Consider the following 55,657-nt stretch of genomic DNA (forward strand, 5'->3'; position numbering starts at 1 on the left):
GTTAGACGCCGTTGCTTGCTCCTTCGTCGCGTACGCAACGGCGTCTAACCGGCGACCCGGCCGCGGACCGGCCACTTCGTGGCCGCCGCTCCCTAGGGGTCGCGGTGCTGGTCGGCGTGTTAGATCACGCCGGGGATCAGCGCTTTGCGAGTGGTCGGGTAGTCGGCGAACTTCTCGCGGTACCAGCGGTGGGTGGCGAAGGCGCGCGGCACCAGGTTTCCCGCGGTGATCAAAAAGATCGCGACACCGGCCAGCGACCAGGTGAGCAGGGCGAACCCGGCCCAGGCGATCAGCTCGCCCAGGTAGGCCGGGCTGCTGACGAAGCGGAAGCCGGCGCCGTGGGGGACCCGGTACTCGGCGGCGCCGGGGTTGTTCTTGTCCCGCAGATTGCGCACGATCGCCTCGGATCGCACCAGCAGCCCGAATCCGCACAGGTACACGACCAGCCCGATCAGGAAGCGCGGATCGGTGAGCCAGGCGGTGCCGTACTGGTTCTTGTAGTCGTTGCTGAAGAACGCGCCGTTGAGGTAGCCGTGCAGGGCCGTCACGAACACGCCCGCCGCGACCACCGAAACGTTGAAGCTGCTCGTCTTACCCGGCACCTGCCGGATGGAGAGCGGGAAGAACCAGCCGCGATTGCCGTAGTGCAGCAACCAGATGGCGGCCAGCACCAGCGGCACCGGCTCGAAACGATCGGGGCCGCTGAGATAGAACACCGCGAACACGGCGGTCGCGGGCAGCTCCATCAGCCACCAGCCCAGCTTGGGGTTGAGATTGAAGCCGACCTTGTTCGACGCGAAGCGGCCGTAGGGGCTCTGCGCGAACAGCCCGCCGACGATCACGAACGCGGCGAAGGCGAAGGCGATGGCCAGCACGGTGTCGTAGGTGGTGTTCCCGGTGTACCAATCCATCGAGATCCTCTTGTCCAACAGGCGCCGAGCACGATCGCCGACGCAAAACTAGAACACGTTCTATCATGGATCGCGGAGGGGGAGCGTGACTATGGAGGACCTACATGTCGTTGGATCGGACCGCCGAGGACCTGCTGGCGGCGGTGCGGGCGTCACCGCGTGCGGTGGCCGCGCACGACAAGACCGCGTGGGTCGGGCTGTTCGCCGAGCAGGCGGCGGTACACGACCCGTACGGCTCGCGCGAGCACATCGGCCCGGACGCGATCTCGCGTTTCTACAACGTCTTCATCGCGCCGAACGCCATCGCCTTCCGCGTGGACCGCGACGTCGTCGCCGGCTACACGGTGGTGCGTGACCTGCACATCGAGACCACGATGTCGACGGGCGCCACCGTCACCGTGCCGATGCATCTGCGCTACGACCTGGTCGATACCGATGGCGGCTGGCGGATCGCCCGGCTCGCCGCGCACTGGGAGCTGGGGGTGATGGTCGCGCGTCTGCTGCGCACCGGCCCGTCCGGATTGCTCGCGGGAGCGAAGCTCGGGCCGCAACTCGTGGGCGAGCTCGGCATGGGCGGAGCGATGGGCATGATGCGGGCACTGCGCGGCATCGGCGGCTCCGGCAAGCGCATCGTCGGCAGACTCTTCGCTGCTGTCGCGTCCGGCGACACGGGTGGCGTGCGAGCGCTGCTCGATGAGCGGACGGTGTGCGAGCTGCCCGCCGGGCGACCGATCTCGGTGACGGAGTTCGCCGACCGCGCGCGAGACATCGAGTGGGACAAGATGATCGCCGCGGGTCGCACGGTCAGCGTGAGCGTGCGGGTCGGTGCGTCGCGCGGTGTGGCCTTCGTCGACTTCGCCCCGGACCGGCCGCGGATCACCGCTGTGCGGGTCTTTCTCGACGGCGATCCTTCAGGCGACTGACCGCTCGCCCGAAGGGTGCCGACCCGGCGCCCGGTGCTGTCGCGGTGGCCGGGCCTCGGAGCGTGTGCGTGCGCCGATCCTGCGAGGTAGGTTCGGTTTCAGGCCGACGACTGGAGGTTCGTGTGCATCTGCGTGGTGTAGTTCTCCCCGGCGACCGGGAGCGCGACCTCTGGGTTGTCGACGGCGCCGTGACGTTCGAGCCCGTGCGCGGTGCCGAAACCCTGTGCAGCACAGGCTGGATCGTGCCAGGCCTGGTCGACGCGCACTGCCATGTCGGCATCCGCTACGGCGGCGGGGACGAGACCCGCGACGGCGCGATCGAGCAGGCCGAGACCGAACGCGACGCGGGGGCGCTGCTCCTGCGCGACGCGGGCTCGCCGATCGACACCCGCTTCATCGACGAGCACGCCGAGCTGCCGCGGATCATCCGCGCGGGTCGACACATCGCCCGCCCCAAGCGCTACATTCGCGAACTCGGGATCGAACTCGACGACGAGCGCGACCTGCCCGAGATCGTCGCCGAGCAGGCCCGCTTCGGTGACGGCTGGGTGAAGATCGTGGGGGATTGGATCGACCGCTCCGTCGGCGACCTGCGCCCGCTGTGGAGTGACGACATCCTGAAGCAGGCCATCGACGCCGCCCACGCGAACGGGGCAAGGGTCACCGCCCACGTGTTCGGTGAGGACGCCCTGCCGGGCCTGATCAACGCGGGTATCGACTGCCTCGAACACGGCACCGGCATCGCCGACGACACCATCGAACTGATGGTGGCCAACGGCACCGCCCTGGTCCCCACCCTGATCAATATCGACACCTTCCCCGGCATCGCCGACAGCGCCACGAAGTTCCCGGTCTACGCCGCCCACATGCGCGACCTGCACCGCCGCGTTCGCGACACCGTCGGCAAAGCCCACGAGGCGGGCGTCCCGATCTACGCGGGCACCGACGCGGGCGGCTCCATCCGTCACGGCCGCATCGCCGACGAGATCACCGCCCTGTCCGGTGCGGGCCTGTCACCCCACGAGGCTCTCGGCGCCGCGTCGTGGAACGCCCGCACCTGGCTCGGCCGCCCCGGTATCGACGAGGGCGCCCCGGCCGACTTCGTCGTCTACGCCCACGACCCCCGCGTGAACCCGCACTCGCTCACCGACCCAGAATGGGTCGTGCTGCGTGGCCTGGTCGTGAAGACCCCCGATCCGGTCACTGGGCACCGCTGAATCGGCGTCGCACGGCAATAGCGGAGGCGATTTCCGGGCGCGGCGGGTCGTCTGGCAGAATGAACCCTCGTCCTTCCTGGACAGTGTCAGCCCGTCTCCGGTTACGTACCGCGCGGCGGTCACGCACGCATGCGCGAAACCGGACCCGCAGACCATGCGGGTCGCCGAATCGCGTGGTGACCAAAACTACTGAAAGAAGACTGAACAGCATGGCTGTCAAGATCAAGCTCACTCGTCTCGGCAAGATCCGCAACCCGCAGTACCGCGTCGTCGTCGCCGACGCCCGTACCCGTCGTGACGGCCGCGCCATCGAGTCCATCGGCCTGTACCACCCGAAGGAAGAGCCTTCGCTGATCCAGATCGACGCCGAGCGCGTCGCGTACTGGCTGTCGGTCGGCGCGCAGCCCACCGAGTCGGTGCAGCGTCTGCTGGAGATCACCGGCGACTGGCAGAAGTTCAAGGGCCTGCCGGGCACCGAGGGCACCCTGAAGGTGAAGGCCGCGAAGACCTCCAAGCTGGACCTGTTCAACGCCGCGCTGGCCGCTGCCGACAACGCGCCCACCACCGAGGCCGTCACCCCGAAGAAGAAGGCCGCCAAGAAGGACGAGGCTGCCGCTGAGGAAGCCGCCACCGAGGCTGCCGAGTAATGACTGCTGTTGTTGCCGATGCCGTCGAACATCTGGTTCGCGGCATCGTCGCCAACCCTGACGACGTCCGTGTCGAGCTGCTCACCGGACGTCGTGGACGCACCGTCGAGGTACACGTCCATCCTGAAGACCTGGGCAAGGTGATCGGGCGCGGTGGTCGTACCGCGACCGCGCTGCGCACCCTGGTCGCCGGCATCGGCGGCCGTGGGATCCGGGTCGACGTGGTCGATACCGACGCCTAGATGGAACTCGTCGTAGGTCGGGTCGCCAAGTCGCACGGTGTGCGCGGCGAACTCGTCGTCGATGTTCGTACCGACGAACCGGACGTCCGGTTCGCGCCGGGCGTCACGCTGCGCGGCAGGATGCCGAAGTCCTCGGCGACCCGTGACTACACCGTGAAGTCGGCCCGAGAGCACTCGGGCCGGCTTCTGGTGTTCGTCGACGGGATCGACGATCGCACCGCCGCCGACGCCCTGCGTGGCACGTTGTTCGTCGTCGACAGCGATTCGCTGCCGCCGTCGGAGGACGACGACGCCTTCTACGACCACGAACTCGAAGGCCTCCGGGTCGAGTTCACCGACGGCACCCTCGTCGGCACGGTCACCGAGGTGCTGCATTCGGCCGCGGGCGAACTGCTGTCGGTGCGTGCCGCCGACGACGGTCGCGAGATTCTCATTCCCTTTGTCACCGCCATCGTGCCGACGGTTTCGCTCGCCGATGGACTGGTTGTCATCACGCCGCCCGAGGGCCTGCTCGATCCGGAGTAATTCGTGCAACTCGACGTCGTCACGATCTTCCCGGAGTACCTCGAGCCGCTGCGGACCGCGCTGCTCGGCAAGGCTGTCGACAAGGGCCTGATCTCGATCGGCGTGCACGATCTGCGCCACTGGACGCACGACGTGCACAAATCGGTCGACGATTCGCCCTACGGTGGCGGTCCCGGCATGGTCATGAAGCCCACCGTCTGGGGCGAGGCCCTGGATGAGGTGTGCCCGGACAACGCACTGCTCGTCGTCCCCACGCCGGCCGGTGTGCCGTTCACCCAGGCCACCGCGCAGCGCTGGGCCACCGAGAAGCACCTCGTGTTCGCCTGCGGGCGCTACGAGGGCATCGATCAGCGCGTGTTCGACGATGCCGCCCGCCGCGTCCGCGTCGAAGAGGTGAGCATCGGCGACTACGTTCTCATCGGCGGCGAGGCCGCGGTGCTCGTGATGACCGAGGCCGTGGTGCGTCTGATCCCCGGCGTGCTCGGCAATCAGCAGTCCCACCAGGAGGATTCGTTCTCCGACGGACTCCTCGAAGGGCCCAGCTACACCCGACCGGTGTCGTGGCGTGGCCTCGAGGTGCCCCCGATCCTGCTGTCGGGCGACCATGCCAAGGTCGCCGCGTGGCGGCACGAACAGTCACTGGAACGCACGGCGCAGCGCCGTCCCGACCTGCTGCCCTGACCTAACCCGGGATCACCCGGGTGGTGATACAGAACGGGTGCCCGGCGGGGTCGAGCAATACCCGCCAGCGCGGATCCGGTTGTACCGGTGCGGGTTTGGCGCCGATCGCGAGGGCGTGCTGTTCGCAGAGATCGAGGTCGGCGTCGGCGGCGAGATCGAGGTGCACCGCGGCCGTGCCGGGCCACTGCGGCGGGTAGTAGTCCTCGACGCGTTGCGCGGCGACCGTCAGTCCCGACGGGATTCGGATCCCGACGCTGTGCGCGTCGTTCCACAGGACACGGCCACCGAGCAGCCCGAGATAGAAGCGGGCGAGGGACTCGGGGTCGTCACAGTCCAGTGAGAGGCCGGCCAGTTGAAAAGGCTCCGTCATCGAAGCGACGCTACCGGGCGCGACGGGGACCGAGATTGTTTTCCCCTAAAGACATTTGGGTATCCATCCAGGTCGTTCTTTGTGCGATCGTCCATAGTGAGGGTTGCTGGTTCCATCCGGAACGGGTTCGGTCCCAGCGTCCGTCGGCGCGGTCGGGCCGGACGCGACGAGGCCGAACGGACGCTGCGCCGATGTTCCCAGTACAGGCACTGCGTCCCTTGATGATTGGACGCTGACCCGAGTGAGCGCTCGGTGACATTCGGTGTGGGGTGTCGCGCCCACGAGGTGAGACCTTGCCGGTCCGATCGGTCGCGCCGGAGGCATTGCGGCGGATTCAGCGGCCGAATGGCGGTGATATATCCCACATCTGGCGCAGGGGTCGAAGCGGTCGTGGGTCGCGGCGGTCAGGGCAGCAGGCCGTGCCGCCGTGCCCGAGCCACCGCCTCGTGCCTGGTGCCGGCATCCAACTTGCTCATCGCCTGCCGCAGGTAACTCTTGACGGTCTCGGCGCCGAGCGAGAGTCGAAGCGCCACTTCCTGATTCGTGCAGCCGAGGGCGATCTGGGCGAGCACGTCGAGTTCGCGCCGCGACAACCGCGGCGCATCGCCGGCGGACTCGCCGGTCAACACCCCGGTCAGTCGTTCGCACACCCCGGAAAGCCGGTCGCGCAGGGCGAGATCGCCCGTGGCGGCCGCGAGGGCGCGAAGCTCGGCGTGGATCTCGCGCAACTCCTCGGTCGCCGCGGGGGTGGTCGTCGTCGGCGGTGTCGCGAGCTCGAGCAGCCGGACCCGCCGGTCCACCTCGTCACGGACGGCGATCTCCGCGGCCAGTCGCTTACCCGCCTGCAGGATCACCTCGGCGGTGCGGTCGCCGAGGGGGCCCGTGCCACGCGTGGCGGCGTACAGCACGGCGCGAGGTCGGTCGGCGACCAGCACCGGCACGGCCAGCACCGACCGCAACCCTTCGCCGACGACCGCGGCGTCGTAGTGGTGGGTGATCGAGGACGAGCCTCGATAGTCGGCCACCGACGCGGGCCTGCGGTACTCCATGGCCTGCCCGCCGAGCCCGGAGGTGCGCAGCACCGACAGCCCGCGCAGACCGGTGGTGACGGTGCCGGCGAACTCGGTGAGCAGCAGGGTGTCCTCGTCCACCGCGCCGCCGAACACCACCGGGACGCTCGCCCGTCCCGCCACCCAGCGGATCTCGGCGCGCAGCGCGTCACCGTCGCGCGGGCGCAACAGGGAAGTCATGGATCACCCCTTTTCGGGGGTAGTGGGACACGTGAGCTATGCCACATTCTAGGGCAGACCCGGTGGCCGATACCCGGGTGATGAGGAGAAGCTGCGATGACTACCGATCTGGACGTGCGGGTGCGCGACCTGCTCGACCACTACGACCGACCAGAGGCCTGTGCGGCCGATCTGCTCTGCGATCGGCACCCGGCCGGGCAGATCGCGTTCACGGTGATCGAGTCCGATCTGCGCGCCTACGACCTGACCTACGGTGAGCTGCGGGAGCGCTCGGCCCGGTTCGCCGCCGCGCTGGCCGAACTCGGCGTCGAACCCGGCGATCGGGTGGCGACATTGATGGCGAAATCCGTCGAGCTCGTGGTGGCGCTGCTGGGTATCTGGCGCCGCGGCGCGGTGCACGTGCCGTTGTTCACCGCGTTCGCGCCACCGGCCGTCGAGTTCCGGCTGACCGCGAGCCGCGCGAAGGTCGTGGTCGCCGATGCCGACCAGGCGCCGAAACTCGCGGCGGCCGACTACCGGACGATCGTTGCCGGTGACGCCGACAGCCCCGGCGCGCTGCGCTTCGACGATCTGCTCGACGGGTACCGGTCCGACGACCCGCGTGCGAAGCCGGTAGCGGTAGGTGGCGACGGCCTGCTGGTCCAGCTGTTCACCAGCGGCACCACCGGAGCCCCCAAGGGCGTGCCGATCCCGGTGCGCGCGCTGGCGTCGTTCCACGCCTACCAGGAGTTCGCCCTGGATGTGCGCCCCGAGGACGTCTTCTGGAACGCGGCCGATCCAGGCTGGGCGTACGGCCTCTACTACGCGATCCTGGGGCCGCTGGCCACCGGCGTGCGCAGCCTGCTGCTGCACGCGGGGTTCTCGGCGTCACTCACCTGGGACGTGTTGCAGCGCTTCGGCGTCACCAACTTCGCCGCCGCGCCGACCGTCTATCGGGCGTTGCGCGCCGACAGCGCTCCGGCTCCGGAGGGCTTCGCCCTGCGCCGGGCGTCGTCGGCGGGCGAGCCGTTGACCCCGGACGTGGTGGCCTGGTCGCAGCGGACACTCGGGGTTGCGGTGCGTGACCACTACGGTCAGACCGAGCACGGCATGGTGATCTGCCATGCGTGGCACCCCGCCCTCGATGTGGCCGTCCCGCCCGGTTCGATGGGCAGGCAGCTCCCCGGGTGGTCCTGTGCGGTCCTCGCCGAGGACGTCGACACCGAGGCGGCACCCGGTGAGATCGGCCGGGTCGCCATCGACACCCACCACAGCCCGCTGCTCTGGTTCCTCGGCTACCTCGACGATCCGGAGCGCACCGCGAGCCGATTCACCGCCGACGGACGCTGGTATCTGACCGGTGACGTCGCCTCCCGCGATTCCGACGGCTGCTTCCGCTTCAGCTCCCGCGACGACGACGTGATCATCATGGCGGGCTACCGGATCGGCCCGTTCGAGGTCGAGAGTGTGCTGGTTCTGCACGAGCAGGTCGCCGAGGCCGCCGTGGTCGGGATGCCCGACGAACTGCGCGGTGAGGTGCTGGAGGCCTTCGTGGTGACCCGCCCCGGCATCGAGGGCAGCGCCGGGTTGGCAGCCGAGCTGCAGCAGCTGGTCAAGGACGAGTTCGCCGCCCACGCTTATCCGAGAAGGGTCCATTTCGTGGACAGCCTGCCCAAGACGCCCAGTGGCAAAGTGCAGCGATTCCTGCTGCGCGGCAAGGAGATCCGGTGATGTCCGAACTCAGCTACAGCTGCGGTCCCGACGAGGTCGCGCTGCTCGGCGACACCATCGGCGCGAATCTGGACCGCGCCGTCGCGGCCCACCCCGCGCGTGACGCGCTCGTCGACTGCCCGGCAGGGCGTCGCTGGACCTACCGCGAGGTGGGTGCGGCGGTCGACGCCGTCGCGACCGGTCTCGCCGCACACGGCATCGAACCCGGTGACCGGGTCGGCATCTGGGCACCCAACTGCGCCGAATGGTTCCTCGTGCAATACGCCACCGCGAAGATCGGTGCCATCCTGGTCAACATCAACCCCGCCTACCGCACCAGCGAACTCGAATACGTTCTCGTCCAGGCCGGGGTACGCACGCTGATCGCCGCACCGGAGTTCAAGAGCTCGGACTACGTCGCGATGATCGAGCAGGTCCGGCCGAACTGTCCCGCCCTGGAACAGGTGCTGATTCTCGGCACCGAGCCGTGGCGGCAGGTGGCCGAGACCGAGCCGGACAGGCAGCGGCTGGGTGCGATCGCCGAGACGCTGTCGGCCGACGACCCGATCAACATCCAATACACCTCGGGAACAACGGGTTTCCCGAAGGGCGCGACGCTGAGCCACCACAACATCCTCAACAACGGGTTCTTCGTCGGCGAACTGTGCGGATACACCGAGGCCGATCGGGTCTGCATCCCGGTTCCGTACTACCACTGCTTCGGCATGGTGATGGGCAATCTCGCGGTCACCTCCCACGGTGCGACCGCGGTGATTCCGTCGCCGTCGTTCGACCCGGCCGCGGCGCTGGCCGCTGTCGCCGCGGAACGCTGCACCTCGCTCTACGGTGTGCCGACGATGTTCATCGCGATGCTGGCCGAACTCGATTCCGGCGCCGACTACGACCTGTCGAGCCTGCGCACCGGCATCATGGCGGGCTCACCGTGCCCGGTCGAGGTGATGAAACGGGTGATCGATCGGCTGGGGATGAGCGAGGTGTCCATCTGCTACGGCATGACCGAGACCTCACCGGTGTCCACGCAGACCCGTCGCGACGACAGCATCGACCGGCGCACCGCCACCGTCGGCCGGGTCGGCCCGCACCTCGAGGTGAAGGTGGTCGACCCGGAGACCGGGCGCACCGTGGCGCGTGGCGAACCGGGCGAACTGTGCACCCGCGGCTACTCGGTGATGCTCGGGTACTGGGAACAGCCCGACAAGACCGCCGAGGCGATCGACGCCGCCCGCTGGATGCACACCGGCGACATCGGCGTCATGGACGCGGACGGCTACCTCGCGGTCACCGGCCGGATCAAGGACATGGTGATCCGCGGCGGCGAGAACATCTACCCCCGCGAGATCGAGGAGTTCCTCTACACCCACCCCGATATCGTCGACGCCCAGGTCATCGGTGTCCCTGACGCCAAATACGGTGAGGAGCTCATGGTCTGGCTCCGTCTCCGTAAGGGCGCGAAACCCCTCGACGCCGACACCGTCCGCACCTTCTGCGCCGGACGCCTGGCTCACTACAAGATCCCGCGCTATGTGCACGTGGTCGACGAGTTCCCGATGACGGTCACCGGCAAGGTGCGCAAGGCCGAGATGCGCGAACTTGCCAGGGACATCCTCGGCTGAGCGGCTGGAACGCACCGTGGCTCGATCCGTCGCGGGCACCAGTGCTTGTTGCTAGCGTGTTCGCGACGGTCGGGCGTTCGGGATGGTACTGAACAATGATGGGGGAGACGGTGTTCCGTCGTGCAGTGGTGGTGTCGATGTCGGTCTGCGCGGTGGTCGCGTCGAGTGCGGGTGGTGCCGGCGCCGGGCCGGGCGGGGTCGGCGTTCTCCCGAGTCCCAGTGCAACTCTGCCGGTCGGCGCCACGACGCTGCACCTGGTCGACGACGCACGGCCGGATCCGTTCCAGCCCGACCGGTCGAGGGAACTGATGGTCTCGGTGTTCTACCCGGCGACCGAGGTGAATCGCTACCCGCGTGCGCATTACGCGTCGACCGAACTGATCCCCGGACTGGAGGACGAACTCGGCATCGAGCTGCCCGGCGCCCTGACTCACGCCCACCGGGAGGCGCCCGCGCAGGCGGCGGGCGCCTACCCGGTCGTGCTGTACACCCCCGGCGCCGGTGTCTCGCGGATTCTGGGCACCGGGCTCGCCGAGGACCTGGCCTCGCGCGGCTACGTGGTGGTGACCATCGATCACACCTATGAAACCGGTCCGGCCGTCGAGTTCCCCGGCGGCCGGCTCGTGCGGCCCGCCCCGGCGCCCAACGGCTTCGACACCGCGATCCGCGAGAAGTACATCGCCGCACGGCTGCTCGATCTCCGGTTCGTGCTCGACTCCTTCGCCGGGCTGGCCGCGGGGACCAACCCCGATGCCGAATCCGACCCCCTACCCGCCGATCTGGGCCGGGTGCTCGACCTGAACCGGGTCGGCGCCGTCGGACATTCGTCGGGCGGGTACACCGCCGTCGAGGCCATGCACGAGGACCGCCGCATCGACGCGGCCGTCGACATGGACGGACAGATCGGGGTGGACGAGGCGTTCGGCCGCGCGGTGACCGAGGGCGTCGATCGGCCCACCCTGGTCCTGACCAGCGAGCAGATCGAGGACGTCGGTGATGCGAATCCGTCCCTCGACGCGTTCTGGCAGGGGGCCACCGGCTGGAAACGTCATCTGGCCATAGCGGATTCGGCGCACTACGACTTCACCGACATGCCGTCGCTGGTGCCCGCCGTCGCCCGGCCCGCCGCGTCGACCTACCTCGGCGCCATCGATCCGGATCGCATGGCGTCGCTCGTGCGGGGCTACGTCGCGGCGATGTTCGACAAATTCCTGCGCGAACGCACCGACACCGTGCTGGATCGCCCGATCACCGAACCCGAGGTGCGGACAATCCGCTGACCTGGGTGCCAGCGCGGTGTCGGTCATGAGCTGTAGTCTCTGCGGCTGTGACGACAGCGCCCGAGATCGCCGACAGCACGACCACCATCGCCAGCGTAGGCAGGCGGATCGCCGATGAACTGGGGGTGCGCGAGACCCAGGTCCGCGCCGCCGTCGAACTGCTCGACGGTGGTTCGACGGTTCCGTTCATCGCGCGCTACCGCAAAGAGGTCACCGACGGCCTCGACGATGCCCAGTTGCGTCAGCTCGAGGAACGGCTCGGGTATCTGCGTGAGCTCGACGAGCGCCGCGGCGCGATCATCGAATCCATTCGCGGCCAGGGCAAACTCGATCCCACTCTGCACTCGCAGCTCATGCTCGCCGAGACCAAGGCGCGCCTGGAAGACATCTACCTGCCGTACAAGCCCAAGCGCCGCACCAAGGCGCAGATCGCGCGCGAAGCCGGACACGAGCCGGTGGCCGACGCGCTGATCGGCGACCCGGGCACCGATCCGGCCGCCTACACCGCCGAACAGCTCGACGGCGCCCGCTCGATCCTGGTCGAACGCTTCGCCGAAGACGCCGACCTGGTCGGTGAGCTGCGTGAGCTGATGTGGAAACGCGGCCAGATCACCTCCACGGTGCGCGCGGGCAAGGAGGAGGCGGGAGCCAAGTTCTCCGACTACTTCGAGTTCAGCGAGCCCTTCCACAAGCTGCCCTCGCACCGGATCCTGGCGCTGCTGCGCGGGGAGAAGGAGGAGATGCTCACACTGCATCTCGAAGCCGACACCGACGAACCGGCACCCGGCGAGCGCACCCTCTACGAGGGCCGCATCGCGGTCGCCTTCGGCATCGCCGACAAGGGCCGTCCGGCCGATTCCTGGCTGCTCGACACCGTCCGCTGGGCCTGGCGCACCAAGCTCGCCGTGAGCCTGGGTATCGACACCAGGATGCGGTTGCGCCAGGCGGCCGAGAAGGACGCGGTCGACGTGTTCGCCGCGAACCTGCGCGACCTGTTGCTCGCCGCACCCGCGGGCACCCGCACCACCATGGGCCTCGACCCCGGTTACCGCACCGGCGTGAAGGTCGCCGTCGTCGACGCCACCGGTAAGGCCGTCGCGACCGAGGTGATCTACCCGCACAAACCGCAGGGGCAGACCGAGAAGTCCCTCGCGGTGCTGGCCGCGCTCGTCGCCCGCTTCGGTGTGGAGCTCATCGCCATCGGCAACGGCACCGCCTCGCGCGAGACCGATGCCCTCGCGGTGGAACTGATCTCGCGGATTCCGGAGAACAAGCCGACCAAGATCGTGGTGTCGGAGGCGGGCGCCTCGGTGTATTCCGCATCGGCCTACGCCTCGGCCGAATTGCCCGACATGGACGTGTCGCTGCGCGGCGCGGTCTCCATCGCCCGGCGTCTGCAGGACCCGCTCGCCGAACTGGTGAAGATCGATCCGAAGTCGATCGGCGTCGGCCAGTACCAGCACGACGTATCCGAGACGCTGCTCGCGCGCTCGCTGGGCGCGGTCGTCGAAGACGCGGTGAACGCCGTCGGTGTCGACGTGAACACGGCTTCGGTGCCGCTGCTCTCGCGCGTGTCGGGTGTTTCCTCGTCGGTGGCGGAAAGCATTGTGGCCCACCGTGATCAGAACGGGCCTTTCAACAGCCGCAAGGCCCTGCTCGAGGTTCCGCGCCTGGGGCCGAAGGCTTTCGAGCAGTGCGCGGGCTTCCTGCGTATCCGCGGCGGTGCCGACCCGCTGGACACCTCCGCCGTGCACCCCGAGGCCTATCCGGTGGTGCGCCGCATTCTCGAGCACACCGGCCGGGAGATGGCCGAGGTCATCGGCAACACCAGCACTCTGCGCGCGTTGAAGCCCGGCGACTTCACCGACGAGAAGTTCGGTGTGCCCACCGTCAGCGACATCATCGCCGAGCTGGAGAAGCCGGGCCTGGACCCGCGTCCGGAATTCAAGACCGCCGAGTTCGCCGCGGGCATCGAGAAGGTCGCCGACCTGAAGCCCGGGATGGTGCTCGAGGGCGTCGTGACGAATGTGGCCGCGTTCGGCGCGTTCGTCGATGTCGGCGTTCATCAGGACGGTCTCGTGCACGTGTCGGCGCTGTCGCACACCTTCGTCAAGGATCCGCGCGAAGTGGTGAAGTCCGGTGACGTGGTGAAGGTGAAGGTTCTCGAGGTCGACGTCGCCCGTCAGCGGATCGGGCTCACCCTGCGGCTCGATGACGAGCCGGGCAAGCCCGCGCAGGGGGACAATCGTGGAGGTGGCGCGCCGCGCGGTCAGGGTCGTGGACAGCAAGGCGGTCGTGGTCCGGCGCCTGCCCGCAACCAGGGACAGGGGCGTCAGGGCAACGGCGGCGGTAACCAGCGCAAGCAGGCTGCGGCACCGAGCGGTTCGATGGCAGACGCCCTGCGCGCGGCTGGTTTCGGCAACAAGTAGGTAGCAACTCGACGACAGGGCGGGCGGCATGCGACGGTGGCTCGAGGAAGCGGTGATCGCGCACGGCCGCCTGCCCCTGCTCTGTTTCCTGCTGGGGTTCATCCTCGGCTTCGTGGTGATCCGGGTGAGTGTGCGGATGATCCGGGCCAATGTGCGCTGGTGGCCGGGCAATGTGAAAGCCGGCGACACCCACATCCACCACATGGTGTTCGGCGTGATCACCGTGCTGCTGTCGGGCATCGGGCTGATCGCCACCGCCGAGGACTCCACCCAGGTCACCTCGAGCGTGCTGGCCGCGATCTTCGGGATCGGCGCCGCGCTGGTACTCGACGAGTTCGCGCTGATCTTCTATCTGCGTGATGTCTACTGGTCCGAGCAGGGCCGAACCTCGGTGGACGCCGTCTTCGTCGCCTTCGCCGTGACCGGTCTGCTCCTGCTCGGCGTCCAACCGGCGACGTTTCTGGACTACGACGACTTCCGGGCATCGCGTGGTGTCGGGGTGCGGGTCGGGGTGGTGATCACGATCACAGTGAATCTGGTGCTCGCCGCGATCGTGATCGCCAAGGGTAAGATCTGGACCGGGCTGTTCGGCATGTTCTTCACGCCGCTGCTGCTGGTCGGCGCGGTGCGCTTGAGCAGGCCGGGCGCCCCGTGGGCGCGTTGGCGCTACGGTCACCGGCCCAAGACCATGAACCGCGCGGTCGCGCGGGAGCGGCGCTACCGTCGCCCGGTCATCCGCGCGAAGATCTTCATCCAGGACCTGATCGCGGGCAAGCCCGACGTCGAGCACGCGCGTACGGCAGCCGAGGCGGAATTGGCGCGTACCGTCGTCCCGGCGCCCTCGGCACCGCCGCCGCATCCGCACCTGCTGCCCCGCCGCCGAACCGACCAGACCGACGAGCAGTGAGGCCCGATTTCGATCAGGGCTACCAGGTCTGGCACAATGAACCGGTTGCCTTGGACGAGTCATGTCCGAGAGCACTCCTGTTCTGAGCATGAACCGGTCGAGCGCGCGAGTGCCGCCAGGTTCCTCTGTTCACGCAAAGAATCCGAAAAGGTGGAAAATGAACACCCTTGATTTCGTCGACGAGAAGTCGCTGCGTAGCGACGTCCCCGACTTCCGTCCGGGCGACACCCTGAACGTGCACGTGAAGGTCATCGAAGGCTCGAAGGAGCGCATCCAGGTCTTCAAGGGCGTCGTGATCCGGCGTCACGGCGGCGGCATCGGCGAGACCTTCACGGTCCGCAAGGTGTCCTTCGGCGTCGGTGTCGAGCGCACCTTCCCCGTGCACAGCCCCAACATCGACCACATCGATGTCGTGACCCGCGGTGACGTGCGTCGCGCCAAGCTGTACTACCTGCGCGACCTGCGCGGCAAGGCTGCCAAGATCAAGGAAAAGCGCTGATCTCGCAGTAGCACTTCGCAGTACCAGAATTCTTCAGGTAGCCCGGTACCCGACTCACGTCAGGGTGCCGGGCTACTCTGTTCGGCGTGGCAGACGAAAGTGAGTCGGTGTCGGTGTCCGATTCGGGTGACGAAGGCGGGCGGCGCAGAAAAAAGCGCGGCGACAAGAAGCAGCGCCCGTTCTGGCAGGAGCTGCCGATACTCGTCGTGATCGCAGCGGTGATCGCCGCGTTGATGGTGACTTTCGTCGGTCGGCCGTATGTGATCCCCTCGCAGTCGATGGAGAACACGCTGCTGATCGGTGATCGCATCTACGTCCAGAAGATCAGCTATTACGGCTCCGAACCCGGACCGGGCGACGTGGTGGTGTTCGTCGGACCGCCATCGTGGAACGGGCACTACAAGTCGGTGCGTTCGGACAACACTGTCGTGCGCGGTCTGCAGAACTTCCTGTCCTACTTCGGGCTGGTCCCGCCGGACGAGAACGATCTGGTCAAGCGCGTGATCGCGGTCGGCGGGCAAACCGTGCAGTGTTGTGATCCGCAGGGGCGCGTGATGGTCGACGGCAAACCGCTCGACGAGCCGTACATCAAGAAGGACTACCCCTGGTACACCGACCGTCCCAACGCCGTGTACCCGGCGGGCCGGGTGTTCGGCCCGGTGAAGGTGCCGGAGGGCAATCTGTGGGTGATGGGCGACAACCGCAACGAGTCGGCTGATTCGCGCGCCCACGTCAGCGACGATCTACAGGGCACCGTGCCGGTGGACAACGTCCGCGGCAAAACGGTGTTCAAGATCTGGCCGCCGAACCGGATGGGCCCAGTGAAGACCCAGAACCCGCAAGAGAACTAACGCGACGAGGATGAGTGTTCTGGGCCGGGTGAAGACCCGGAACGCGCAAGAGAACTGACACGTTGAGCAGGGGTGTTCCGGGGCGAACGCGCACCCGGAACACCCAGTCGAACTGACGCGACGGGACAATCGAACTGTGGGGCAGGATCGGACCAGCTGGCCGCCGCGGATGGTGATGCGCCGGGCGGCGGGACTACGCACGCTCGAGGCCGCGCTCGTGCGCGGTGGCCTCGCGCCGGTGGCCGGTGTCGACGAGGCGGGGCGCGGACCCTGCGCGGGTCCGCTGGTGGTCGCCGCGTGCCTGCTCGCGCCCAAGGCCTACGACAAGCTCGCCGGGCTCGACGACTCCAAGAAACTCACGGAGGCGGCTCGTGAGGAGCTGTTCCCGGTGGTTCAGCGGTTGTCGCTGGCCTGGAGCGTCGTGGTGGTACCTGCGTGGGAGATCGACTCGATCGGGATCCACGTCGCCAATATCGAGGGCATGCGCCGAGCCGTCGTCGGCCTCGAACACACCCCCGGCTACATCCTGACCGACGGATTCAAGGTGCCCGGCCTGCCCGCACCGTCGCTGCCGGTGATCGGCGGCGACGGCACCGCGGCCTGCATCGCGGCCGCGAGCATCCTGGCGAAGGTGACCAGGGACCGGATGATGGTCGAGCTCGACGCCCAGCTACCCGGCTACGGTTTCGCCGCGCACAAGGGCTACAACACGCCCGAGCACACCGCCGCCCTGCGGCAGCTCGGGCCGAGCACAGAACACCGCCGTTCCTGGCGGAATGTGCGCGAGCTCGAGGCGCCCGGAGGTAGCCGAGTGGCTACTCGCGCGGCACATGCGCGATGATGTCACCAATGAACGCGGCGCTGCTAGCAGGAGGACGTCCCACCCGATGAGTGCTGAGGACCTCGAGAAGTACGAAACCGAGATGGAACTGTCGTTGTACCGCGAGTACAAGGACATCGTCGGCCAGTTCTCGTACGTGGTGGAGACCGAACGGCGCTTCTACCTGGCCAATTCGGTCGAACTGCGTCCGCAGAACGCCGACGGCGAGGTGTATTTCGAAGTGCGGATGAGCGATGCGTGGGTGTGGGATATGTACCGCCCGGCACGCTTCGTCAAGCACGTTCGGGTGATCACGTTCAAGGACGTGAACATCGAGGAGCTGGAGAAGCCGGACCTGCGCCTGCCGGAGTAGTTGTCCACAGGGGCGCGGTTATCCACAGGATTTCTGTTTGCCCAGGTCGCGGGGGATAGTCACGTGAGCGTCTGTGGCCATGCTTTCGCTCATGGCACACAAACAGGCGCTCGGGGCGTACGGGGAGAAGCTGGCCGCGCAGTATCTGTGCGAGTCGGGGATGGAGATCGTCGGCCGCAATTGGCGGTGTCGATACGGTGAGCTGGACCTGATCGTCCAGGACCCGTCGATCACCGCGTTCGTCGAGGTGAAGACGCGGTCCGGGCTGGGGTTCGGAACTCCGGCCGAGTCGGTCACCTTCAGCAAGCAGCAGCGCATCCGCCGGCTGGCGCTGCTGTGGCTGGCCGAACAGGACGGGCCGTGGCGGCGCATCCGCTTCGACGTCGTGTCGGTGCTGATGCCGCGGGGGCGCGGGCCGGTCATCGAACATCTGACCGGCGCGTTCTGATGGCGCTCGGACGGGCGCTGTCGGTCGCGGTGACGGGGGTCGACGGGCAGCTGGTGGAGATCGAGGCCGACATCGGTCAGGGTCTGCCCTCGGTTAATCTGGTCGGTCTGCCCGATACCGCCCTGCAGGAATCGCGCAATCGGGTGCGTTCGGCAGTGGCCAACACGGGGGAGAAGTGGCCGGACGGCCGGGTGATCCTGGCCCTCTCGCCTGCGACGCTGCCGAAAGTGGGCAGTGTCTACGACCTCGCGCTGGCGGTTTCCGTGCTCGACGCCTCCGGGGTGGTGCCCGGCGAGCGGCTGGTGAAAACGGTGCTGCTGGGGGAATTGGCGCTCGACGGGCGGGTTCGGCGGGTGCGCGGGGTGCTGCCCGCGGTGATCGCGGCCCGGCGGGCGGGGCTGCCCACGGTGGTCGTGCCCGCCGAGGCGGTGGCCGAAGCGGGCCTGGTTGAGGGGATCGAGGTGCTCGGGGCGACGAGTCTGCGGGCAGTGGTGGCCTGGCTGCGCGGGGAGGGCCAGCTGCTCGAACCCGACGGCGTCGTGCCGGGGACACAGGTCCCGTGCGGTGACCTCAGCGATGTCGTCGGACAGGACGAGGCGCGCTGGGCGCTGGAGGTCGCTGCGGCAGGCGGACACCATCTGCTGCTCACCGGGCCGCCCGGGATCGGCAAAACGATGTTGGCACAACGTCTTCCGGGACTGCTGCCACCGCTGTCGGAAGCGGAATCGCTGGAGGTGACCGCGATCCATTCGATGGCGGGATCGCTGTCGGCCGAGCAGCCGTTGCTCACGTTGGCTCCCTTTGTCGCGCCGCATCATTCGACGTCGGTCACCGCCATGATCGGCGGTGGTTCCGGCATGGCCCGTCCCGGCGCGGTCAGCCGGGCCCATCGCGGGGTCCTGTTCCTCGACGAATGCGCCGAGATCGGCACCAAAGTCCTGGAGGCACTGCGGACTCCGCTCGAAGAGGGGGAAGTGCGTATCGCCCGGCGCGACGGCGTTGCCCGGTACCCGGCCCGCTTCCAGCTGGTCTTGGCGGCCAATCCCTGTCCGTGCGCTCCGGCACGCGATGTGGACTGCATCTGCGCGCCACTGGCACGACGCCGCTACCTGGGCAAACTATCGGGACCGTTGCTCGACCGCATCGATATCTGGGTCCAGATGCACGGGCAGGCCGGTGCGACGTTCGGCGACGAACAGGCCGAGAGCAGCAGCACGGTGGCCGAACGCGTGGCCCGGGCGCGAGCCCGCGCGGCGCAGCGGTGGAGCGAGGACGGGTGGGCGACCAATGCCGAAGTGCCGGGCCACATTCTGCGGAAGCGATTCACGTTGCCGCGGGAATCGATCGCGCCGATCGAGACGGCCTTACGGCTGGGGCGCATGTCGGCCCGTGGCGCCGACCGGGCCATCCGGGTCGCCTGGACGGTCTGCGACCTGCGCGAAGGGGAGCTGCCCACGGTGCAGGATGTGATGTCGTCGTTGAACTTCCGGCAGCGAGGTGCGCAATGAGCGAATCGCGTGCGGTCGGCGACGTGGTGGATCTCTACGGTGATCCGGACGAGCGCCGACTCGCCTGGGTGTACCTGTCGCGGGTGGTACAGGGGCCGTGTGCGCCACTGTCGGCCTTGATCGCCTCGGTCGGGGTGTGCGAGGCCGCGCGTGCTGTCCGTGAGCACGAGTTGCCCGCGGCACTGCGTGGTCCCACCGCGATGCGGCGTGAGATCGACTCGGCAGCAGCGGATCTGGAGGCAATTGCTCGTCTGGGCGGGCGGGTGATCACTCCCGACGACGAGGAATGGCCGGGCTGGCGGATGCTCGGACTCGACCAACTCGACAGCGAGCGCGATCGCGAGGCGGCGGTGCCGCTGGTGCTGTGGGCGCGGGGTCCCCTCTCGCTCCACACCGCGTCCGAACGTGCTGTCGCGGTGGTCGGTTCGCGGTGTAGCAGTGGATACGGGTTGCAGGTGGCGAGCGAGATCGCGTGCGACCTGGCAGGCCGGGGCTGGACGATCGTCTCCGGAGCGGCCTTCGGCATCGACGCGGCGGCGCACCGGGCGGCCCTCGCCGTCGGTGGAACCACCGTCGCGGTCCTCGCGTGCGGTGTCGACCGTCCCTATCCGGCGCAGCACGACCGCCTGCTCGCCGCCATCGCCGACAGTGGTCTGGTCGTCAGCGAATACCCGCCGGGCATCTCGGCGCAGAAACATCAGTTCCTGGCGAGGAACCGGCTGATCGCGACGCTCGGGGACGGGGTTCTGGTGGTCGAGGCAGGGCTGCGCAGCGGCGCTCGCAACACCGTGAAATGGGCCCGCAGACTGGGCAGGCCGGCCATGGCTGTGCCGGGGCCGGTCGGGTCGGCCTCCTCGGCAGGCTGTCATCGCATGATCAGAGACGGCGAGGCGCTGCTGGTAACCCGAGCCGAAGACATCATCGACGAAGCGGGTCCCCTCCGCCTCCCTTTCAGCGAAGGCGGCTCGACGGACCGCGCCGGCCACCTGCGCGGTGCTGAAGCTGAGATCTACGCGGCTCTACCCACCCTCGGCTCGCGTCTACCTCGCGAACTGTCTCAGCAGTCCGGCTTGGACCTGGCCACGGTTCGAGCGGTCCTGCCGAGCCTGGAGCTCGCCGAACTGGTCGGCTGCGATTCCGGTGGCTGGTTTCGGACATCCAGTCGACGGGCCAGCTGACACGGTGGGCGCCCAGCGGGGGTGAGGTGTGGACATCGACGTTTCAGGCGAGCGCAGGTCGCGTGACGTGTGGACATCGACGTTTCGGCGAGTGCAGGTCTGTCCCGGCTGCGCGGCAATGGTCGAGTGGGATCGCGACTGAGTGCTTCGCAGGCCGGGCGGCGACGGTGCAAAGACGAGCAGTACGGGGAAGCGGACCGTTCGGTCGGCTCGGCGGCGTGGTGGGTTGCGTGGGGGACCGGGAAGGGTCACGGTTGGGTCATGGATGTGTTGCCTGATGACCTGACCGCGTTGCTCACCGAGTTCGGGCGGCATCTGCGGTTGGGCCGGAATCGGTCGGCGCATACGGTGCGGGCGTATCTGGGGGATGTGCGGTCGTTGCTCGAGCATCTGTACGCGCGGTCGGCGGATTCGGCGGTGCGGGAGCTGGATCTGCCGTTGCTGCGGTCGTGGTTGGCCGAGCTGGCGGCGGCGGGGGTGGCCCGGACGACCCTGGCTCGGCGGGCATCGGCGGCAAGGACTTTCACCGCGTGGCTGACCGAGACCGGGCGGCTCGGTGTCGACCCGGGGCTGCGCCTGCAGGCTCCGAAAGCCCATCGCGTGTTGCCCGCGGTGCTCGGGCGTGGTCAGGCCGAACAGGCCATGGTCGCGGCGGAATCCGGGGCGGCGCAGCAGGATCCGATGGCGCTGCGGGATCGGCTGGTGGTGGAGTTGTTGTACGCCACCGGGATTCGTGTCAGCGAGCTGTGCGGTCTCGATCTCGACGACATCGACCGGGAGCGTCGTCTGGTGCGTGTGCTCGGCAAGGGCAACAAGGAGCGCTCGGTACCGTTCGGTGGTCCGGCCGACACCGCGCTCGAGGCCTGGCTCCGGGCGGGCCGGCCGTCGCTGGTCAACAGCAACTCGGGCCGCGCCTTGTTCCTCGGCCAGCGCGGTCGCCGCCTCGACCAGCGCCAAGCGCGTGCCGTCGTCCACGACGTCATCGCCGCGATCCCCGGCGCTCCCGACATGGGCCCGCACGGCCTCCGCCACAGCGCCGCCACCCACCTCCTCGAAGGCGGCGCCGACCTGCGCGTCGTCCAGGAACTCCTCGGTCACGCCAGCATGGCAACCACCCAGCTCTACACCCACGTCTCCGTAGAGCGCCTCAAACGAGTCCACGACCAGGCCCACCCCCGCGCCTGACCGTGTCGAGTCGGTCTTCGGTCCGGTCGACTTCGATGGCTGATCGTGTCGAGTGGGTTCTCGGCCAGGTCCCGTGCGCGGCCGACCTACTCGAGCGGTCAGCGGCCGGCCCACCCGGCGACCGGTCGCCTTGGAGCGGTTTACGCCCGATCCCACCCGTCGGCAGGTGACCTCGGTCTGGCCCGCAACGTGCCGATTCTCGTGTCCGGTCTGGGAAGTCGGCTCCCGGAACAGTGCCGCTCCGGGAGTGTCTCGGGGGCCGGGAACCCGCGCGCGTCCTTGTCACGGAGTGCGCACGATCGGCGCGGCGCCGGCACCGCACAGATCAGCGGCGACAACCTGATCGGCGCCGCGCTCGTGCGGATCATCCGTGGGTGGATGGGGGTAGCGCATGATGGGGGCAGGAGGTGGTGGTCGTGACGTTGCCCGAGGTCGGGGCCGAATCGGACGACGGCGAGGAGGAGGTCGACTATCGGTTCACCCTCGCCAACGAGCGGACGTTTCTGGCGTGGATCAGGACCGCGATCGGTCTGCTCGCCGGCGGCGTCGCGGTGCACACCCTCGTGCAGCCGACTCGGCTGGCCGGATTCGCCGGTGCCATCTCGATGATCTGCCTGATCATGGCGCTGGCCGTCGCGCTCGCTGCCTTCCGGCACTGGCGCCGGGTCGATCTCGCGATGCGGACCGGGCGACCGTTGCCAGGAACGGTCCTGGTTCCCGTGTTGTCGGCTGGTATCGCGATCGTCGCCGTGCTCGCCTGTGTGGCGGTCGTGCTGTCGTGACCGCACCGACCCTGGCGATGGAGCGCACCGCTTTGGCTTGGCGGCGCACCTCTCTCGGAGCAACCGGCTGCGCGCTGCTCTTCGTGCACGAGGCGACTGTCGACGGTTGGCCGGCATGGCCGGTCCCGCTCGCCGCCGCCACGGTCGCCCTGCTCGTGGCCGGAGTCGGCTGGTCGCGCGGCCGCGCACTCGATCGCGGACACTGCGGCACCGCGCACCGATTCGTCGCGACCACCACCCTCGCCGTTGCGACCGTCGCCCTCATCGCGGCAGTCACCGTAGTGCTCAACGGGTAGCGCGCGCTCGCCCTGCGATGTACTCGGCACCGGTGGCGTTGTCAGAAATACTGTGGTGGACGTGACTTCCCTGCGCGAGCGGCTGCGCGCCGCGTTGAAAACTGCGATGAAGGCCCGTGACCTCGGTGCGGTCACGGCGCTGCGTTCGGCGTTGGCGGCGATCGACAACGCGGAGGCGATCGATGCCGGTGACGTACGAGCCGGCGCCGTGGAGGAAAGCGCAGTCGGCCTCGGTGCGGCCGAGGCCGTTCGCCGCGACCTCACCGAGGTCGAGATCGAAGCGATCGTCCGTCGGGAGATCGACGAAAGACGTTGCGCGGCATCTGACTACGGCCGACTCGGCGCGATCGATCGCCGCGATCGGTTGAGCGCCGAAGCCGACGCGCCGGCCGCGCTGCGCTGACGGCCGTACCCGGGCGGGCCGGGCCGCGACGTCAGTCGTTGGTGGGCAAGGTGTTCAGGTAGCGGTGGGTGAACCAGCGCTGGATCAGCCGGGTGACGGGTCCGCCGAGACGGACGTACCAGGCACCCGGTTGGGAGAAGGCGGTGATCAGGCCGTAGACGGTGTCGTCGGTCGGGTCGTATTCGACGGCGAACAGTTCCTCGCCGACCTCGGGGTGTCCCGGCAGGGTGCCGTAGGCGAAACCTCGGCGGTCGGGTTCGTCGAGGACGTAGACGACACGGCAGGGCGCGCTGATGTTCAGTGGCCAGATGCGGAGGACGACGGTCAACTCGGTTCCGGGCTGTGCGGTTTCGGTATCGGCGCCGCGAAAGGTGCCGACGCCCTTCTGAATTCCGAAGTCGAGAATGTGGGCGGCCGCGCGCTCGAACAGATCGCGGCCGTGGCCGATCGGCCGCCGATTCCGGAACCGGTGGTACCCGTCGGGCATCGTGGCGCGGGTGGCGCCCACGTCGGGATAGGTGAAAGGCGCTGATTTCTCGGACACACCTCGATTCTCGTCCGCTCCGGGCTGTCATAGGTGCGGGGTGGCGGAGCGTTTCGTCACATCACGGATCCAGCGGTTTCAGCCGGACCGGCACCTCGTGCAGGAGTCCGAGCGGGTCGACGTACTCGCGCCGGTTGTGGGCACCGGACTCACGTCGGGCTCCCCAGTGCAGGCACGCGGTGACCGGACACCCCTCGTGTCCGGTCACCAGCGTGCCGATCGCCGTACCCCTGACCACCCGGCTTCCCACCGCGACCTTCGCCGTCACCGGTTCATACGTGGTGCGCAAGCCGCCCGGATGATCGATGGACACCACGGGTTTGCCCGCCACTTCCCCCGCGAACACCACGATGCCGTCCCCCGCCGCCAGCACCGCCTGCCCTGCGGTACCCGCCAGATCCACTCCCCGATGCCCCGGCAGCCAATTCCGCTCCGGCTTGTCGAACCGGCGCTCCACCGCCGGCCGCGGCCGCAACGGCCAACCGAACGGCCCCGCTTCCGCCGCACCGGCCGGTACCGCGCCACTGAGCACAATGGCCACCGGACAGACGACCCCGAGTACTCCCCGGAAAATCGACCGCACCCGAAGCGCCGCGCGTCGCAGCTGGTCGGGAATGCGAGGACGCCGGCCATGATCGGGTGCCGCCGACCACGCATAACAGCCGGGCCAGGGCTGGTCGACCCGGTACAGGCGGGTCGCTGATGTGATGGCGTCAGGTCGAGGTCGATGACGGGGTGCTCGGTTCGTCGACCACACCACGGCGTCAGACCGACCGGGCCGGTTGGCGCGAGTCGGCCACGCTGTGGAGCGGGGTCGGGACCAACCGGGCCGAAGAACGCGACCCGCCATCTTCAGCCCACCGTCGTGGGTCGCGAGCATCGAGGCCTCAGCGGTGCGGTCGTGGTGTCGGCACCCGCTGCTGCGCCGCCAGCGCCCGCAGCATCTCCCGCAGAACCGCGGGCAGCTGCGCCGCCGACCCGTTCCCGCCTCCGGCCAGCACCCTGATCCCTATCTCCGACCGGGCCCCGGCACTCGGATCCATACCCTGCGGTCGTGCCGGCGCGGATCCGAAATCGTGAATCGTCACCTGCACCGGGACAGGCGCGGGAACGAGTTCCGGTCGGGGCACGGTCACCGGAACCACATTCGATTCCCGGCCGCACGAGACGGCGCCGGACGGGTGCTCCGGCGGCTGGACAGGCGAACCACTCCTGCGCGCACCTTCCGTGACCGCCTTCGGCGGGAGTTCCACAGCTACCGCCGCTGCGAGGATGATCGAAACGGGAACAGCGGCCGCCGCTGGTCGGCCTGTCGAGGTGGGCGCGTTCTGTGGGTTGGGCGCGGGCGGCGCTGTCGGCACCGTGCCGGGCGCGGCCGCACGCTGCGATGGGCGAGTCGCCTGGCCGACCCGCTCGGGTGGGTGGGCCAGGACCACGGCCCCGCGTGCCCCGCCACCGGCGCATATCGGCGATGGGTCGCTGGGGTGTGGGACCGTTGGTGCGACGTCGGTAGCGGAAGGTCGAGCTGCGGGTGGAGCACCGCTCTCAGGGTGTGCCGCGGCCGGTGCGGCAGCGACCCCCGCCGCGAAGAGCAGCGGAAATGTAGTGATCAGGGTGCGTGTCACAGTGTTCATGCCCCAACTCTGGGCGCCGGACAACCCCACCGGGACAACGATTTCGGGAATGTGGACAACGTTCCCGCATGTGGATATCGCGTACTTCATCCGCGAAATGGGCGGTCGTTGCGCAGGGGCGATTTCGGACCTGGCCCTGCTCCGCGTAGACTGAACAAGCGGTTTGTGCTCAGCAGCCAATGCGTGTGCACAGCACGGACCGACTTCGCGCGCCACCCGTGCTCGTCCATCCGGTCGTCGCTCGCAATGCAGACGGTCCGCGAGGGCATGTCAGCGCGAGTTCTCCAGCGGATGAACAGGGAAATCGTCGGCTGGTCCCGGATTCTTCGAATCGGGTCCGGCGGTTTCGGTGGCGCCAGGGCAGTCGATCGCCGATCGACCGCGACAACCGGCAACGAAAGAGAGATACGAAGGCTATGCCTGTCGTAACTATGAAGCAGCTGCTCGACAGCGGCGCGCACTTCGGCCACCAGACTCGTCGGTGGAACCCGAAGATGAAGCGGTTCATCTTCACCGACCGCAACGGCATCTACATCATCGACCTGCAGCAGACGCTGACCTTCATCGACAAGGCCTACGAGTTCGTCAAGGAGACTGTCGCCCACGGTGGCACCGTCCTCTTCGTCGGTACCAAGAAGCAGGCCCAGGAGTCGATCGCTTCCGAGGCGCTGCGCGTCGGAATGCCCTACGTCAACCAGCGTTGGCTGGGTGGCATGCTCACCAACTTCTCCACCGTGCACAAGCGCCTGCAGCGCCTCAAAGAACTCGAGGCGATGGAGCAGACCGGTGGCTTCGAGGGTCGCACCAAGAAGGAAATCCTCATGCTCACGCGTGAGATGACCAAGCTGGACCGCACCCTCGGCGGTATCCGTGACATGGCCAAGGTTCCCTCGGCCATCTGGATCGTCGATACCAACAAGGAGCACATCGCCGTCGGCGAGGCGCGCAAGCTGAACATCCCGGTCATCGCGATCCTGGATACCAACTGCGACCCCGACCTGGTCGACTACCCGATCCCGGGTAACGACGACGCGATCCGTTCCGCCGCACTGCTCACCAAGGTCGTCGCCTCCGCGGTGGCCGAGGGCGTGCAGGCCCGCGCGGGCCAGGCTTCCGGCGACGCGAAGCCCGAAGCCGGCGCAGGCGAGCCGCTGGCCGAGTGGGAGCAGGAGCTCCTGTCCTCGGCGACCCCGGCTGCCGAAGCCGATGTCGCTGCCGCGACCGAGGCCCCGGCCGTCGAGACCCCGGCCGAGGCCGAGGCCGAGGTCAAGGCCGACCCGGCACAGCACACCCCGGCCGACTTCTGAGCTGACCGGTAGCACTACGTTCACCTTGCCGGCCCTTCTGAATTCAGAAGCGGTCGGCAAGGTGGTGTTAACACCCAAGCACCCCACACACGAGGAGGCTCGCCCCCGATGGCGAACTACACCGCTGCTGATGTGAAGCGGCTCCGGGAGCTCACCGGCTCCGGCATGATGGACTGCAAGAACGCGCTGGCCGACTCCGACGGCGATTTCGACAAGGCCGTCGAGGTGCTGCGCATCAAGGGCGCCAAGGACGTCGGCAAGCGCGCCGAGCGCGCGACCGCCGAAGGCCTGGTCATCGCCAAGGACGGCGTCATGGTCGAGATCAACTGCGAGACCGACTTCGTCGCCAAGAACGCCGAGTTCCAGCAGCTGGCCGACGCGATCGTGACCGCGGCCGCCGCGGCCAAGCCGGCCGATCTGGACGCACTCAAGGCGCTCAAGCTGACCGACGGCACCGTTGACGACGCCGTGCAGGCGCTGTCGGCCAAGATCGGCGAGAAGCTGGAACTGCGTCGCGTCGTGTCCTTCGACGGCCCGGTCGCCACCTACCTGCACAAGCGCGCTTCGGACCTGCCGCCCGCCGTCGGCGTGCTGGTGGAGTACGAAGGCACCGGCGACGCCGCTGCCGACGCCGCGCGTGCCGCAGGCATGCAGGTCGCCGCGCTCAAGGCCAAGTACCTGACTCGCGAGGAGGTGCCCGCCGATGTCGTCGACAACGAGCGTCGCATCGCCGAGGAGACCGCGCGCGAAGAGGGCAAGCCCGAAGCCGCGCTGGCGAAGATCACCGAAGGCCGCGTGAACGGCTTCTTCAAGGACGTCGTGCTGCTCGAGCAGTCCGCCGTCACCGACTCCAAGAAGACCGTCAAGGCGCTTCTGGAAGAGGCGGGCGTGAACGTGAAGCGTTTCGCTCGTTTCGAGGTCGGCCAGGCCTGATCCGCCTGAACTTCACGAACAGCCTCTTCGGCGCGGTGTGATGCCGCGCCGGAGGGGCTTTCCTCATGGATCGACCGACCCCACTTCCGGGTGACCGCAACCTGATAGGGCAGGATGGATGCCGCCTGCTCGCCCCGCTCTCGACCTCGCCGAAGGAGACCGACACCCATGACCGACCCGGGTAACGACCGCCCTGGATACAACCGGGTGCTGCTCAAGCTGGGTGGGGAGATGTTCGGTGGTGGCGGAGTGGGCCTCGATCCCGACGTCGTGCAGACCGTGGCCGAGCAGATCGCCGAGATCGTCGAGACCGGCGTGCAGGTGGCCGTGGTGATCGGCGGCGGCAACTTCTTCCGCGGCGCCGAACTGGAGGAGCGCGGCATGGAGCGGGCGCGCTCCGACTATATGGGCATGCTCGGCACCGTGATGAACAGCCTGGCCCTCCAGGATTTCCTTCAGCAGCAGGGTGTGGACACCCGCGTGCAGACCGCCATCACCATGGGCCAGGTCGCCGAGCCCTACCTGCCGCTGCGCGCCAAGCGCCACCTCGAGAAGGGCCGCGTTGTGATCTTCGGCGCGGGAATGGGCATGCCCTACTTCTCCACCGACACCACCGCCGCTCAGCGCGCGCTGGAAATCGGCGCCGACGTGGTGCTGATGGCGAAAGCGGTCGACGGTGTGTTCGACGCCGATCCGCGCGTCGACCCGAATGCGAGCATGTTCACCGAGATCACCCACAAGGAAGTGATCGAAAAGGGCCTGAAGGTGGCCGATGCCACCGCGTTCAGTCTCTGCATGGACAACCAGATGCCGATGCTGGTGTTCAATCTGTTGATCAAGGGCAATATTGCCCGCGCGGTCGCCGGTGAACCCATCGGCACCCTGGTTCGGTCGTGACCCCGCACCCGCGGACGATGACGATGACGACGCTGTGGAGGATTCGGTCGTGATTGATGAAGCGCTCTTCGATGCCGAAGAGAAGATGGACAAGGCCGTCACGGTGGCGAAGGACGACCTGGGCAGCATCCGTACCGGTCGCGCCAACCCGGGCATGTTCACCCGTGTGCTGATCGAGTACTACGGCTCGCTCACCCCGATCACCCAGGTCTCGAGCATCACCGTGCCCGAGCCGCGCATGGTCGTGATCAAGCCCTACGAGCAGAGCTCGCTCGGCCTGATCGAGAACGCCATCCGCAACTCCGACCTGGGCGTGAACCCGACCAACAACGGCGACATCCTGCGCATCTCGGTGCCGCAGCTCACCGAGGAACGCCGCCGCGAGATGGTCAAGATGGCCAAGAGCAAGGGCGAGGACGCCAAGGTCTCGATTCGCAACGTCCGCCGCAAGGCGATGGACGAACTCGGTCGCATCCAGAAGGATGGCGAAGCGGGTGAGGACGAGGTCGGGCGCGCCGAGAAGGAGCTCGACAAGACCACCGCCAAGTATGTGGCCCAGGTCGACGAGCTGGTCAAGCACAAGGAAGCCGAACTGCTCGAGGTCTGAGCGCCAGATCTCGCCAGTCCCGCTCGTGCGGGGGATGAACGGAACGACGAGTTGAGCGACGGGACAATCGTGGCCGAAGACGCCGCCGCCACCGGGGCGGCACCGGATCCCATGCCGGACAAGGTCGAGGAGACCGCGGCCGCGCCGCAGGACGAGCAGCCGCCCGCCCCGACCTCACGGGCCGGGCGCAATCTGCCGGCGGCACTGGCAGTCGGGCTGACGCTCGGGCTGTCGTTGATCGCGATCCTGTTGTTCGTCCCGAAGGTGTTCATCGCGGTCGCGGGCATCGGCGTCGGCGTGGCGACCTGGGAGGTCACCAAGCGGCTGCGCGAAGCCGATGTGCTGGTACCGCGGATTCCGCTGCTGGTGGGCGGTCAGGCGGTGTTCTGGCTGGGCTGGCCGTGGGGGGCAGGTGGGGTGCTCGGCGCGTTCGCCGCCACCGCGCTGGTGTGCATGGTGTGGCGTCTGTTCGACCACGGCCTCAGTACCGCGCCGAAGAACTTCCTGCGTGACACGGCGATCGCCGTGTTCACCCTCACCTGGATTCCGTTGCTGGCCGCGTTCTCGACGCTGCTGCTGCTCGAACCCGACGGCAATCTCCGGGTACTCACCTTCATGATCCTGGTGGTGTGCTCCGATGTCGGCGGCTACGTCGCCGGTGTGCTGTTCGGCAGGCATCCGATGGTGCCCGCGATCAGTCCGAAGAAGTCGTGGGAGGGGTTCTGCGGGTCGCTGGTGTTCAGCGTGATCGGCGGTCTGCTGACCGTCACGCTGCTGCTCGAGGCGAACTCGATGATCGGTGTGGTGCTCGGTGTCGGCCTGGTGGCCGTGGCGACCATCGGTGACCTGATCGAGTCGCAGATCAAGCGGGAACTCGGCATCAAGGACATGGGGACGCTGCTGCCGGGGCACGGCGGAATCATGGATCGCCTGGACTCGATGCTGCCCTCGGCGTTCGTCTCCTGGCTGGTACTCAGCGCGCTGATCTGATCGACTCAGCGTCAGGACGACCGCTTGGCGGCGTGCCGCAGTTGCAGAATGCGCACCCCGCCGACCAGACCCATCACCAGCGCGCCCGCGATCACCGACAGCAACACGGTGATACCGAGCGGCAGTTCGAAATCCCAGAACAGCAGATTGGTACGGACCTTGTCGAGGTTCTGGATGATGAAGGTCAGCAGCACGATGCCGAGCAGGGCGGCGGCCAGCAACGCGATCCAGGTGTAGCCGGTGCGGGACCCGTGCACGGCGTCGCGCGGGACGGGTACCGGCGCGGCCGCGGGTTTCGCCGGTTCGGCGGGCTTGCTGTGCTTGCCGGTGAGATCGGTCGCCGGCGGGTCGTGCTCGGCCGGTGACGCACCGGATTCCGCATGTGTACTCATGGTTCGATCATGGCCGACTGCTATGGCTCACGCACGCATCTTCTCGATAACGTCGCCCGGCGTGGCAGGTCCGACGTGGCGTTTGGGACAATGGTGAAACTATGGCCATCTCCCTGCCCCTCGTGTTCGATGCCCCGCGCCGCGGTATGCCGCCGCGCCACCTCGCCGATCTCGATTCGGACGAACGCAAGGCCGCGGTGCAGGAGCTGGGATTGCCGAAGTTCCGTGCCGACCAGTTGGCCCGTCAGTACTACGGTCGCCTGCAGTCCGATCCCGCCCTGATGACCGACCTGCCCGCCGATGTGCGCGCGAAGGTCGGCGAGACGCTGTTCCCGCCGCTGCTGTCGGTGGTGCGCAATATCGCCTGCGACGAGGGCGACACCCGCAAAACGCTGTGGAAGGCGCACGACGGGACGTTGCTGGAGAGCGTGCTCATGCGCTACCCCGACCGCAACACGCTGTGCATTTCCAGTCAGGCTGGGTGCGGAATGGCCTGTCCGTTCTGCGCGACCGGGCAGGCGGGGCTCACTCGCAACCTGTCGACGGCGGAGATCGTCGACCAGGTGCGTGCCGCCGCGGCGTCCCTGCGTGACGGCGAGGTGCACGGCGGCCCGGGACGGCTGTCCAACATCGTGTTCATGGGGATGGGCGAGCCGCTGGCCAACTACAAGCGGGTGGTGAACGCGGTTCGCCGGATCACTTCGCCCGCTCCCGACGGGCTCGGTATTTCGCAGCGGTCGGTGACGGTGTCGACCGTCGGCCTGGCGCCCGCGATCCGCAAGCTGGCCGACGAGAACATGTCGGTGCGGCTTGCGGTGTCGCTGCACACCCCCGACGACGAACTGCGCGACACTCTGGTGCCGGTGAACAATCGCTGGTCGATCGCCGAAGTGCTCGACGCCGCACGGTATTACGCCGACAAGTCCGGGCGTCGCGTGTCGATCGAGTACGCGTTGATCCGCGATATCAACGACCAGCCGTGGCGGGCGGATCTGCTGGGCAAGAAACTACACAAGGCGCTCGGTCCGCTCGTGCACGTGAACCTGATCCCGCTCAACCCGACACCGGGCAGCGAGTGGGATGCCAGCCCCAAGCCGGTCGAGAAGGAGTTCGTGCGTCGCGTGATCGCCCAGGGCGTGTCGTGCACCGTGCGCGACACCCGCGGCCAGGAGATCGCCGCCGCCTGCGGTCAGCTCGCCGCCGAGGGCTAGGGCCCTCGCCGCCGTGATGAGCTCGGGGAGACGTGTCCGAGCTCAGACGATGCTGCTCGGTGCGATGAAGTCGTCGTAGGGGAGTGGGCCCGCGACGAAGGCGTTGACCGACATGAAGTTCAAAGTGATGTCGCCGCCGTGGTTGTCCAGGAAGGCGATATCGGAGGCGTCGCGGCCGGTGGCGATGCGTACCAGGCTCGAGCGCGGCGCGAGGCCGGTCGGGTCGTAGGTGCGCCACTCGCCGTCGATGTAGGCCTCGCAGACGGCGTGGAAGTCCATCGGCACACAGCCCGGCGCGTAGACCGCGGCGACCCGGGCGGGGACGCCGACGGCGCGCAACAGCGCGACCATCAGATGCGAGAAGTCGCGGCAGACGCCGGTGCCGGAGAGCAGTGTCTCGACCGCGCCGTCGATGGGCGTGCTACTGCCCGAGACATAGGTGATCCGTCTGCCGATCCACGACGAGACGCGGTTGGCCACCTCGGGATCGGCGATGCCGTAACCGAATTCGGCTGCCGCGAAGCCGAGCAGCTTGTCCGACTCCGCGTAGCGGCTCGGCCGCCGGTACAGCGCGAGGTCGTAGTCGGACGGCGGCGCGAGGACGGCGGTGCCCAGGACGGTCGCCTGATAGTCGATCCGGAGGGTCCCCGCGCGCACGTCGAGCACGTGGATCCGGGAACCGTGCGGACCGACCACTTCGCGCGGCGTGAGGAACTCACCGTCGAGCGAGCATGTCATGGACTCGATGAGATCGAGTCCTGGCTGGCGGGCGACAGCGATCTGACACTGCAGCACCGAATCGGCATGGACCGCGACCTCCAGGCGAGCGGAAACGTCCCGTTTCACGCCCACAGACTGACAGGCGAATCGGGATCAGGCGAACCGAACCGCTGGAGCGGGTTGCGGCCCAGGCGTTACCGTCGTGGGACCGGATCGACGCGTGCATCCGAGATCGTTGACTATGGCGCGCGAAACAGCCTCTGTCACAGTCACTCTCGAGCTCGAAGCGGGCAACGCCTCGCTGATGATCCTCGGCAAGATGCTCGGTCCGACCGGCGTCGCGCCCTTCGAGGTCAAACGGCGCTACGACGCCGCCACCGCGGATCGGCGTGGCGAGATCATTCCGGCCGTCATCACGATCGACGCCCGCAAACGCTGGACGATGCGGCTCAAGACCCCACCGACCGCATCGTTGATCCGCAAGGCTCTCGGCCACCCCGGCTCCCCGCAGCCCGGGCACAAACCGGTGGGGGCGATCAGCCGGGATCAATTGCGCCGCATCGCGATCCGCAAACTCCCCGACCTGAACACTGACGATGTCGCAGCGGCGATGCGCATCGTCGCGGGCACAGCGCGGTCGATGGGTGTGCGGGTGGAGGACTGAGCCGGGGTGTAGTGCCCTGTCCTCGCGCCGATTAGGGTTGGTGCTGGTCGGCGGCGGGGATATTCGCTGAAGGCCGGGCACTGCTTCGGTGGACAACGGGGGACCATGCTTGCGACGGGGGACGTCTTCGCCGGGTACGCGATCGAACGGCAGCTGGGGCGCGGCGGGATGGGTTCGGTGTATCTTGCCCGGCATCCGCGCCTGCCTCGGCAGACCGCGTTGAAGCTGCTGAATCCGGAGCTGTTCGCCGACAACGAGATTCGTGCCAGGTTCGAGCGCGAGGCCGACCTCGCCGCGCAATTGGAGCACGCGCCGACCAGTACGCCCTGGCCTGCACCCTGTACTCGCTGCTGACCGGCGTCGCCCCGTTCGAGGCGCCGAACCCGGTGCAGGTGATCCAGGGACACCTCCAATCCCCACCCCCGTCGCTGCGCGCCCGTCGACCGGATCTGCCCGCAGCCATGGACGCGGTCCTCGCCCGCGCCCTCGCCAAACGCGCCACCGACCGATTCGACTCCTGCGCCGAATTCGCGGCTGCCGCACGCCGTGCGCTGAGTGGCACCGGTGCGCAACCCACCGTGTTCGCCGGTGCGCGCTCGGTGCCCCGACACCCCCAGCCGAATCCGTACGGTGACGGCGGGCACGCGCCGCGCTTCGCCGCGCCCCAGCCGAACCCGGGCTACGCACCGCCGCCGATGCCGCGAAGCTCCGGTTACCGCGCGCCGGTGCCGCGACGAAAGGGCGGCCGGGTAGTCGCAGCGGTGTTGCTGACCTTGACACTGATCATCGGCGGCGCCGTCACCTGGGTGTGGCAGGACGAGAGCACCTGGATTTCGGACATGCTGGAACGATCGCGTGCGCACAAAGATCTGGCCGCGATGTCGCAGGCATTTCCCCAGATGGTGCCGACCGGATTCGCGGACGGCCCCGGATTCGAGGGTCGTGAGTGCTCGGCGTACGCGAACACGAAGATCCGGAACGAACTCCTGTGGGAGTTGACGTTTCAGGAGGCAGACGCGAAATGGTCGTGCGGCAGTCTGGACAGTGCCGATACCGACTATTTCTTCTACGCCTTCGCGACCGCGGCAGACGCAGTCGAGGCAGTGAATCGGTTTCGTGGTGAGACCGGTGACAAGGGAAACACCTCGACCGGCTCGCGTACCGACCACCATCGTGAACAGGCCTACAACGGCGGATACAGTGGCTCCGCCGTGGTGTCCACCTTCAGCGATTCCGCGCGAGAACGATGGGTGCTGGTCTTCCAGCGCGGCTCGGCTTTCACCACAGTCGAGGCCGATATGCCTGTTCTCCTCGCCGACATCGCCCGCTTTCCACTGGGTTGAACCTGCCACACAGCGGTGTACTGCACCGATTCGCGGGTCCTGGCGTTTGGTAGGGTCCAGGCCGTCGGACGAAGAGCGAGATTCGGGGGTCAGAGTGGTTTCTGACGGGACGGTGTTCGCCGGCTACACGATCGACCGGCAGCTGGGTCAGGGCGGGATGGGATCGGTGTATCTGGCCAGGCACCCGCGTCTGCCCCGATGGACGGCGCTCAAGCTGCTGAATCGGGAGTTGTTCTCCGACAAGGAGATCCGGGCCAGGTTCGAGCGTGAAGCCGACCTGGTCGCGCAGCTCGACCACCCCAATATCGTCACCGTGTTCGACCGCGGCGTCGAGGGCGATCAGCTGTGGATCAGCATGCAGTACATCGACGGGATCGATGCCTCCTCGCTGGATCCGCATTCCCTGCCGCCGGACCGGGCGCTGCAGATCATCGGTGAGACCGCCGCCGCGCTCGACTACGCCCATCGCGCGGGGGTGCTGCACCGCGACGTCAAGCCCGCCAACATCCTGCTGGCGCGTTCCAGCAGCCAGGAGCGGGTGTATCTCACCGACTTCGGCATCGCACGGCTGCGCGACGATTCGGGTCATCTCACCGAGACCGGATCGTTCACCGCCACGCTGGCCTACGCCGCGCCAGAGCAGCTCACCGGCGCCGCGCTGGATCACCGCGCCGACCAGTACTCCCTCGCATGCACGCTCTACACACTGCTGACCGGCAGCGCGCCCTACGAATCGACCAGCCCGGCCGCGGTGATCACCGGTCATCTGCAAGCGCCGCCACCCCCGATCAGTCCGCGCCGCGCGGGCCTGCCGCCGGTGCTCGACGCCGTGATGGCGCGTGCGCTGGCCAAGCGACCCGCCGATCGGTTCACCTCGTGCGAGGAGTTCGTCGACGCCGCGCAGCGTGCGGTGCGCACCGGAACCACCGGTGCCCGCCCGATCGCCCGGCCGACCTCGGGGTCGCACGCGCAGCCGTTCGTCGGCATGCAGCCCATGCGCCCGGTGAGCTCGACGGGCACTCCCATCCCGCAGTACAACCCCGCTCCGATGCCCCCGCGGATGCCGCAGCCGCAGTACGCGCCCCCGCCGCAGTATCGGCAGCAACCGGTGCCGATCCCGAATCCGCCGCCGCAACGGGGCGGCTGGGGATCGGCACTGGGCGCCTACGCGGTCCTGTTGGTCGTCGTCATCGTGATCGCCGGCGTGATCGCGCTGCTGGCCAACCTCTGATCGGCTCGTCGACCCGATCGGCGGGTGCCATATTCTGGTCAGAATGAGCGACTTCGACGTCACCGCCGCCGACTCCATCGACCTCGACCGGTTGCGTCGTTTCGTCGCGGTCGCCGAGGAGTTGCACTTCGCCCGCGCCGCCAAGGCGCTGCGGATCCCCCGGCAGGCTCTCAGCGCCACCGTGATCGAGCTGGAAGAAGAGCTCGGCACCCGCGTCTTCGTGCCGGGCGCTTCGCCCACCCAGCTCACCGACGACGGCACCGCCCTGCTCGCGCGTGCCAGGGACCTGATCCGGGTGCGGGAGCAAGCCGAACGGGAGCAGAAGCCCGACGCGCCCGCGAGCCTGCGGGTGGGGTTCGTGCCGGGAGTGACGGTGTCGAAGTGGGCGCGGAGCTGGGGCGAGCGGCTACCTGACCACCCGCTCGAGGTGGTCGGCGTCGCGCAGGGCGAGCAGGAGTCGGTGCTGCGCGAGGGGCGCGTCGACCTGTGCTTCGTCCGGCTGCCCATCGACCGGACCGCGACCAACGCGATCGCGCTGTGGCAGGAGACGCCGGTCGCGGTCGTGCAGAAAGACGACGCGCTGTCACTGCTCGAGACGATCAACCCGGCGGATCTGGCCGACGAGACGATCCAGGACAGTGCCGATCTCGATCAGGCCGTCGACACTCTCGCCCTGGTCGCCGCCGTGGGCGGCGCGGCGATCATGCCGCAATCGATCGCGCGCCTGCATCACCGCCGCGACCTGGTCTACCGCCCGATCAGCGACACCGAGTTCACCGAGATCGCGCTGGCCTGGCCTGCCGGGACCGACAGCGATCTGCTCGAGGAGTTCGTCGGCATCGTGCGCGGCCGCTCGGCCAACAGCTCGCGCGGCGGGGTCGCGGAACCGGAGCAGCGCGCCACGGCGCCCGCGCGCAAACCCGCGGTGAAGAAGCCCGCGGCCAAGAAACCGGCGCCGAAGAAGCCGGTCGCGCGTGGCCGCAAACCGGCCCGGCGCGGCCGCTGACGCACGAAAACGCCTGCGGCGCATGGTGATTGCCGCAGGCGTGGACGTACGTGTCGTCGAAGAACTACTTCGGCATCCGCTGGGTGAGCGAATCGACGACCAGGATGATCGCCATCACGCCTGCCAGGCCGACGAGGAAGATGTCCTCGACATGACCCTTGTGGTTGCCGATGGTCATCCCGAGCAGGGCCACGATGACGACCCAACCCGCGATGCGGAAGGTCTTGCGCGACTCACCGCTCCAGCCCCATGCTGCCGAGGGCACCTCGGCGGGGTCGACGCTGGTGGCGACGGCACGCTCGGTGCTGGCTTTATCGAGGTCCGTGGCTGCCACGATCGCTCCTAAGGGCTCGAGTTCTGGTTGGGCGAGTGAGCATATCGTGGCATACGACCGTCCGTCGTAGCCAGCAGCCCTGCCACAATGGGCCCGTGTCCCACCCCGCAACGCGTGCCACGCACGACAGTTCCCCGTCCACCGATCGGGTGAAGGTGCTGCTTCTCGGCAGTACCGGTTCGATCGGTACCCAGGCGCTCGAGGTGATCGCCGCCAACCCCGACCGCTTCGAGGTGGTCGGGCTGGCCGCACGCGGCGGCAACCCCGCCCTGCTCGCCGAGCAGATGACCGCCACCGGCACCCGCAATGTCGCCGTCGCCGATCCCGCCGCCGCCCAGGCGCTCGGGCTGGAACTCGGCGGCCCCGACGCCGTGACCGAACTGGTCCGCCGCACCGACGCCGATGTCGTGCTCAATGCGCTGGTGGGTTCGCTGGGTCTGGAACCCACGCTGGCCACCCTGCACGCGGGCACCCGCCTGGCGCTGGCGAACAAGGAATCCTTGGTCGCGGGCGGCTCCCTGGTGACGCGGGCGGCCGCGCCCGGCCAGATCGTGCCCGTCGACTCCGAGCACTCGGCGCTGGCCCAGTGCCTGCGCGGCGGTCGCGCGCAGGAGGTCGACCGCCTCGTGCTCACCGCGTCGGGTGGACCGTTCCGCGGCTGGAGCACCGAGATGCTCGAATCGGTGAACCCCGCGGAGGCCAAGACCCACCCGACCTGGTCGATGGGCCCGATGAACACCCTGAACTCGGCCTCGCTGGTGAACAAGGGCCTGGAACTGATCGAGACCCACCTGCTGTTCGGTGTGCCCTACGACCGGATCGACGTCACCGTCCACCCCCAGTCGATCGTCCACTCGATGGTCACCTTCACCGACGGCTCCACCCTGGCCCAGGCCAGCCCCCCTGACATGAAACTCCCCATCGCCCTGGCGCTGGGCTGGCCCGACCGCATCCCCGGCGCGGCCGCCGCCTGCGATTTCGGTACCGCCTCCACCTGGACCTTCGAGCCGGTCGACGACGAGGTCTTCCCCGCCGTCCGCCTGGCCAGGCAGGCAGGCGAAGCGGGCGGCAGCGTCACCGCGGTCTACAACGCCGCCAACGAAGTCGCGGTCCAAGCTTTCCTCGACGGCAAGATCACCTTCCCCGCCATCGTGCGCACCGTCACCCGCGCGGTAGAGGCCGCCGACCGCTGGCACGCCGAACCCGATACCCTGGACGACGTCCTCGCGGCCGACCGCTGGGCACGGGAGTACGCCGCGAAGACCATCGACGGTGAAACAACGTCCTGACCTGACGACCACAACGAGACCACCACGTTTTCGGCCGCCCCGGATCCGAGGGGCGTGACGGAACGCCGCAGGCGCAGTATCGCCCCTCGGATTCGGGGTTACGAGGCCGAAAACACGCGGCGCCAGCCGCCAAAGAGAAGGGCCCACATGGTTTTCGCGCTGGGGTTCGCACTGTTCGCTCTCGGTATCACGATTTCGATCGCGCTGCACGAGTGCGGGCACATGTGGGCCGCGCAGGCCACCGGCATGAAGGTGCGCCGCTACTTCATCGGCTTCGGGCCGAAGGTGTTCTCGTTTCGTCGCGGGGAGACCGAGTACGGGCTCAAGGCGCTGCCGCTGGGCGGCTTCTGCGACATCGCGGGCATGACGGCGCTCGACGAGCTCGAACCGGAGGAGGTCGACCGGGCGATGTATCGCCAGTCGACCTGGAAGCGCCTGGTCGTGATGTTCGGCGGCATCGGCATGAACTTCCTGCTCGGGTTCGTCCTGCTGATGGTCCTCGCAGTCGGCTGGGGCCTGCCCCAGCTCGAGCAGCCGCCTGCCACCGCGCTGGGCACCATGAGCTGTGTCGCGCAGGAGACCCCGCAGAAGACCCTCGCCCCCTGCACCGGCGACGGACCCGCCCAGCGCGCCGGTTTGCAGCGTGGTGACGTGGTGAAGGCCGTGAACGGTGTCGAGGTGAGCACCTGGGCGCAGTTCCAGGCCGAAACCCAGAAGCAGACCGGCACGTTCACCTACACGATCGAACGCGACGGCACCACGCTGACGGTCCCGGTCACCCCGGAACGGGTCATGCGCTCGCCCAAGGAAGGCGCGAGTCGTGAAGTGAGCGCGGTCGGCGTCGGCCCCGACTACGCCGAGCCGAAGCAGTACGGCCCGATCGCGGCGATCCCCGCCACCATCTCGTTCACCGGTGATTTCTTCGTCGAGACGGTGAAGTCGCTCGCCAAGATGCCGCAGAAGGTGTCGGCGCTGTGGGAAGCGGTGACCGGTGGCGAGCGCGATCCGGAGACCCCGGTCAGCGTCTACGGTGCCAGCCGCATCGGTGGCGAGACCGCCGAGCGTGGCCTGTGGGGCATGTTCATTATGGTGCTGGCCAGCTTGAACTTCTTCCTGGGAGCATTCAACCTGCTGCCCCTGCTGCCGCTGGACGGCGGGCATATCGCGGTGGTGCTCTACGAGAAGATCCGGAACACGATCCGCGGCTGGCTCGGCAAGGCCCCTGCCGGTCCGGTCGACTATCTGAAGCTGCTCCCGGTGACCTATGTGGCGGTAGTGATCGGTGGTGCGTTCATGGTGCTGACCTTGGCCGCCGATATCGTCAACCCGATCCGTCTGCCCTGAGGTGAGACGACCGGTGTCGTGCCCCTCACAGGGCGCCCGGTTACCTTGCGCGACTAAGCTCGGCATCAACAACCCAGGTCGATCCGCGAAACGTACGAAAGAAGGCAGCCGAACGTGACCAGCACAATCGGATTGGGGATGCCCGCCGCCCCCGCTGCTGTTCTCGCACCCCGGCGCAAGACCCGCCAGCTGATGGTCGGCAATGTCGGCGTCGGTAGCGATTCGCCGATCTCGGTGCAGTCGATGACCACCACCAAGACCCACGACATCAACGCCACGCTGCAGCAGATCGCCGAGCTCACCGCCTCGGGCTGCGACATCGTGCGGGTGGCCTGTCCGCGCCAGGAAGACGCCGACGCGCTCGCCACGATCGCGAAGAAGTCGCAGATCCCGGTGATCGCCGACATCCACTTCCAGCCGCGCTACATCTTCGCCGCCATCGACGCGGGCTGCGCCGCGGTGCGCGTCAACCCGGGCAACATCAAGGAATTCGACGGCCGCGTCGGCGAGGTGGCCAAGGCCGCGGGCGCCGCGGGCATCCCGATCCGCATCGGCGTCAACGCCGGTTCGCTGGACAAGCGGATGCTGGAGAAGTACGGCAAGGCCACCCCCGAAGCGCTGGTCGAGTCGGCGCTGTGGGAGGCGAGCCTGTTCGAGGAGCACGGCTTCGGCGACATCAAGATCTCGGTCAAGCACAACGACCCGGTGATCATGGTCGAGGCCTACCGCCAGCTCGCCGCGCAGAGCGACTACCCGCTGCACCTCGGCGTCACCGAGGCGGGCCCGGCGTTCCAGGGCACGATCAAGTCCGCGGTGGCCTTCGGCGCGCTGCTCAGCGAGGGCATCGGCGACACGATCCGCGTGTCGCTCTCGGCCCCGCCCGCCGAGGAGATCAAGGTCGGCAGCCAGATCCTGCAGTCGCTGAACCTGCGCCCGCGCAAGCTCGAGATCGTGTCCTGCCCATCGTGCGGACGCGCTCAGGTGGACGTGTACACCCTGGCCGACGCGGTCGCCGCCGGTCTGGACGGCCTGGAGGTGCCGCTGCGCGTCGCGGTGATGGGCTGTGTCGTGAACGGGCCCGGCGAGGCACGCGAGGCCGACCTCGGTGTCGCCTCCGGTAACGGCAAGGGGCAGATCTTCGTCAAGGGTGAGGTCATCAAGACCGTGCCCGAGCATTTGATCGTGGAGACCCTGATCGAAGAGGCGATGCGCATCGCCGAACAGATGGACGCGGAGCCGGGCACTGAGCCCGTTGTCTCTGTGAGCTGAACCGGCTTCCGCACAGTCATCCGCCGGATTCGGCGGACCCGTACCGCTCGGCGTGCTTTCGTGGCAGGCTTGTGCCGTGCGGAGTCTGCTGGAGCCGACGCGACGGTCCAAAACCGCTCCCGCGCGCCCGGTGGCCGTGCGAGATGTCGGTGAGGTGCTGCGCGTCCTCGACGCCGACCCGGTGGCGTCGTGCATGATCGCGGCCCGGGTGCAGGAATTCGGGATCGACTCCCGGACCGGTGCCGGTGAGCTGTGGAGCCGCGGCGGACCGGCCGACTCCCTGTGTTTCTCCGGCGCCAATCTGGTGCCGCTGCGCGGTGACCAGCAGGCATTGCGCGCGTTCGCCGATCGGGCAGGCCGCTGGCCGCGGGTGTGTTCCTCGGTGGTCGGCAGGCAGGAACTCGCACTCCCGCTGTGGGAGATGCTGCTCCCGGCCTGGGGCCCGGCCAGGGAACTGCGCGCCGATCAGCCCCTGCTGGCACTGGCCAGGCCGGCCGCCGCGCGCGCCGACGGGGGAGTGCGCCGCGTGCGGCCCGACGAGATCGACCGCTATTTGACCGCCGCGATCGCGATGTTCATCGAAGAGGTCGGCATCGACCCGCGCACGGGTGACGGTGGGCGTGGCTATCGGAGGCGGATCAAGAATCTCATCGAATCCGGTAGGGCCTGGGCACGTTTCGAGGACGGTGAGGTCGTCTACAAGGCCGAGATCGGCGCGCTGTCGCGACGCACCGGCCAGATCCAAGGCGTGTGGGTGCATCCCGAATTCCGGGGTGCGGGTGTGGGGACCGCCGGGACCGCCTCGGTCGCCAATGCTGTTGTGGCAACGGGCCGTACGGCGAGCCTCTACGTCAACGACTACAACCGCGTCGCCCGCCGCGCCTACAGCCGGGTGGGATTCCGTCAGATCGCTACCTTCGCAACCGTCTTGCTGGACTGAAACTTTGGCGCGTGGCGCCGAGGTCGGAGGGCTTTTCGCCGCTACCATCGGTGCCGATGAGGACACGGATGCTCACCACGTGCGCGGTGGCCGCCCTCGCTGTCGCGGCGACGGCCTGTTCTTCCGGTGCCCAGGGGCCGGTGCCCGCCGCCGACGCCTTCGCCGAGGCGTTCGCCGAACACGATCTCCCCGCGGCCGCGGCGCTCACCACCGCACCCGAGAAGGCCGCGGCGGCACTGACTTCGACGTGGCAGGCGTTGCAGGCGGAGAAGCTGTCGATCCGCACCGGCGACGCGCGCGTCAACGGTGACACCGCGACGGTCGACTACACCTACGAGTGGACCCTGCCGAAGGGTCGTCAGTGGACCTATTCCGGCGAATTGCAGATGGGCCGCAGTGACGGGCGCTGGCTGGTCCGCTGGAGCTCCGCCGACATCCACCCCAAACTGGGTGACACCCAGAGCATGGAGTTGCGCACCCGACCCGCGCCGCGCGCCAGGGTGAACGAGGCCGCGGGCAGCGATGTGCTGGTCCCCGGCAAGATCTCGCGGGTGAAGTTCACCGTGGCCGACGCCCCCGACCCCAGCCGCGTCGCCGGTGCGCTCGCCGCGGCGCTGAGCCGTATCGACCCTGTCGCCTACACCCCGCAGTCCATCCTCACCGCGGCGCGCAAGACCGACGGCGCGCACACCGTGATCCTGCTCAACGAGTACGAGGCCGAGACCATCGGCGGCGAACTGATCGGCCTGCCCGGCGTGACCCTGACCCAGGAATGGGACATGGTGCCCACCGACCGCAAATTCGCGCCCGACCTGCTCACCCAGGTCCGCAAGACGGTGATCGCCGAGGTCGACGGCAAGGCGGGCTGGAGCGTGGTCACCCGCAATGCCGACGGCGCCGACCTCGACGTGCTGCACGAGGAAGTGGCCGAACCCGCGCCGTCGTTCGCGCTGAGCATCGATCGGTTCGTGCAGAATTCCGCCCAGCACGCGGTCGACCTGCGCACCGAGCAGGCGATGATGGTGGTGCTGCGCCCGTCGACCGGTGCGATCCTCGCGGTGGCCCAGAACAAGTTCGCCGACCGCGACGGGCCGGTGGCCACCAGCGGTCAGTACCCGCCGGGCTCGATCTTCAAGACGGTGACGGCGTCGGCGGCGATGGCCTCCGGGCTGGCCACGCCCGACACCGTGCTGGCCTGTCCGAGCAGCACCATCATCGGCGAGCGCACCATCCCCAACTACAACATGTTCACCGTCGGTGAAGTGCCGATGGCCACCGCCTACGAACGCTCGTGCAACACCACCTTCGCCAGGCTGGCCAGCAAGCTAGAACCCGACGCGCTCACCGAGGCAGCGGCGCGTCTCGGCGTGGGCCAGGACTACAAGGTCGAAGGTCTACCGACCGTGTCCGGGTCCGTGCCGAAGGCCGAGGGGCTCGTCCAGCGCGCCGAAGACGGCATCGGCCAGGGCCGAGTGGTGGTGAGCCCGTTCGGCATGGCCGTGATGGCCGCGACGGTCGCCCATGGTGCCGCGCCGGTGCCGTATCTGATCGCGGGCAGGCCCACCGAGATCACCGGCGATCGGCCCGCGATCGCGCCGGAGGTGGTCGAGGGGCTGCGTTCGATGATGCGCATGGTGGTCACGGGTGGCACGGCCGAACGCATCAGGGATCAAGGTGAGGTCTACGGCAAGACCGGCGAGGCCGAGGTCGACGGTGGGTCGCACTCGTGGTTCATCGGCTATCGCGGGGATATCGCCTTCGCGACACTGCTGGTGAAGGGTGGCAGTTCCGACAACGCGGTGGCTGTCACCCGGGATATGTTCGCCGCACTACCCGCCGGCTACTGATCGCGCCGCCGAACGGGCCTGCGGGCCGTACGGAATTCGTGATGGTGTCGGGTCAGTCGGCGTTCTCGGTCGCCAGCAGACCCCGCACCACCGCGAGCGATGTGCTGTCGGTGTGGGATGTCGCTGTGTCGTGCAGCACGTTGTAGCTGACAACGGGCTCGGGTGCGGCGGTGGCCGCGCTGTCGAGGACGTCGATGGCGGCCGCGCCGCCGAGGATCATCCCCGCCGTGGTCAAGATCAAAGTAGAACGCCTCATGGTTCGTCTCCCTCATTCAGGGTTTCGACGTGTTCGCGGGGCAGGTCGTTCGATTGTCTGAGGATTAGCTGATGCACCACCGTAGAACGGCGGTTACTTCGGCAACAGGCGACGGCAGTAAGCGACACACAATTGTTGCCCTATGTGCGGGCGTGTTCGAACACAACTGCTACCGGGCCGTGATGAAAAGATGAATTATCGGTTTCGATCCGGCAAATGCGCTGATCAAAGGTCATGCTCGGGTAACTTGCCGAATTGCGCGTGACTCAGCCGCGTTGCAGAGTTGCCGCTAGGTGATGCTGCAAAGATTCGCCGACCGCCGCCATTCGTAGCGTGTACTCGATGGTGTCGCCGGTGACATGGAATGAGCGTCCGACGGCGGTAACCGGCTTTGCTGATTCGCTCAGACCGATATTCGTGGAGTTCAATTCCAGACGAATTCCGTCCACCGTTTCGGTGATCGTGCCCTCGCAGATCTCGGTGATTCCGGTCGGATGGGCGAGTATCAATTCGACCCGGCCCGGCGCCGGACTGCGCAGGTAGCCGGTCTCCGCGTGCAGCGGCCTGCCGTCGGAGCCGGCCTTGGTGCGCTGCTTGTAGGTGAGGAACGGTCGGCCCAGGTGCCCGAAGGTGATCTCCTCGACGTAGTCGAAGGATTCGATGGTCGGGTATTCGCCGCTGCCCCGACCGCGCCAGGTGCCGAGTAGTGGTGCCAGGGCGGCGATGTCGGGATGCGGGGCGATGTTGGGGGAAGGTTCGACCACGGCCGACAGCGTAGCCCTGTGCTTCCTGCGACGGTCACGGCACACCGCCGCATCAGCCACGATAAGGTCAGCCTCGCCTGAACGCCGTCCGGCGGAAGGTCGAAAGGACAAGAACGTGAACGGACATGTGAGGGGCGCCCGCGGGGTGCGGTCCGGGCTGGTGCGCGGTGCGGTACTCGGCGCGGCAGTGTTGCTCGCCGTGGCGTGCTCGAACACCGAGCCCTCGAGCGACGATGTGGCCGCGCTGGACGGCAACCGCTACGGCCAGACCAACCTGGCCGCCGACAAGGACTCCTATCACGCCCAGTTCACGCTGCCCGGCATGGTCAACGCCTGGGGACTGGCCGATCGGCCGAAGGGCGCGGGTGGGCATTTCTGGGTCGGCGCGGGCGGCAAGTCGTTCCAGTTCCTCGGCGACGTGCAGTCGTCCTCGGATCCCAAGCTGCAGAAGCTGACCCAGGACCAGCTCAAGCTCGTCGGCGTCCCCGGCGCCGATGCCGATACCTCCGACAAGAGCATCGGCAAGGTCACCGGCGTCGTGTTCAACCCGGCGCCGATCACCTCGGATCTGTTCGCGGTGCGCGACCAGTGGGTCGATGTGGACGGTGTGCCGATCCCGCTCGGCGGTTCCTCGCGCTTCATCTTCGCCACCGACTCGGGCAAGATCTCGGCCTGGACCGAACAGGCCCCCGACGGCGCGATCGTGCGCCGCGACGGCGGCGCGAACCAGGTGTTCGACGGTTCCGCTGCGGGCATGGCCTTCTTCGGAATCGCGCTGGCGCCCTCGGGTGACAAGCTGCTGGCCGCCGATTTCGGTGCCGACCCGCAGGTTCGCACCTTCGACAAGTTCTGGCAGCCGGTCGCGACCACCGGTTTCGCCAACCCGTTCGCCACCGGTGAGGTGATCGACGCGTCCTCGCCCGAGAAGGGCAAGAAGGCCAAGCCAGGCGATCCCGCGCCGTTCAACATCACCACCCTGGGCAGCCGGGTGTTCGTGTCCTACGCCGTGACGCAGCCCGACGAGAACGACCCGAAAGCCTTCGACAAGGCCGAGGAAGCCTCGCTCGACGCCGACCAGGACAAGGACTCCCACGGCAAGCCCGACAAGGGCAAGGTCGCCGAGTTCGACGGGGCGGGCAAGCTGGTGCGCATCATCGACGACGGCGGCAGGCTCAACGCGCCGTGGGGTGTGGCGATCGCGCCGTCGAACTTCGGCGCGCTGTCGGGCAAACTGCTGATCGGCAACTTCGGTGGCCTCGGCCGGGTCCTCGCCTACGACGACACCACCGGCACCTTCGTCGACTATCTGCGCGACGGTGAGGCGAAGCCGGTCGAGATCGCGGGCCTGTGGGCGTTGATGTTCGGCAACGGCGAAAGCCTGGGCGACGCGAACGCCCTCTACTTCACGGCAGGTCCCGAAGACGAGAAAGACGGCCTCTTCGGCAGTCTGCGCGTGCAGTAAGCAGGCCTGGGGGCGCGGCGGACAAGGGGCGGCGAAGCGGACAATTTGGATGTCCGGTGCCGATTCGCTTCCGCCGACGGGCCGTTGTAGGGGACAGTGGTGGCGGAATGGTTGCCGGGTGGATGCGATCGGTGTCCACCCGGCGTGTTCCGTCCGCACGCGATGGCACCCCCGCCGGGGTGCCGTGCCCGAGCCGGAGGTGTGCCAGATGAAGATTTCGCACGTTGACGTCGTCGGTTCGGCGGGGGAGCGGTGAAATGCGGCACGCGGCACGAGAGGCGATGCTGCCCGGCCGGGACGTGCTCCTCGCGGCGTTCCGTGGTTTGCCACACGATGACCACCCCATCCTCGATGCCGCCGGGGAGCTGGCACTGCTGCACCAGTTGCGCGAGCGCTCCCCGCTGAGCGAGTCCGAGCGCATCGACCGGCGCCGGGCCCAGCTGATGCGCGCGATCGACCGCTGGGTGATCCTCGCCGCCCCCGTTCCGCACGCCGCGGCGGACGAACACTGCGAAACCCTCGGCGGCCTGGTCGATCGCCTGGCCAAGCACTGTTCCCAGGCGTTCGTCGGCCTGGCCGGCGCCCCCGAGTCGGTCTTCTACGACGCATGGGTCCGCCTCGACGACCTCGCCGACAGCTATGAGCGCTTGATCGACGATCTGTGGTCCGGCGCACGCAGCCTGCCCGCGAACACCTATTGACACCAAGGGTGGATTCACCGCCACCTGGGTGGGCGAGACCGGGCCCCGGGGAGGGTTGGGGTCGGGGCCGTCCCGCGCGACAGTGGAACTCACACCATCTGTGGTCGGGTCGGCGAAGGAGTTCGGATGCGCGGTCGGTCTGTGGCGGAAGCCCCCGAAAGTATTGGGCTGCTGGGGGTTTCGTGCGACGTATCATGTGTTGTGAGCACCGTTGACGATCCGGCCGACCTGCCGTCCGCCTGCGAGTGGACGGCAGGTCGGCCCGATTCCTGTTCGACGGAGCCGCCCGTCGGCGAGCGTGCCGATTCCGCGGCGACGGCGATGGTGCTGCCGATCCGCCCGCACAGCGCCTATGTCGACGGCACACCGCTGTTCTGCCTGGCCGGGGAAGCGGTCCTGGCCTGGAACTATGTGGGCCTGGTCGCCCACCTCGATCCTCGCGTCCCGATCTACGGTCTGCAGGCGAGCGCCGAACCGCGCACGATCCGCGACTACGCCACCCGCTGTCTCGCCGAGATCCGCCGCATCGCCCCGCACGGCCCGTACCAGCTACTCGGTTGGTCCGCAGGGGGTTTCGTCGCCCACGAAGTCGCGGTTCGGCTCCGTGCGGCAGGCGAGCGAGTCCGTGTCGTCGTTCTCGCCACCGACCCCGAGGCGCCCGCCCCGGCGCCGCTGCCGACCGACCGTATCGCCTCGCTGCTCGGTGTCGACAGCCCGGCCTTCGACGCAGCTGTGGAAGGTTCGACAACCCCGACCTCCGACGACACCGCCGCGGCGATCAATGCCGCCACGGCGGGAACGATCGACGTCACCGGCGACGATCTCGACCGACTGGCCGACCTGAGCGCCACAGCCGCACGCATGGTGGCCGGACACCGGCCCTCGTGGCTCCTCGGCGACCTCACCGTGTGCATCCCGGGCCGGGAGCCCGGCGGCACCGATCGCCTCGACCCCGGTGCCACAGTTCGCCGGTGGCGCCCCTACGTCGAGGGCGCGGTCACCGGCTTCGTCCTCGACGCCACCCCGCGCGAACTCACCGCACCCGACGTCCTCCCCGAAATCGCCCGCATCCTCGCGACCACCCCGCCCTCCGCGCGCACGACATGCTGATCGGGTTCCCCGGCACCACCGCGCGCATCGACCACGATGGGGGCGTGCCGACCGCCGACGTGCTCACGCCCGACCGCGCGCCGACGGTGGCGTTCACCCAGTGGTGGGTGCTCGCGCGACGGCTGATCCGCCCGGCATGGCGCACCGGTGAGATCCTCACCGCCCTGCTCGCCCCCGCGGTGTTCACCCTCGGCTTCTACGTCCCGCTCAACCTCGTGATGACCGTCTACGGGCACGGCCTGAGCAGCTACGCCCAGTTCCTGATGCCGATGATCGTCATGCAGGCCGTGGCGTTCTGCGCCATCTCGGCCGCGTTCCGTGCCGCCACCGATGCCCGTGACGGCCTCGATGTCCGGTTCGCGACCCTGCCGATGCCACGCTGGGTCCCGTTCGCGGCCAGGATCACCGCGGCCGCCCACCGCGCGGTGATCGCGGTCGGCGCCGCGCTCGTCTGCGGCGCCGTCATCGGGTTCCGGTTCTACGGAAGCTGGTGGCACACAGTCGGCTTCCTCGCGTTCTCGCTGCTGATCGCGACGGCCCTGAGCTGCGGCGCCGATCTGCTCGGCAGCGTGTCCGCCAGTCCCGAGGCCACCACCCAGATCCTCGTCCTGCCCCAGCTGATCTTCGGCATGGTGTCCACCGGCTTCGCGCCCGCGAGCCAATTTCCCGGCTGGATCCAGGGTTTCGCCCGCAATCAGCCCGTCTCCCAGTTCGTCGACGGCCTGCGCGCGCTGGCGGGCGATTCCACCGGCGACGCGGGCACCGTCGACCTCGCGACGCTGGGCCCCGGTCTGGCCTGGGCGCTCGGCATCCTGGTGGTCTGCGGCGGTCTGTCCTGGCGCCATGCCGCCCGGCGGGCCGCATGACGACCCTTCCCCTGCCCGCCCTCGCGCGGCACAGCGAGTCGCTGCGAATGCTGCTACCGCAGACCGTGATCCAGACCCGGCGCCTGCTGACTCGCTGGGGTCGAGACCCGTTGACCGTGATGCAGGCCCTGCTCTTCCCCGCGTTGTTGCTGGTGATGCTCAATGCCGTACTGGGCAAACAGGTGTCGTCGTTCGCGGGCGCCGACGCCCTCTACGGGTCGGTCCCGATGGTCGCACTGGTCGGGGTGATGTCGGGTTCCCTGGCCGGAGCGGTCACCCTGGGCCGCGAGCGCGACGAGGGACTGCTCTCCCGATTCTGGGTACTGCCGGTCCATCGCGCCTCGGGTCTGCTGTCGCGCGTCCTGGCCGAAGGCGTCCGGATCCTGGTGTGCACCGTGGTGATCTTCGCGGTCGGCATCGCGCTCGGATTCCGCTTCACCCAGGGCCTGCCCGCCGCGATCGCCCTGTTCGCCATCCCGGTGCTGTACGGACTCGGCTTCGCGACGATGGTCACCGCACTGGCGGTGTACACGGCTAGATCCGCACTGGTGGAGGTTGTTTCGCTGGGCTCGTCGTTGCTGATGTTCTTCAGCACCGGATTCGTCCCGCTCGCCGCCTATCCCGGTTGGGCGCGCCCGATCGTGGAGCACAACCCGCTCACGCACGCCATCGACACCATGCGCGGCCTCTCGCTCGGCGGGCCGGTGCGTGGCCCGCTGCTGGCCACCCTGGCGTGGTCGCTCGGCGCGATCGCGATCTTCGCCCTACCGGCCGCGATCGGTTTCCGCCGGGCCAGCCGCTACTGAGCGGACGCGGACCGGGTGATCGCGTCCCGTGCCTCGGTGATCAGCTTGGCCGAATCGCGGGGACTCAACGCCATCGCCCGCAGCTGGTCGAAGATCACGCCGAATCGCCGGATCTCCGAGTGCCCCTCGACCAGATCGTGCACGGACATACTCTCCACGTACACCAGTTCGGGGTCGACGGGATTGCGGAAGTCGAGCAGCGTGAACGAGCCCGCCATGCCGGGGTGCGCGCCCGCGTCGAACGGAAGTACCTGCAGGATCACGTTCTTGCGCTTGGTCTCGTCGAGCAGCCGGTCGAGCTGGCCTGCCATCGTCGCGGGTCCACCGACCACCCTGCGGATCGCCGCCTCGTCCATCACCACCCACAATTCCAGCGGGTCGTCCTTGGTCAGGTTGATGGCGCGATCCATGCGCGCCTGCGCCCGGCTCTCCATCACCGAGGCATCCAGGCGTGGCATCGAGGTGTCGATCACGGCCGCGGCGTACTCGAAGGTCTGCAGCAGGCCGGGCACCGTCGAGGTCTGGTATTGCCTGGCCGACAACGCTTCCGCCTCGAAGTTGATGTAATTCGCATACACCTCCGACACCGCGCCTTCGTAAGGTCGCGACATGCCGGGTTTCAACGCGTCGGTCAGCAGACTGAGCGCTTCCTCGCGCATTTTGTCGTCGACCTGATACAGGTCGAGCATGGCGCCGAGAGTGCGACGTTGTGGGCGCGCCTGCGCCATTTCGATCCGGTAGAGCGTGGTGACGTTGATTCCGGTTCGCGCGCTGACGTCTTCCTTGCTCAGCTGGGCGCTTTCGCGCAACTCGCGCAACATGGCCGCGAGCCTGCGGAGCCGGACGGTCAGGGTCGTACGCTTGCCTGCCATGAAACGCATTATTGCGCTGCAAGGCCGCTATGTCACGCGTTCGGCGAAGACAGCGGCATAGGGCCTGCCATGGTGTTCGGCGAGTCCGCGAGGCGCGCCGGAAGACCGTGCGGCGCTGCGCATGTGACTCCCAGTTCTGTCAGGGCGGCTTTACTGCAGGAGTGATAACGCAATCTTGCGTTTCGCCTTCTGAGCGAGCATGATCCAGTTAGCCTGGTTGCGAACAATCCAAACAGATGACCGGGATAACCGAATCGAGAGCCAATCATGTTGGTAGACAAATCTTGGGTGTCGGGTGAATTCGGGGCCGTGCGATGAGCGCGCCGGTGATGGGCATACTGCCCACCGCTCCGCAATTGTTGTGCGCATTTCAGGGGCGGCGATTTCAAGATCGCGAATTGTTGCGGTCAGCGCACGCACTCGCTGAACTGCACGAACGGCGGGGGCAGGTGCGTGATACGGCATTGATCGCCGAGATCGATTGCCGTCGAAGTGAACTCGTCGACGATATCAACGACTGGTGTGTCCAGGAGATCCCGTTGCATCGCAACGGCGCCTCGCTGCACACCGAAAGTCTCGGTGCGGTCGTCGACCGGATGGCGCGTAGCTGGGTGGATGCCAATCAGGCGATCGACATCGACGGCGCGCGAAGCGACAACACCCACAAGCACTGGTACCACCTTGCCGAGCTTGTGGATGGTTACACAGATCTGGTCACCGATGTGGCCGGCGGGCGGCGACGGCTGCCCGAGCAGTGAGGGGCTACGCCGGCTCCGGTGACAGTCTCGCCTCGAAGGCGATGCGGTCGCCACGGTAGAGCGAGCGCACCCGTTCGATGGGTGCGCCGTCGGCGTCGACACTGCGCCGGTGCAGCAGCAACATCGGTAGTGCGGTGGTGCATTCGAGTAGACCCGCCTCTCGCGGGGCGGCGAGTACGGTTTCGATGCGTTCGCGCGCACCGGCGAGTTCGACGCCGGTGGCGCGGATCGCGGCGTACAGCGAAGTGGTGGGGTCATAGCTGCCGCGCAGGGCGGCGAAGCGGTGCAGCGGCAGGTAGGTGCTCTCCAGTCCGACACGTTCACCGTCGGCGAGCAGTACCCGCTCCAGGTGCATCACCTCGGTGCCCGGCTCCACCTCGAGGTCGGTGGCCGTCGCCGCGTCCGCGGCGACGTCTTCCCAAGCCACCAGGATGCGGCCGGGGGTGCGGCCGAGGCTGATCGCGCCCTCGGTATAGGAGCGCAGCGACAGTGGCTGCGTGAGTTTGGGGCGGGAGATCACCGTGCCGCGGCCCTGACGGCGAATCCTGCCTTCCACCAGCAGTTCTCGCAGGGCCTGTCGCACGGTCTCGCGGGCGACGCCGAAGCGGGTGGCGAGGTCGCGTTCGGAGGGCACCGGGTCGCCCTCGGTGAGATCGGCCAGCAGCAGATCGATTTCGGTGCGAACCAGGAACACCTTCGGAACTCGGGTCGTCTGCGGCGAATCCATGCTGTCCACCCTACCCGGATTGGTCTATACCAAAAATTAACTTGCCGTTCTCGCGGCCCACACCTATCGGTCTAGACCATTTGCCACTATCGGTGGCATGCGATTGGTCATCATCGGTGGAGGGATCCTCGGCACCGCCCACGCCTGGGCGGCGATAGCCCGTGGACACGAGGTCGTGCACCTCGAACGCGAGCGCGAAGCCCGCGGCGCGACGGTCCGCAACTTCGGCCTGGTCTGGGTCTCGGGCCGGTCGGCGAACGAGCTGGAGCTGACGCTGCGTTCGCGCGAGCTGTGGGAGGAGATCGGCGGCCGGGTGGCCGGCGTCGGCTTCCGGCCCGCCGGTTCGATCACGCTGGTGCGTACCCCCGCCGAACTCGCTGTCGCCGAGGCCGCGGCTGCCGGCGACTCCGCCGATGCCCGTGGTTTCACCCTGCTCGACCCCGACCAGGTGCGCGCGATCAACCCGGCGGTGCGCGGCAAATACCTTGCGGGCCTGCACTGCTCGACCGATGCCGCCGTGGAGTCGCGGCAAGCGCTGCCCGCGCTGCGCGCCCACATGGCTGCCTCCGATCGCTACACCTTTCATGAGGGCACCGAGGCCCGCGCGGTCCTCGACACCGGTTCCGGCGCGGTGGTCGTCGACGATCACGGTCGCCGCCACGAGGCCGACCTGGTCGTCCACTGCCCCGGCGCCGCTCACTCGGGGCTCACTCGTGAGCTGGCGGGCGAACTGCCGGTGCGCCGCGTGCGGCTGCAGATGATGCAGACCGCCCCGCTGGGCGAACCGCTCACCACCGCGATCGCCGACGGCGACAGCTTCCGCTACTACCCGGGTTTCGCTGGCCCGCAGCTGGATTCGCTGGCCGCCGAGCAATCGCAGACCGCGACCGCCGCCGAGCACAAGATGCAGCTGTTGTGCGTGCAGCGCCTGCACGGTGGCCTGACCATCGGCGACACCCACGAATATGTCGAGCCGTTCGCCTTCGACGTCGACGAAGCACCCTATGACCACCTCACCGAGGTGACCGAGGAATTGCTCGGCCGCGAGCTGCCGCCGATCGTGCGGCGCTGGGCGGGCGTCTACAGCCAGAGCGTCGACCCCGGAGCCGTCGTCACCCGGGTGCGCGCCGATACCAACGTCTGGGTCGTCACCGGCCCCGGCGGTCGCGGTATGACGCTCGGCCCCGCCATCGGCGAACAGACCGCCGACCAGATCGGACTGTGAGGAACACCTGTGTCGAACAACAAGATTCAGCTCGCCGCCCTCGACATGGCAGGCACCACCGTCGCCGACGGCGGGCTGGTGTTGCGCGCCTTCGACAGTGCCGCCACCACCGCCGGGATCGAGCCCGGGGGCCCGCGCCGGGAACAGGCCCGCCGCTACGTGGTCGACACCATGGGCCAGTCCAAGATCGAGGTGTTCCGCGCGCTGCTCGACGGCGACGAGGCCGCCGCCCACCATGCCAACCGCGCCTTCGAAACCGCCTACGAAGCACTGGTCGACGAGGCCGATATCGCGCCGATTCCCGGTGCGGTGGACGCGATCACCGCACTGCGTGCGGCCGGTGTCCGGGTCGCGCTGACCACCGGATTCAGCCGGAGCACGCAGGACAAACTCCTCGCCGCGCTGGGCTGGGCAGACCTGGTCGACCTCACCCTCGCACCGTCCGACGCCGGACGCGGCCGCCCCTACCCCGACATGGTGCTGGCCGCCGCGCTGCGCCTGGGCGTCGACGCCGTCGACCGGATCGCCGTGCTCGGTGACACCACCAGCGATATCGCCACCGGCCTGGCCGCAGGCGCGGGCATCGTCGCGGGCACCCTCACCGGCGCGCACACCGCCGAGCAGCTGCGCGCCGCCGGCGCCACCCATGTCGTGGCGTCGGTCGCCGAGTTCCCGGCGCTGGTGCTCGCGCATTGAGAGCTGGTGCTCGCGCACTGAGAGCCGCTGCTCGCTCACGAACCTGCCGTCGCGGTATTCGCCGCGGCGTCGCCCTCCGATCCACCCGCCCCTGCGATTCCCCCGACATCTGAAACGAAAGTTGCTGTCATCGTGCGTACTTCCCTCACCGCGCGCCGCCTGTCCAAGGTCGCGCTGCTGCTGGCCGGCGTCACCGCCGTCGCGTTCACCGGCGCCTGCGGTGGCACCGGTACCGAATCCGCGGACGGCAAGACCGTCACCGTGTACTCCGCCGACGGTGTCGGCGGCTGGTACAAGTCCCAGTTCGACGCGTTCACCAAGGAGACCGGCATCGCGGTCAACCTGGTGGAGGCGGGCTCCGGCGAGGTCGTGAACCGGGTCGACAAGGAACAGTCCAACCCGCAGGCCGACGTCGTCGTTACGCTGCCCCCGTTCATCCAGAAGGCCAAGCAGTCGGGTCTGCTGCAGCCCAGCGGCATCGACACCGCCGCTGTACCCGCCGCGGCCAAGGACGCCGAGGGCAGCTATGTGACCCTGGCCAACAACTTCCTGTGCTTCATCGCCAACCCCGCGGTCGACGCCTCGGCGCTCACCTGGGAAGACCTGCTGAAGCCGGAGTACAAGGGCAAGCTGCAGTACTCCACTCCCGGCCAGGCCGGTGACGGCACCGCGGTACTGGTGCTGCTGCAGCAGCTGCGTGGCAAGCAGGCCGCCCTCGACTACCTGGCCGCGTTGCAGGCCAACAACGTCGGCCCGTCGTCCTCGACCGGCAAACTGCAGGCCAAGGTCGACAAGGGTGAGCTGCTCATCGCCAACGGCGACGTGCAGATGAACCTGACCACGGTGAAGGAGAAGGGCTCCAAGTTCACCGTCTTCTTCCCGGCCGCCGCAGGCAAGCGTTCCACCGTGGCCGTCCCGTACATGATGGGTCTGGCCAAGGGCGCGCCGCACAAGGACGACGCCACCAAGCTGATGAGCTTCCTGATGGCCCCGGCCGCGCAGGCGAAACTGGGCCCCGAGGCGTTCGCCGTGTCGCCCCGCACCGATGTGCCTGCCCCGGCCGACGGTGGTCCGGCCGCCGCCATGACGGGTGTCGAGGTGGTCCCGGTCGACTGGAACAAGGTGCTCACCGAGCTGGACGCCGACGTCGCGGCGTACCAGAAGGCAACCGGCAGCTGACTGCGGCTGTGACACAAGGGAGTTGACGATGTCCGACGGTGACCTCCAGATGAGATCCGCCATGTCCGTGGCGGCCACCACCGAACCCGCGATCGTGTTCGACCGGGTCGGGGTCAGCTACGGCCGCGGCCGCAAGGCCGCGGTCGCGCTGGCCGATTTCACCCTGCGCGTCGCCGTCGGTGAGACTGTCGCGCTCCTCGGCCCGAGTGGTTCGGGCAAGTCGACCGCGCTCAAGGCGCTGGCCGGTTTCGTCCGGCCCACCTCGGGCGCGGTCCGGCTGGCGGGCCGCGACGTCACCGATCTTTCGCCCGCCAAGCGGGGGATCGGTGTCGTCGTGCAGTCCTACGCGTTGTTCCCGCACATGAGCGTGCACAGCAATGTGGCGTTCGGCCTGAAATCGCATCGGGTGCCGCGGGCGGAGATCGCCGCACGGGTCGCCGAGGCGCTCGACATGGTCGGCATGGGCGGCTACGCGCAGCGGCTCCCCCGTGAGTTGTCCGGTGGCCAGCAGCAGCGGGTGGCGATCGCCCGTGCGCTGGCCATCAAGCCCAGCGTCCTGCTGCTGGACGAGCCGCTGGCCGCGCTCGACGCGCAATTGCGCCATTCGATGCTCGGCGAGTTGCAGGCGTTGCGCAAAGCGCTGCCCGACACCGCGATGCTGTACGTGACCCATGACCAGGCCGAG

General features: G+C 68.3%; 61 protein-coding genes (1 of these 61 cut by a window edge). 48 read left to right on the forward strand and 13 right to left on the reverse strand.

Annotation, left to right across the window (positions count from 1 at the left end; all coding sequences use genetic code 11):
* Positions 1–119 precede the first annotated feature (119 nt).
* On the reverse strand, positions 120–911 hold the full coding sequence (locus tag ACWGCN_RS24960; protein ID WP_452459776.1) for a 3-oxo-5-alpha-steroid 4-dehydrogenase: 792 nt from the start codon (positions 909–911) through the stop codon (positions 120–122).
* Positions 912–1,015: 104 nt separating this feature from the next.
* Here ACWGCN_RS24960 and ACWGCN_RS24965 point away from each other — a divergent pair, with 104 nt between their 5' ends.
* From ACWGCN_RS24965 to trmD, 6 genes are all read left to right on the forward strand, one after another.
* A complete protein-coding gene (locus ACWGCN_RS24965; protein WP_452459775.1) occupies positions 1,016–1,834 on the forward strand; it encodes a nuclear transport factor 2 family protein in 819 nt (272 codons plus the stop codon).
* 122 nt (positions 1,835–1,956) lie between these two features.
* Positions 1,957–3,051 (forward strand): amidohydrolase family protein, encoded by a 1,095-nt coding sequence (locus ACWGCN_RS24970; RefSeq protein WP_452459774.1) that lies wholly within the window; start codon positions 1,957–1,959, stop codon positions 3,049–3,051.
* A 209-nt stretch (positions 3,052–3,260) separates the two neighbouring features.
* Positions 3,261–3,698: a 30S ribosomal protein S16 gene (gene rpsP / locus ACWGCN_RS24975; RefSeq protein ID WP_378626367.1), complete on the forward strand. Its 438-nt coding sequence runs from the start codon at positions 3,261–3,263 to the stop codon at positions 3,696–3,698.
* Complete coding sequence (locus tag ACWGCN_RS24980; protein WP_056811833.1) at positions 3,698–3,940, forward strand: RNA-binding protein; 243 nt, start codon at positions 3,698–3,700, stop codon at positions 3,938–3,940. Before rpsP ends, ACWGCN_RS24980 begins: the two co-directional genes overlap by 1 nt.
* Positions 3,941–4,465: a ribosome maturation factor RimM gene (gene rimM / locus ACWGCN_RS24985; protein WP_378626368.1), complete on the forward strand. Its 525-nt coding sequence runs from the start codon at positions 3,941–3,943 to the stop codon at positions 4,463–4,465.
* 3 nt (positions 4,466–4,468) lie between these two features.
* Positions 4,469–5,146 carry a tRNA (guanosine(37)-N1)-methyltransferase TrmD gene (gene trmD / locus ACWGCN_RS24990; RefSeq protein ID WP_452459773.1) on the forward strand — a complete coding sequence of 226 codons (678 nt, stop codon included), beginning with the start codon at positions 4,469–4,471 and terminating at the stop codon, positions 5,144–5,146.
* A 1-nt stretch (position 5,147) separates the two neighbouring features.
* On the opposite strand, the gene ACWGCN_RS24995 is transcribed toward trmD, so the two are convergent.
* Both ACWGCN_RS24995 and ACWGCN_RS25000 read right to left on the reverse strand, forming a co-directional pair.
* A complete protein-coding gene (locus ACWGCN_RS24995; RefSeq protein WP_378992183.1) occupies positions 5,148–5,516 on the reverse strand; it encodes a VOC family protein in 369 nt (122 codons plus the stop codon).
* Positions 5,517–5,920: 404 nt separating this feature from the next.
* Positions 5,921–6,766, reverse strand: coding sequence for a LuxR C-terminal-related transcriptional regulator (locus ACWGCN_RS25000; RefSeq protein ID WP_452459772.1), 846 nt, complete (start codon positions 6,764–6,766; stop codon positions 5,921–5,923).
* A 96-nt stretch (positions 6,767–6,862) separates the two neighbouring features.
* Between ACWGCN_RS25000 and ACWGCN_RS25005 the strand changes: the two genes are divergently transcribed.
* The 16 genes from ACWGCN_RS25005 (at position 6,863) to ACWGCN_RS25080 (ending at position 23,048) form a co-directional block, all read left to right on the forward strand.
* Positions 6,863–8,476, forward strand: a complete 1,614-nt coding sequence (locus tag ACWGCN_RS25005) for an AMP-binding protein (RefSeq protein ID WP_452459771.1) — start codon at positions 6,863–6,865, stop codon at positions 8,474–8,476.
* Entirely contained in the window at positions 8,476–10,089 is a 1,614-nt protein-coding gene (locus tag ACWGCN_RS25010; RefSeq protein ID WP_452459770.1) for an AMP-binding protein, read from the forward strand. Before ACWGCN_RS25005 ends, ACWGCN_RS25010 begins: the two co-directional genes overlap by 1 nt.
* Positions 10,090–10,184: 95 nt before the next feature.
* Positions 10,185–11,369: an alpha/beta hydrolase family protein gene (locus tag ACWGCN_RS25015; protein ID WP_452529112.1), complete on the forward strand. Its 1,185-nt coding sequence runs from the start codon at positions 10,185–10,187 to the stop codon at positions 11,367–11,369.
* Positions 11,370–11,416: 47 nt separating this feature from the next.
* Complete coding sequence (locus ACWGCN_RS25020) at positions 11,417–13,798, forward strand: Tex family protein (protein WP_378992192.1); 2,382 nt, start codon at positions 11,417–11,419, stop codon at positions 13,796–13,798.
* Between the two features lie 28 nt (positions 13,799–13,826).
* Positions 13,827–14,705: a hypothetical protein gene (locus tag ACWGCN_RS25025; protein ID WP_378992193.1), complete on the forward strand. Its 879-nt coding sequence runs from the start codon at positions 13,827–13,829 to the stop codon at positions 14,703–14,705.
* A 157-nt stretch (positions 14,706–14,862) separates the two neighbouring features.
* Positions 14,863–15,204 (forward strand): 50S ribosomal protein L19, encoded by a 342-nt coding sequence (rplS, locus tag ACWGCN_RS25030; RefSeq protein ID WP_071929278.1) that lies wholly within the window; start codon positions 14,863–14,865, stop codon positions 15,202–15,204.
* 86 nt (positions 15,205–15,290) lie between these two features.
* Complete coding sequence (gene lepB / locus ACWGCN_RS25035; RefSeq protein WP_378992195.1) at positions 15,291–16,055, forward strand: signal peptidase I; 765 nt, start codon at positions 15,291–15,293, stop codon at positions 16,053–16,055.
* Positions 16,056–16,191: 136 nt separating this feature from the next.
* On the forward strand, positions 16,192–16,896 hold the full coding sequence (locus ACWGCN_RS25040) for a ribonuclease HII (RefSeq protein ID WP_452459768.1): 705 nt from the start codon (positions 16,192–16,194) through the stop codon (positions 16,894–16,896).
* A 46-nt stretch (positions 16,897–16,942) separates the two neighbouring features.
* Positions 16,943–17,248, forward strand: coding sequence for a DUF2469 domain-containing protein (locus tag ACWGCN_RS25045; RefSeq protein ID WP_011210678.1), 306 nt, complete (start codon positions 16,943–16,945; stop codon positions 17,246–17,248).
* A 91-nt stretch (positions 17,249–17,339) separates the two neighbouring features.
* Positions 17,340–17,696 carry a YraN family protein gene (locus ACWGCN_RS25050; RefSeq protein ID WP_452459767.1) on the forward strand — a complete coding sequence of 119 codons (357 nt, stop codon included), beginning with the start codon at positions 17,340–17,342 and terminating at the stop codon, positions 17,694–17,696.
* Complete coding sequence (locus ACWGCN_RS25055) at positions 17,696–19,204, forward strand: YifB family Mg chelatase-like AAA ATPase (protein WP_452459766.1); 1,509 nt, start codon at positions 17,696–17,698, stop codon at positions 19,202–19,204. The genes ACWGCN_RS25050 and ACWGCN_RS25055 overlap by 1 nt, the downstream gene beginning before the upstream one ends.
* On the forward strand, positions 19,201–20,382 hold the full coding sequence (gene dprA / locus ACWGCN_RS25060) for a DNA-processing protein DprA (RefSeq protein ID WP_452459765.1): 1,182 nt from the start codon (positions 19,201–19,203) through the stop codon (positions 20,380–20,382). Before ACWGCN_RS25055 ends, dprA begins: the two co-directional genes overlap by 4 nt.
* Before the next feature lie 261 nt (positions 20,383–20,643).
* Complete coding sequence (locus ACWGCN_RS25065; RefSeq protein ID WP_378626382.1) at positions 20,644–21,567, forward strand: tyrosine recombinase XerC; 924 nt, start codon at positions 20,644–20,646, stop codon at positions 21,565–21,567.
* 416 nt (positions 21,568–21,983) lie between these two features.
* The gene (locus tag ACWGCN_RS25070) at positions 21,984–22,349 is read left to right on the forward strand and encodes a YidH family protein (protein ID WP_378992200.1); all 366 of its coding nucleotides are present in this window, start codon (positions 21,984–21,986) and stop codon (positions 22,347–22,349) included.
* Positions 22,346–22,645, forward strand: coding sequence for a DUF202 domain-containing protein (locus tag ACWGCN_RS25075; RefSeq protein WP_452459764.1), 300 nt, complete (start codon positions 22,346–22,348; stop codon positions 22,643–22,645). Before ACWGCN_RS25070 ends, ACWGCN_RS25075 begins: the two co-directional genes overlap by 4 nt.
* 61 nt (positions 22,646–22,706) lie before the next feature.
* Positions 22,707–23,048, forward strand: coding sequence for a hypothetical protein (locus ACWGCN_RS25080; RefSeq protein ID WP_452459763.1), 342 nt, complete (start codon positions 22,707–22,709; stop codon positions 23,046–23,048).
* Between the two features lie 31 nt (positions 23,049–23,079).
* Here the strand turns inward: ACWGCN_RS25080 and ACWGCN_RS25085 are convergent, their stop codons facing one another.
* The 3 genes from ACWGCN_RS25085 to ACWGCN_RS25095 form a co-directional block, all read right to left on the reverse strand.
* Complete coding sequence (locus ACWGCN_RS25085; RefSeq protein WP_452459762.1) at positions 23,080–23,592, reverse strand: DUF1990 family protein; 513 nt, start codon at positions 23,590–23,592, stop codon at positions 23,080–23,082.
* A 61-nt stretch (positions 23,593–23,653) separates the two neighbouring features.
* A complete protein-coding gene (locus ACWGCN_RS25090; protein ID WP_452529117.1) occupies positions 23,654–24,166 on the reverse strand; it encodes a M23 family metallopeptidase in 513 nt (170 codons plus the stop codon).
* A gap of 313 nt (positions 24,167–24,479) precedes the next feature.
* Positions 24,480–24,728: a hypothetical protein gene (locus tag ACWGCN_RS25095; protein ID WP_452459609.1), complete on the reverse strand. Its 249-nt coding sequence runs from the start codon at positions 24,726–24,728 to the stop codon at positions 24,480–24,482.
* A gap of 914 nt (positions 24,729–25,642) precedes the next feature.
* Between ACWGCN_RS25095 and rpsB the strand changes: the two genes are divergently transcribed.
* From rpsB to ACWGCN_RS25120, 5 genes are all read left to right on the forward strand, one after another.
* Positions 25,643–26,533, forward strand: coding sequence for a 30S ribosomal protein S2 (gene rpsB / locus ACWGCN_RS25100; RefSeq protein WP_062989975.1), 891 nt, complete (start codon positions 25,643–25,645; stop codon positions 26,531–26,533).
* 108 nt (positions 26,534–26,641) lie between these two features.
* Positions 26,642–27,466, forward strand: a complete 825-nt coding sequence (gene tsf / locus ACWGCN_RS25105) for a translation elongation factor Ts (protein WP_378992207.1) — start codon at positions 26,642–26,644, stop codon at positions 27,464–27,466.
* Positions 27,467–27,634: 168 nt separating this feature from the next.
* Positions 27,635–28,363: a UMP kinase gene (gene pyrH, locus ACWGCN_RS25110; RefSeq protein ID WP_378607015.1), complete on the forward strand. Its 729-nt coding sequence runs from the start codon at positions 27,635–27,637 to the stop codon at positions 28,361–28,363.
* A gap of 49 nt (positions 28,364–28,412) precedes the next feature.
* The gene (gene frr, locus ACWGCN_RS25115) at positions 28,413–28,970 is read left to right on the forward strand and encodes a ribosome recycling factor (protein WP_101468579.1); all 558 of its coding nucleotides are present in this window, start codon (positions 28,413–28,415) and stop codon (positions 28,968–28,970) included.
* A 111-nt stretch (positions 28,971–29,081) separates the two neighbouring features.
* Positions 29,082–29,960 carry a phosphatidate cytidylyltransferase gene (locus ACWGCN_RS25120; protein WP_378992400.1) on the forward strand — a complete coding sequence of 293 codons (879 nt, stop codon included), beginning with the start codon at positions 29,082–29,084 and terminating at the stop codon, positions 29,958–29,960.
* 11 nt (positions 29,961–29,971) lie between these two features.
* Here ACWGCN_RS25120 and ACWGCN_RS25125 read toward each other — a convergent pair whose 3' ends face one another.
* A complete protein-coding gene (locus tag ACWGCN_RS25125; RefSeq protein WP_379317489.1) occupies positions 29,972–30,352 on the reverse strand; it encodes a LapA family protein in 381 nt (126 codons plus the stop codon).
* Between the two features lie 101 nt (positions 30,353–30,453).
* Between ACWGCN_RS25125 and rlmN the strand changes: the two genes are divergently transcribed.
* Positions 30,454–31,563 carry a 23S rRNA (adenine(2503)-C(2))-methyltransferase RlmN gene (gene rlmN / locus ACWGCN_RS25130; RefSeq protein ID WP_378626392.1) on the forward strand — a complete coding sequence of 370 codons (1,110 nt, stop codon included), beginning with the start codon at positions 30,454–30,456 and terminating at the stop codon, positions 31,561–31,563.
* A 42-nt stretch (positions 31,564–31,605) separates the two neighbouring features.
* Here the strand turns inward: rlmN and ACWGCN_RS25135 are convergent, their stop codons facing one another.
* Entirely contained in the window at positions 31,606–32,409 is an 804-nt protein-coding gene (locus tag ACWGCN_RS25135; RefSeq protein WP_387442183.1) for a transglutaminase-like domain-containing protein, read from the reverse strand.
* Positions 32,410–32,524: 115 nt separating this feature from the next.
* Here ACWGCN_RS25135 and ACWGCN_RS25140 point away from each other — a divergent pair, with 115 nt between their 5' ends.
* The 5 genes from ACWGCN_RS25140 to ACWGCN_RS25160 all read left to right on the forward strand — a co-directional run bounded on the left by ACWGCN_RS25140 (position 32,525) and on the right by ACWGCN_RS25160 (position 36,527).
* Positions 32,525–32,947 (forward strand): uL11 family ribosomal protein, encoded by a 423-nt coding sequence (locus ACWGCN_RS25140; protein ID WP_379316009.1) that lies wholly within the window; start codon positions 32,525–32,527, stop codon positions 32,945–32,947.
* A gap of 105 nt (positions 32,948–33,052) precedes the next feature.
* Positions 33,053–33,301 carry a protein kinase family protein gene (locus ACWGCN_RS25145; protein WP_378992212.1) on the forward strand — a complete coding sequence of 83 codons (249 nt, stop codon included), beginning with the start codon at positions 33,053–33,055 and terminating at the stop codon, positions 33,299–33,301.
* Positions 33,302–33,333: 32 nt separating this feature from the next.
* The gene (locus tag ACWGCN_RS25150) at positions 33,334–34,290 is read left to right on the forward strand and encodes a hypothetical protein (protein ID WP_452459610.1); all 957 of its coding nucleotides are present in this window, start codon (positions 33,334–33,336) and stop codon (positions 34,288–34,290) included.
* A 94-nt stretch (positions 34,291–34,384) separates the two neighbouring features.
* Positions 34,385–35,521, forward strand: a complete 1,137-nt coding sequence (locus ACWGCN_RS25155; protein ID WP_387442189.1) for a serine/threonine-protein kinase — start codon at positions 34,385–34,387, stop codon at positions 35,519–35,521.
* Between the two features lie 43 nt (positions 35,522–35,564).
* Entirely contained in the window at positions 35,565–36,527 is a 963-nt protein-coding gene (locus ACWGCN_RS25160) for a LysR family transcriptional regulator (protein WP_452459611.1), read from the forward strand.
* Between the two features lie 64 nt (positions 36,528–36,591).
* Here ACWGCN_RS25160 and ACWGCN_RS25165 read toward each other — a convergent pair whose 3' ends face one another.
* Positions 36,592–36,861 carry a DUF2631 domain-containing protein gene (locus tag ACWGCN_RS25165; protein WP_378992217.1) on the reverse strand — a complete coding sequence of 90 codons (270 nt, stop codon included), beginning with the start codon at positions 36,859–36,861 and terminating at the stop codon, positions 36,592–36,594.
* Between the two features lie 95 nt (positions 36,862–36,956).
* On the opposite strand from ACWGCN_RS25165, the gene dxr reads away from it, so the two are divergent.
* From dxr to ACWGCN_RS25190, 5 genes are all read left to right on the forward strand, one after another.
* Complete coding sequence (gene dxr / locus ACWGCN_RS25170) at positions 36,957–38,150, forward strand: 1-deoxy-D-xylulose-5-phosphate reductoisomerase (RefSeq protein WP_378992218.1); 1,194 nt, start codon at positions 36,957–36,959, stop codon at positions 38,148–38,150.
* Positions 38,151–38,297: 147 nt separating this feature from the next.
* Positions 38,298–39,494, forward strand: coding sequence for a M50 family metallopeptidase (locus tag ACWGCN_RS25175; RefSeq protein ID WP_378992219.1), 1,197 nt, complete (start codon positions 38,298–38,300; stop codon positions 39,492–39,494).
* 114 nt (positions 39,495–39,608) lie between these two features.
* Positions 39,609–40,763 carry a flavodoxin-dependent (E)-4-hydroxy-3-methylbut-2-enyl-diphosphate synthase gene (gene ispG, locus ACWGCN_RS25180; protein ID WP_378992220.1) on the forward strand — a complete coding sequence of 385 codons (1,155 nt, stop codon included), beginning with the start codon at positions 39,609–39,611 and terminating at the stop codon, positions 40,761–40,763.
* Positions 40,764–40,848: 85 nt separating this feature from the next.
* On the forward strand, positions 40,849–41,703 hold the full coding sequence (locus tag ACWGCN_RS25185) for a GNAT family N-acetyltransferase (protein ID WP_378992401.1): 855 nt from the start codon (positions 40,849–40,851) through the stop codon (positions 41,701–41,703).
* A 56-nt stretch (positions 41,704–41,759) separates the two neighbouring features.
* Positions 41,760–43,550, forward strand: a complete 1,791-nt coding sequence (locus ACWGCN_RS25190) for a penicillin-binding transpeptidase domain-containing protein (RefSeq protein ID WP_452459612.1) — start codon at positions 41,760–41,762, stop codon at positions 43,548–43,550.
* A gap of 52 nt (positions 43,551–43,602) precedes the next feature.
* Here ACWGCN_RS25190 and ACWGCN_RS25195 read toward each other — a convergent pair whose 3' ends face one another.
* Both ACWGCN_RS25195 and ACWGCN_RS25200 read right to left on the reverse strand, forming a co-directional pair.
* On the reverse strand, positions 43,603–43,806 hold the full coding sequence (locus ACWGCN_RS25195; protein ID WP_378992222.1) for a hypothetical protein: 204 nt from the start codon (positions 43,804–43,806) through the stop codon (positions 43,603–43,605).
* A gap of 266 nt (positions 43,807–44,072) precedes the next feature.
* On the reverse strand, positions 44,073–44,570 hold the full coding sequence (locus ACWGCN_RS25200; protein WP_378992223.1) for a peroxynitrite isomerase: 498 nt from the start codon (positions 44,568–44,570) through the stop codon (positions 44,073–44,075).
* A 115-nt stretch (positions 44,571–44,685) separates the two neighbouring features.
* Between ACWGCN_RS25200 and ACWGCN_RS25205 the strand changes: the two genes are divergently transcribed.
* From ACWGCN_RS25205 to ACWGCN_RS25225, 5 genes are all read left to right on the forward strand, one after another.
* The gene (locus ACWGCN_RS25205) at positions 44,686–46,032 is read left to right on the forward strand and encodes a TIGR03118 family protein (protein WP_379315382.1); all 1,347 of its coding nucleotides are present in this window, start codon (positions 44,686–44,688) and stop codon (positions 46,030–46,032) included.
* 257 nt (positions 46,033–46,289) lie between these two features.
* The gene (locus ACWGCN_RS25210) at positions 46,290–46,733 is read left to right on the forward strand and encodes a hypothetical protein (RefSeq protein ID WP_452459613.1); all 444 of its coding nucleotides are present in this window, start codon (positions 46,290–46,292) and stop codon (positions 46,731–46,733) included.
* A gap of 201 nt (positions 46,734–46,934) precedes the next feature.
* Entirely contained in the window at positions 46,935–47,843 is a 909-nt protein-coding gene (locus tag ACWGCN_RS25215) for a thioesterase domain-containing protein (RefSeq protein WP_452459614.1), read from the forward strand.
* The gene (locus ACWGCN_RS25220; protein WP_452459615.1) at positions 47,837–48,709 is read left to right on the forward strand and encodes an ABC transporter permease; all 873 of its coding nucleotides are present in this window, start codon (positions 47,837–47,839) and stop codon (positions 48,707–48,709) included. Before ACWGCN_RS25215 ends, ACWGCN_RS25220 begins: the two co-directional genes overlap by 7 nt.
* Entirely contained in the window at positions 48,706–49,515 is an 810-nt protein-coding gene (locus ACWGCN_RS25225; protein WP_452459616.1) for an ABC transporter permease, read from the forward strand. Before ACWGCN_RS25220 ends, ACWGCN_RS25225 begins: the two co-directional genes overlap by 4 nt.
* Here the strand turns inward: ACWGCN_RS25225 and ACWGCN_RS25230 are convergent.
* Positions 49,509–50,387, reverse strand: coding sequence for a helix-turn-helix domain-containing protein (locus ACWGCN_RS25230; RefSeq protein WP_378655165.1), 879 nt, complete (start codon positions 50,385–50,387; stop codon positions 49,509–49,511). The two genes, ACWGCN_RS25225 and ACWGCN_RS25230, sit on opposite strands and share 7 nt — an antisense overlap.
* A gap of 398 nt (positions 50,388–50,785) precedes the next feature.
* On the opposite strand from ACWGCN_RS25230, the gene ACWGCN_RS25235 reads away from it, so the two are divergent.
* Positions 50,786–51,145: a DUF4254 domain-containing protein gene (locus tag ACWGCN_RS25235; RefSeq protein ID WP_101468584.1), complete on the forward strand. Its 360-nt coding sequence runs from the start codon at positions 50,786–50,788 to the stop codon at positions 51,143–51,145.
* A 4-nt stretch (positions 51,146–51,149) separates the two neighbouring features.
* Here ACWGCN_RS25235 and ACWGCN_RS25240 read toward each other — a convergent pair whose 3' ends face one another.
* Complete coding sequence (locus ACWGCN_RS25240; protein ID WP_378626415.1) at positions 51,150–51,872, reverse strand: GntR family transcriptional regulator; 723 nt, start codon at positions 51,870–51,872, stop codon at positions 51,150–51,152.
* A 97-nt stretch (positions 51,873–51,969) separates the two neighbouring features.
* On the opposite strand from ACWGCN_RS25240, the gene ACWGCN_RS25245 reads away from it, so the two are divergent.
* The 4 genes from ACWGCN_RS25245 to ACWGCN_RS25260 all read left to right on the forward strand — a co-directional run.
* Positions 51,970–53,097 (forward strand): TIGR03364 family FAD-dependent oxidoreductase, encoded by a 1,128-nt coding sequence (locus ACWGCN_RS25245; RefSeq protein ID WP_452460093.1) that lies wholly within the window; start codon positions 51,970–51,972, stop codon positions 53,095–53,097.
* Positions 53,098–53,106: 9 nt separating this feature from the next.
* Entirely contained in the window at positions 53,107–53,793 is a 687-nt protein-coding gene (locus ACWGCN_RS25250) for a phosphonatase-like hydrolase (RefSeq protein WP_452460092.1), read from the forward strand.
* Between the two features lie 132 nt (positions 53,794–53,925).
* Positions 53,926–54,972 carry a 2-aminoethylphosphonate ABC transporter substrate-binding protein gene (locus ACWGCN_RS25255; protein WP_378992234.1) on the forward strand — a complete coding sequence of 349 codons (1,047 nt, stop codon included), beginning with the start codon at positions 53,926–53,928 and terminating at the stop codon, positions 54,970–54,972.
* A gap of 28 nt (positions 54,973–55,000) precedes the next feature.
* A protein-coding gene (locus tag ACWGCN_RS25260; protein WP_449968477.1) for an ABC transporter ATP-binding protein crosses the window boundary here: on the forward strand, positions 55,001–55,657 show its 5' portion. It continues 546 nt past the right edge of the window; only the first 657 of its 1,203 coding nucleotides appear in the window; the start codon lies at positions 55,001–55,003; the stop codon falls past the right edge of the window.

The organism is Nocardia sp. NPDC055050 (assembly GCF_053608345.1).

Coding starts and splice junctions, on each gene's coding strand:
- ACWGCN_RS24960 (WP_452459776.1), bottom strand. CDS start 911: ATGGATTGGTACACCGGGAACACCACCTACGACACCGTGCTGGCCATC.
- ACWGCN_RS24965 (WP_452459775.1), top strand. CDS start 1,016: ATGTCGTTGGATCGGACCGCCGAGGACCTGCTGGCGGCGGTGCGGGCG.
- rpsP (WP_378626367.1), top strand. CDS start 3,261: ATGGCTGTCAAGATCAAGCTCACTCGTCTCGGCAAGATCCGCAACCCG.
- ACWGCN_RS24980 (WP_056811833.1), top strand. CDS start 3,698: ATGACTGCTGTTGTTGCCGATGCCGTCGAACATCTGGTTCGCGGCATC.
- rimM (WP_378626368.1), top strand. CDS start 3,941: ATGGAACTCGTCGTAGGTCGGGTCGCCAAGTCGCACGGTGTGCGCGGC.
- ACWGCN_RS24995 (WP_378992183.1), bottom strand. CDS start 5,516: ATGACGGAGCCTTTTCAACTGGCCGGCCTCTCACTGGACTGTGACGAC.
- ACWGCN_RS25000 (WP_452459772.1), bottom strand. CDS start 6,766: ATGACTTCCCTGTTGCGCCCGCGCGACGGTGACGCGCTGCGCGCCGAG.
- ACWGCN_RS25005 (WP_452459771.1), top strand. CDS start 6,863: ATGACTACCGATCTGGACGTGCGGGTGCGCGACCTGCTCGACCACTAC.
- ACWGCN_RS25010 (WP_452459770.1), top strand. CDS start 8,476: ATGTCCGAACTCAGCTACAGCTGCGGTCCCGACGAGGTCGCGCTGCTC.
- ACWGCN_RS25015 (WP_452529112.1), top strand. CDS start 10,185: ATGATGGGGGAGACGGTGTTCCGTCGTGCAGTGGTGGTGTCGATGTCG.
- ACWGCN_RS25025 (WP_378992193.1), top strand. CDS start 13,827: ATGCGACGGTGGCTCGAGGAAGCGGTGATCGCGCACGGCCGCCTGCCC.
- rplS (WP_071929278.1), top strand. CDS start 14,863: ATGAACACCCTTGATTTCGTCGACGAGAAGTCGCTGCGTAGCGACGTC.
- ACWGCN_RS25045 (WP_011210678.1), top strand. CDS start 16,943: ATGAGTGCTGAGGACCTCGAGAAGTACGAAACCGAGATGGAACTGTCG.
- ACWGCN_RS25050 (WP_452459767.1), top strand. CDS start 17,340: ATGGCACACAAACAGGCGCTCGGGGCGTACGGGGAGAAGCTGGCCGCG.
- ACWGCN_RS25055 (WP_452459766.1), top strand. CDS start 17,696: ATGGCGCTCGGACGGGCGCTGTCGGTCGCGGTGACGGGGGTCGACGGG.
- dprA (WP_452459765.1), top strand. CDS start 19,201: ATGAGCGAATCGCGTGCGGTCGGCGACGTGGTGGATCTCTACGGTGAT.
- ACWGCN_RS25065 (WP_378626382.1), top strand. CDS start 20,644: ATGGATGTGTTGCCTGATGACCTGACCGCGTTGCTCACCGAGTTCGGG.
- rpsB (WP_062989975.1), top strand. CDS start 25,643: ATGCCTGTCGTAACTATGAAGCAGCTGCTCGACAGCGGCGCGCACTTC.
- tsf (WP_378992207.1), top strand. CDS start 26,642: ATGGCGAACTACACCGCTGCTGATGTGAAGCGGCTCCGGGAGCTCACC.
- pyrH (WP_378607015.1), top strand. CDS start 27,635: ATGACCGACCCGGGTAACGACCGCCCTGGATACAACCGGGTGCTGCTC.
- ACWGCN_RS25120 (WP_378992400.1), top strand. CDS start 29,082: ATGCCGGACAAGGTCGAGGAGACCGCGGCCGCGCCGCAGGACGAGCAG.
- ACWGCN_RS25125 (WP_379317489.1), bottom strand. CDS start 30,352: ATGAGTACACATGCGGAATCCGGTGCGTCACCGGCCGAGCACGACCCG.
- rlmN (WP_378626392.1), top strand. CDS start 30,454: ATGGCCATCTCCCTGCCCCTCGTGTTCGATGCCCCGCGCCGCGGTATG.
- ACWGCN_RS25140 (WP_379316009.1), top strand. CDS start 32,525: ATGGCGCGCGAAACAGCCTCTGTCACAGTCACTCTCGAGCTCGAAGCG.
- ACWGCN_RS25145 (WP_378992212.1), top strand. CDS start 33,053: ATGCTTGCGACGGGGGACGTCTTCGCCGGGTACGCGATCGAACGGCAG.
- ACWGCN_RS25160 (WP_452459611.1), top strand. CDS start 35,565: ATGAGCGACTTCGACGTCACCGCCGCCGACTCCATCGACCTCGACCGG.
- ACWGCN_RS25175 (WP_378992219.1), top strand. CDS start 38,298: ATGGTTTTCGCGCTGGGGTTCGCACTGTTCGCTCTCGGTATCACGATT.
- ACWGCN_RS25190 (WP_452459612.1), top strand. CDS start 41,760: ATGAGGACACGGATGCTCACCACGTGCGCGGTGGCCGCCCTCGCTGTC.
- ACWGCN_RS25195 (WP_378992222.1), bottom strand. CDS start 43,806: ATGAGGCGTTCTACTTTGATCTTGACCACGGCGGGGATGATCCTCGGC.
- ACWGCN_RS25210 (WP_452459613.1), top strand. CDS start 46,290: ATGCGGCACGCGGCACGAGAGGCGATGCTGCCCGGCCGGGACGTGCTC.
- ACWGCN_RS25220 (WP_452459615.1), top strand. CDS start 47,837: ATGCTGATCGGGTTCCCCGGCACCACCGCGCGCATCGACCACGATGGG.
- ACWGCN_RS25225 (WP_452459616.1), top strand. CDS start 48,706: ATGACGACCCTTCCCCTGCCCGCCCTCGCGCGGCACAGCGAGTCGCTG.
- ACWGCN_RS25230 (WP_378655165.1), bottom strand. CDS start 50,387: ATGGCAGGCAAGCGTACGACCCTGACCGTCCGGCTCCGCAGGCTCGCG.
- ACWGCN_RS25240 (WP_378626415.1), bottom strand. CDS start 51,872: ATGGATTCGCCGCAGACGACCCGAGTTCCGAAGGTGTTCCTGGTTCGC.
- ACWGCN_RS25245 (WP_452460093.1), top strand. CDS start 51,970: ATGCGATTGGTCATCATCGGTGGAGGGATCCTCGGCACCGCCCACGCC.